Annotated in this window: 55 protein-coding genes; 38 read left to right on the top strand and 17 right to left on the bottom strand. The window is 42.1% G+C overall.

Going from position 1 to position 57,345, the window contains the following annotated elements:
- Positions 1 to 166 precede the first annotated feature (166 nt).
- From AC0VYI_RS13115 to AC0VYI_RS13100, 4 genes are all read left to right on the top strand, one after another.
- Positions 167 to 1,317 (top strand): IS3 family transposase gene (locus AC0VYI_RS13115; RefSeq protein WP_475443416.1). Its coding sequence is split into 2 segments (ribosomal slippage): positions 167 to 404 and positions 404 to 1,317, totalling 1,152 coding nucleotides; the frame shifts between segments, so codons are not numbered across the junction.
- A 68-nt stretch (positions 1,318 to 1,385) separates the two neighbouring features.
- Positions 1,386 to 7,724 carry an NACHT domain-containing protein gene (locus tag AC0VYI_RS13110; protein WP_475443414.1) on the top strand — a complete coding sequence of 2,113 codons (6,339 nt, stop codon included), beginning with the start codon at positions 1,386 to 1,388 and terminating at the stop codon, positions 7,722 to 7,724.
- A complete protein-coding gene (locus tag AC0VYI_RS13105; protein ID WP_475443413.1) occupies positions 7,654 to 8,400 on the top strand; it encodes a hypothetical protein in 747 nt (248 codons plus the stop codon). Before AC0VYI_RS13110 ends, AC0VYI_RS13105 begins: the two co-directional genes overlap by 71 nt.
- A gap of 640 nt (positions 8,401 to 9,040) precedes the next feature.
- Positions 9,041 to 9,451, top strand: coding sequence for an LPD1 domain-containing protein (locus AC0VYI_RS13100; protein WP_475443411.1), 411 nt, complete (start codon positions 9,041 to 9,043; stop codon positions 9,449 to 9,451).
- A gap of 21 nt (positions 9,452 to 9,472) precedes the next feature.
- On the opposite strand, the gene AC0VYI_RS13095 is transcribed toward AC0VYI_RS13100, so the two are convergent.
- The 3 genes from AC0VYI_RS13095 to yciH all read right to left on the bottom strand — a co-directional run bounded on the left by AC0VYI_RS13095 (position 9,473) and on the right by yciH (position 11,558).
- Positions 9,473 to 9,874 (bottom strand): acyl-CoA thioesterase, encoded by a 402-nt coding sequence (locus AC0VYI_RS13095; RefSeq protein ID WP_475443410.1) that lies wholly within the window; start codon positions 9,872 to 9,874, stop codon positions 9,473 to 9,475.
- A gap of 90 nt (positions 9,875 to 9,964) precedes the next feature.
- The gene (locus AC0VYI_RS13090) at positions 9,965 to 10,972 is read right to left on the bottom strand and encodes a GGDEF domain-containing protein (RefSeq protein WP_475443408.1); all 1,008 of its coding nucleotides are present in this window, start codon (positions 10,970 to 10,972) and stop codon (positions 9,965 to 9,967) included.
- Between the two features lie 238 nt (positions 10,973 to 11,210).
- The gene (gene yciH / locus AC0VYI_RS13085; protein ID WP_475443406.1) at positions 11,211 to 11,558 is read right to left on the bottom strand and encodes a stress response translation initiation inhibitor YciH; all 348 of its coding nucleotides are present in this window, start codon (positions 11,556 to 11,558) and stop codon (positions 11,211 to 11,213) included.
- A 140-nt stretch (positions 11,559 to 11,698) separates the two neighbouring features.
- Between yciH and AC0VYI_RS13080 the strand changes: the two genes are divergently transcribed.
- Entirely contained in the window at positions 11,699 to 12,217 is a 519-nt protein-coding gene (locus AC0VYI_RS13080) for a GNAT family N-acetyltransferase (RefSeq protein WP_475443404.1), read from the top strand.
- An 89-nt stretch (positions 12,218 to 12,306) separates the two neighbouring features.
- Here AC0VYI_RS13080 and AC0VYI_RS13075 read toward each other — a convergent pair whose 3' ends face one another.
- Genes AC0VYI_RS13075 through AC0VYI_RS13065 form a run of 3 tightly spaced genes read right to left on the bottom strand, consistent with a single transcriptional unit; the run spans position 12,307 to position 14,566 of the window.
- Complete coding sequence (locus AC0VYI_RS13075) at positions 12,307 to 13,035, bottom strand: pseudouridine synthase (RefSeq protein WP_475443402.1); 729 nt, start codon at positions 13,033 to 13,035, stop codon at positions 12,307 to 12,309.
- Positions 13,032 to 13,970: a D-2-hydroxyacid dehydrogenase gene (locus AC0VYI_RS13070; RefSeq protein WP_199475764.1), complete on the bottom strand. Its 939-nt coding sequence runs from the start codon at positions 13,968 to 13,970 to the stop codon at positions 13,032 to 13,034. Before AC0VYI_RS13070 ends, AC0VYI_RS13075 begins: the two co-directional genes overlap by 4 nt.
- A gap of 8 nt (positions 13,971 to 13,978) precedes the next feature.
- Positions 13,979 to 14,566 (bottom strand): arylesterase, encoded by a 588-nt coding sequence (locus tag AC0VYI_RS13065; RefSeq protein WP_233407660.1) that lies wholly within the window; start codon positions 14,564 to 14,566, stop codon positions 13,979 to 13,981.
- 73 nt (positions 14,567 to 14,639) lie between these two features.
- Here AC0VYI_RS13065 and AC0VYI_RS13060 point away from each other — a divergent pair, with 73 nt between their 5' ends.
- The 4 genes from AC0VYI_RS13060 (at position 14,640) to AC0VYI_RS13045 (ending at position 21,026) form a co-directional block, all read left to right on the top strand.
- On the top strand, positions 14,640 to 15,359 hold the full coding sequence (locus tag AC0VYI_RS13060; protein ID WP_475443400.1) for an ABC transporter ATP-binding protein: 720 nt from the start codon (positions 14,640 to 14,642) through the stop codon (positions 15,357 to 15,359).
- Positions 15,356 to 17,815 (top strand): ABC transporter permease, encoded by a 2,460-nt coding sequence (locus tag AC0VYI_RS13055; protein WP_475443399.1) that lies wholly within the window; start codon positions 15,356 to 15,358, stop codon positions 17,813 to 17,815. The genes AC0VYI_RS13060 and AC0VYI_RS13055 overlap by 4 nt, the downstream gene beginning before the upstream one ends.
- Positions 17,816 to 17,835: 20 nt before the next feature.
- Positions 17,836 to 20,178 (top strand): DNA polymerase II, encoded by a 2,343-nt coding sequence (locus AC0VYI_RS13050; protein ID WP_475443398.1) that lies wholly within the window; start codon positions 17,836 to 17,838, stop codon positions 20,176 to 20,178.
- 161 nt (positions 20,179 to 20,339) lie between these two features.
- On the top strand, positions 20,340 to 21,026 hold the full coding sequence (locus tag AC0VYI_RS13045; RefSeq protein ID WP_199475759.1) for a TetR/AcrR family transcriptional regulator: 687 nt from the start codon (positions 20,340 to 20,342) through the stop codon (positions 21,024 to 21,026).
- 30 nt (positions 21,027 to 21,056) lie between these two features.
- Here AC0VYI_RS13045 and AC0VYI_RS13040 read toward each other — a convergent pair whose 3' ends face one another.
- Positions 21,057 to 21,824, bottom strand: coding sequence for a TatD family hydrolase (locus AC0VYI_RS13040; RefSeq protein WP_475443396.1), 768 nt, complete (start codon positions 21,822 to 21,824; stop codon positions 21,057 to 21,059).
- A 9-nt stretch (positions 21,825 to 21,833) separates the two neighbouring features.
- Positions 21,834 to 23,039, bottom strand: a complete 1,206-nt coding sequence (locus tag AC0VYI_RS13035) for an EAL and HDOD domain-containing protein (RefSeq protein WP_475443395.1) — start codon at positions 23,037 to 23,039, stop codon at positions 21,834 to 21,836.
- Between the two features lie 115 nt (positions 23,040 to 23,154).
- Here AC0VYI_RS13035 and AC0VYI_RS13030 point away from each other — a divergent pair, with 115 nt between their 5' ends.
- The 6 genes from AC0VYI_RS13030 (at position 23,155) to AC0VYI_RS13005 (ending at position 27,880) form a co-directional block, all read left to right on the top strand.
- Complete coding sequence (locus tag AC0VYI_RS13030) at positions 23,155 to 24,090, top strand: chemotaxis protein CheV (RefSeq protein ID WP_199475756.1); 936 nt, start codon at positions 23,155 to 23,157, stop codon at positions 24,088 to 24,090.
- A 90-nt stretch (positions 24,091 to 24,180) separates the two neighbouring features.
- On the top strand, positions 24,181 to 24,999 hold the full coding sequence (locus AC0VYI_RS13025) for a TSUP family transporter (RefSeq protein ID WP_475443393.1): 819 nt from the start codon (positions 24,181 to 24,183) through the stop codon (positions 24,997 to 24,999).
- A gap of 218 nt (positions 25,000 to 25,217) precedes the next feature.
- Positions 25,218 to 26,213 (top strand): ferrochelatase, encoded by a 996-nt coding sequence (gene hemH, locus AC0VYI_RS13020; RefSeq protein ID WP_475443391.1) that lies wholly within the window; start codon positions 25,218 to 25,220, stop codon positions 26,211 to 26,213.
- Positions 26,214 to 26,960, top strand: a complete 747-nt coding sequence (locus tag AC0VYI_RS13015; RefSeq protein ID WP_475443389.1) for an HAD family hydrolase — start codon at positions 26,214 to 26,216, stop codon at positions 26,958 to 26,960. It begins immediately after the preceding gene.
- A gap of 8 nt (positions 26,961 to 26,968) precedes the next feature.
- Positions 26,969 to 27,340 (top strand): hypothetical protein, encoded by a 372-nt coding sequence (locus AC0VYI_RS13010; RefSeq protein WP_475443388.1) that lies wholly within the window; start codon positions 26,969 to 26,971, stop codon positions 27,338 to 27,340.
- Positions 27,341 to 27,370: 30 nt separating this feature from the next.
- Positions 27,371 to 27,880: a DNA topoisomerase family protein gene (locus tag AC0VYI_RS13005; RefSeq protein WP_475443386.1), complete on the top strand. Its 510-nt coding sequence runs from the start codon at positions 27,371 to 27,373 to the stop codon at positions 27,878 to 27,880.
- A 10-nt stretch (positions 27,881 to 27,890) separates the two neighbouring features.
- Here AC0VYI_RS13005 and AC0VYI_RS13000 read toward each other — a convergent pair whose 3' ends face one another.
- Complete coding sequence (locus AC0VYI_RS13000; protein ID WP_475443384.1) at positions 27,891 to 28,778, bottom strand: TIGR01777 family oxidoreductase; 888 nt, start codon at positions 28,776 to 28,778, stop codon at positions 27,891 to 27,893.
- 200 nt (positions 28,779 to 28,978) lie between these two features.
- Here AC0VYI_RS13000 and AC0VYI_RS12995 point away from each other — a divergent pair, with 200 nt between their 5' ends.
- The 7 genes from AC0VYI_RS12995 (at position 28,979) to AC0VYI_RS12965 (ending at position 36,843) form a co-directional block, all read left to right on the top strand.
- Positions 28,979 to 29,359, top strand: a complete 381-nt coding sequence (locus tag AC0VYI_RS12995; RefSeq protein ID WP_199475749.1) for a sirohydrochlorin chelatase — start codon at positions 28,979 to 28,981, stop codon at positions 29,357 to 29,359.
- A gap of 35 nt (positions 29,360 to 29,394) precedes the next feature.
- Positions 29,395 to 30,786, top strand: a complete 1,392-nt coding sequence (locus AC0VYI_RS12990; RefSeq protein WP_475443382.1) for a Wadjet anti-phage system protein JetA family protein — start codon at positions 29,395 to 29,397, stop codon at positions 30,784 to 30,786.
- Entirely contained in the window at positions 30,786 to 31,502 is a 717-nt protein-coding gene (locus AC0VYI_RS12985; protein WP_475443381.1) for a DUF4194 domain-containing protein, read from the top strand. Before AC0VYI_RS12990 ends, AC0VYI_RS12985 begins: the two co-directional genes overlap by 1 nt.
- A gap of 15 nt (positions 31,503 to 31,517) precedes the next feature.
- Positions 31,518 to 34,934: an SbcC/MukB-like Walker B domain-containing protein gene (locus tag AC0VYI_RS12980; protein WP_475443379.1), complete on the top strand. Its 3,417-nt coding sequence runs from the start codon at positions 31,518 to 31,520 to the stop codon at positions 34,932 to 34,934.
- Positions 34,935 to 35,040: 106 nt separating this feature from the next.
- On the top strand, positions 35,041 to 35,352 hold the full coding sequence (locus AC0VYI_RS12975) for a BolA family protein (protein WP_475443378.1): 312 nt from the start codon (positions 35,041 to 35,043) through the stop codon (positions 35,350 to 35,352).
- 23 nt (positions 35,353 to 35,375) lie between these two features.
- Entirely contained in the window at positions 35,376 to 35,678 is a 303-nt protein-coding gene (locus AC0VYI_RS12970; RefSeq protein WP_475443376.1) for an STAS domain-containing protein, read from the top strand.
- A 10-nt stretch (positions 35,679 to 35,688) separates the two neighbouring features.
- Positions 35,689 to 36,843: a SpoIIE family protein phosphatase gene (locus tag AC0VYI_RS12965; protein ID WP_475443374.1), complete on the top strand. Its 1,155-nt coding sequence runs from the start codon at positions 35,689 to 35,691 to the stop codon at positions 36,841 to 36,843.
- A gap of 53 nt (positions 36,844 to 36,896) precedes the next feature.
- Here the strand turns inward: AC0VYI_RS12965 and AC0VYI_RS12960 are convergent, their stop codons facing one another.
- Entirely contained in the window at positions 36,897 to 37,565 is a 669-nt protein-coding gene (locus tag AC0VYI_RS12960; RefSeq protein ID WP_475443372.1) for a YecA/YgfB family protein, read from the bottom strand.
- A 112-nt stretch (positions 37,566 to 37,677) separates the two neighbouring features.
- On the opposite strand from AC0VYI_RS12960, the gene AC0VYI_RS12955 reads away from it, so the two are divergent.
- The 5 genes from AC0VYI_RS12955 (at position 37,678) to AC0VYI_RS12935 (ending at position 42,912) form a co-directional block, all read left to right on the top strand.
- Positions 37,678 to 39,411, top strand: a complete 1,734-nt coding sequence (locus tag AC0VYI_RS12955; protein WP_475443370.1) for a RecQ family ATP-dependent DNA helicase — start codon at positions 37,678 to 37,680, stop codon at positions 39,409 to 39,411.
- 8 nt (positions 39,412 to 39,419) lie between these two features.
- Positions 39,420 to 39,977: a SprT family zinc-dependent metalloprotease gene (locus AC0VYI_RS12950; protein ID WP_233407656.1), complete on the top strand. Its 558-nt coding sequence runs from the start codon at positions 39,420 to 39,422 to the stop codon at positions 39,975 to 39,977.
- Between the two features lie 92 nt (positions 39,978 to 40,069).
- On the top strand, positions 40,070 to 40,906 hold the full coding sequence (ttcA, locus tag AC0VYI_RS12945; RefSeq protein WP_199475741.1) for a tRNA 2-thiocytidine(32) synthetase TtcA: 837 nt from the start codon (positions 40,070 to 40,072) through the stop codon (positions 40,904 to 40,906).
- A gap of 10 nt (positions 40,907 to 40,916) precedes the next feature.
- On the top strand, positions 40,917 to 41,483 hold the full coding sequence (locus AC0VYI_RS12940) for a YfaZ family outer membrane protein (RefSeq protein WP_475443367.1): 567 nt from the start codon (positions 40,917 to 40,919) through the stop codon (positions 41,481 to 41,483).
- Positions 41,484 to 41,568: 85 nt separating this feature from the next.
- A complete protein-coding gene (locus AC0VYI_RS12935) occupies positions 41,569 to 42,912 on the top strand; it encodes an IS1182 family transposase (protein ID WP_475443365.1) in 1,344 nt (447 codons plus the stop codon).
- Positions 42,913 to 43,152: 240 nt separating this feature from the next.
- On the opposite strand, the gene AC0VYI_RS12930 is transcribed toward AC0VYI_RS12935, so the two are convergent.
- Genes AC0VYI_RS12930 through hemN form a run of 3 tightly spaced genes read right to left on the bottom strand, consistent with a single transcriptional unit; the run spans position 43,153 to position 45,868 of the window.
- Entirely contained in the window at positions 43,153 to 43,695 is a 543-nt protein-coding gene (locus AC0VYI_RS12930) for an adenine phosphoribosyltransferase (RefSeq protein ID WP_199475739.1), read from the bottom strand.
- A gap of 25 nt (positions 43,696 to 43,720) precedes the next feature.
- Positions 43,721 to 44,482: a fumarate/nitrate reduction transcriptional regulator Fnr gene (fnr, locus tag AC0VYI_RS12925; protein ID WP_199475738.1), complete on the bottom strand. Its 762-nt coding sequence runs from the start codon at positions 44,480 to 44,482 to the stop codon at positions 43,721 to 43,723.
- A 15-nt stretch (positions 44,483 to 44,497) separates the two neighbouring features.
- Positions 44,498 to 45,868, bottom strand: a complete 1,371-nt coding sequence (gene hemN / locus AC0VYI_RS12920; RefSeq protein ID WP_475443363.1) for an oxygen-independent coproporphyrinogen III oxidase — start codon at positions 45,866 to 45,868, stop codon at positions 44,498 to 44,500.
- Between the two features lie 163 nt (positions 45,869 to 46,031).
- Here hemN and AC0VYI_RS12915 point away from each other — a divergent pair, with 163 nt between their 5' ends.
- The gene (locus AC0VYI_RS12915) at positions 46,032 to 46,619 is read left to right on the top strand and encodes an alpha/beta family hydrolase (protein ID WP_475443361.1); all 588 of its coding nucleotides are present in this window, start codon (positions 46,032 to 46,034) and stop codon (positions 46,617 to 46,619) included.
- 47 nt (positions 46,620 to 46,666) lie between these two features.
- A complete protein-coding gene (gene tusA / locus AC0VYI_RS12910) occupies positions 46,667 to 46,900 on the top strand; it encodes a sulfurtransferase TusA (RefSeq protein ID WP_475443359.1) in 234 nt (77 codons plus the stop codon).
- A 76-nt stretch (positions 46,901 to 46,976) separates the two neighbouring features.
- Here the strand turns inward: tusA and AC0VYI_RS12905 are convergent, their stop codons facing one another.
- From AC0VYI_RS12905 to AC0VYI_RS12895, 3 genes are all read right to left on the bottom strand, one after another.
- Complete coding sequence (locus tag AC0VYI_RS12905; RefSeq protein ID WP_199475734.1) at positions 46,977 to 47,570, bottom strand: CBS domain-containing protein; 594 nt, start codon at positions 47,568 to 47,570, stop codon at positions 46,977 to 46,979.
- Positions 47,571 to 47,609: 39 nt separating this feature from the next.
- Positions 47,610 to 47,912, bottom strand: a complete 303-nt coding sequence (locus AC0VYI_RS12900) for a hypothetical protein (protein WP_475443357.1) — start codon at positions 47,910 to 47,912, stop codon at positions 47,610 to 47,612.
- Between the two features lie 392 nt (positions 47,913 to 48,304).
- Complete coding sequence (locus AC0VYI_RS12895) at positions 48,305 to 48,727, bottom strand: MaoC family dehydratase (protein ID WP_475443355.1); 423 nt, start codon at positions 48,725 to 48,727, stop codon at positions 48,305 to 48,307.
- A 67-nt stretch (positions 48,728 to 48,794) separates the two neighbouring features.
- Here AC0VYI_RS12895 and AC0VYI_RS12890 point away from each other — a divergent pair, with 67 nt between their 5' ends.
- From AC0VYI_RS12890 to AC0VYI_RS12855, 8 genes are all read left to right on the top strand, one after another.
- Positions 48,795 to 49,439 (top strand): HAD-IA family hydrolase, encoded by a 645-nt coding sequence (locus AC0VYI_RS12890; protein WP_475443353.1) that lies wholly within the window; start codon positions 48,795 to 48,797, stop codon positions 49,437 to 49,439.
- Between the two features lie 3 nt (positions 49,440 to 49,442).
- Entirely contained in the window at positions 49,443 to 50,510 is a 1,068-nt protein-coding gene (sppA, locus tag AC0VYI_RS12885) for a signal peptide peptidase SppA (protein ID WP_475443351.1), read from the top strand.
- Positions 50,511 to 50,704: 194 nt separating this feature from the next.
- Positions 50,705 to 51,466, top strand: coding sequence for a hypothetical protein (locus AC0VYI_RS12880; RefSeq protein ID WP_475443349.1), 762 nt, complete (start codon positions 50,705 to 50,707; stop codon positions 51,464 to 51,466).
- A gap of 69 nt (positions 51,467 to 51,535) precedes the next feature.
- Positions 51,536 to 52,450, top strand: coding sequence for a 50S ribosomal protein L3 N(5)-glutamine methyltransferase (prmB, locus tag AC0VYI_RS12875; protein WP_475443347.1), 915 nt, complete (start codon positions 51,536 to 51,538; stop codon positions 52,448 to 52,450).
- 4 nt (positions 52,451 to 52,454) lie between these two features.
- Complete coding sequence (aroC, locus tag AC0VYI_RS12870; RefSeq protein WP_475443345.1) at positions 52,455 to 53,552, top strand: chorismate synthase; 1,098 nt, start codon at positions 52,455 to 52,457, stop codon at positions 53,550 to 53,552.
- Positions 53,553 to 53,696: 144 nt separating this feature from the next.
- On the top strand, positions 53,697 to 54,272 hold the full coding sequence (gene yjjX, locus AC0VYI_RS12865) for an inosine/xanthosine triphosphatase (protein ID WP_475443344.1): 576 nt from the start codon (positions 53,697 to 53,699) through the stop codon (positions 54,270 to 54,272).
- A 36-nt stretch (positions 54,273 to 54,308) separates the two neighbouring features.
- Positions 54,309 to 54,989 (top strand): pyrimidine 5'-nucleotidase, encoded by a 681-nt coding sequence (gene yjjG / locus AC0VYI_RS12860; protein WP_475443342.1) that lies wholly within the window; start codon positions 54,309 to 54,311, stop codon positions 54,987 to 54,989.
- Positions 54,990 to 55,025: 36 nt separating this feature from the next.
- A complete protein-coding gene (locus tag AC0VYI_RS12855) occupies positions 55,026 to 55,904 on the top strand; it encodes a hypothetical protein (RefSeq protein ID WP_475443340.1) in 879 nt (292 codons plus the stop codon).
- Between the two features lie 68 nt (positions 55,905 to 55,972).
- Here the strand turns inward: AC0VYI_RS12855 and AC0VYI_RS12850 are convergent, their stop codons facing one another.
- Complete coding sequence (locus AC0VYI_RS12850) at positions 55,973 to 56,806, bottom strand: alpha/beta fold hydrolase (protein ID WP_475443338.1); 834 nt, start codon at positions 56,804 to 56,806, stop codon at positions 55,973 to 55,975.
- 225 nt (positions 56,807 to 57,031) lie between these two features.
- Here AC0VYI_RS12850 and AC0VYI_RS12845 point away from each other — a divergent pair, with 225 nt between their 5' ends.
- A complete protein-coding gene (locus AC0VYI_RS12845) occupies positions 57,032 to 57,217 on the top strand; it encodes a hypothetical protein (protein ID WP_475443336.1) in 186 nt (61 codons plus the stop codon).
- Positions 57,218 to 57,345 lie beyond the last annotated feature (128 nt).

Raw genomic sequence — 57,345 nt, 5'->3', positions numbered from 1 at the left:
TCAGGAAAAACGCGCATGCACGTTTTCTAAAGCTATTACTAAAAGTCAGCTACTATAGTCACCTGATTTTATAGAGTTTTATTTGCTACTGATAGAGTTAGTGGTATGGACCCACTTTTGTAGACATCTCATAGCTATATAATAATAGGTAAAAATGAGGTGAATTATGAGTGGAAAACGTTATACCGATGAGTTCAAAATTGAAGCCGTTAAACAAGTCACTGAGCGCGGCTACAAGATTGCAGAAGTGGCTGAGCGACTTGGCGTTAGCTACAAAAGTATGCATGATTGGATTGTCCGATACAGCAAGCCTGAAGCGAGCAGAAAAATGGAAGATTCAGCTCAGTCAGAGATCCAGCGGCTCAAAGCTGAACTTAAACGGGTGACCGAAGAGAGGGACATTCTAAAGGAGGCCGCCGTGTACTTTGCCGGGGAGTCAAAGAAAAGTACACGTTCATAAAATCACGGCTCCACGACTATTCTATTGCTGTCTTGTGTCGAATAATGCAAGTCCATAGGAGCGGTTTTTACGCTTGGCTGGACTGTCCAAAAAGTCGACGAGAGCAAGAAGATGATGAACTTGCTATCAACATTAAAATGCATTGGCTTGAGAGTGGTTGTGTTTACGGCTACCGCAATATCACCAAAGACCTAAAAGGAGAAGGTAAGTCTTGTGGGAAGAATCGTGTGCTAAGGGTGATGCGCCGCGAGGGTTTAAAAGCACTAATAGGCTACAAACGTCACCCTGTTTTTTATCGTGGGTCTGAACGTAATACAGCCCCGAATACGTTAAATAGAGAGTTTATTGTCCCAGAACCAGATCAAGTATGGGTAACCGATTTTACGTACATCCGGACAAAAGAAGGCTGGCTTTACGTGACCGTCGTTGTTGATCTATTTTCTAGATTGATCGTAGGATGGTCAATGAGATCAAGGGCAACAGCAGAGTCCGTTCTTGATGCTTTACTCATGGCTGTTTGGCGACGACGCCCCACACAAAGAGTACTGGTACACTCAGATCAAGGCACTCAATATACCTCGAAAGATTGGCAAACCTTCTTAAAAGATAATAATCTGGAAGCCAGTATGAGTCGTCGTGGTAACTGCCATGATAATGCCGTTGCGGAAAGCTTTTTTTCATTGTTAAAAAAAGAAAGAGTGCGCAATCGAACCTACAAAACAAGAAGTGATGCTCGTTCAGAGATTTTTGATTATATCGAATGCTTTTATAATCCAAAGCGACGCCATGGATCAAATAATGGATTATCGCCACTGCAATATGAGAAGCGATATTTTACGGAGCTAGAAACTGTCTAGGAAACTGGGTCCATACCACAGTCCAGTTTGGTAGAAGTCTCTAAAAGTAAAATTATAAGGAAAGTCTAGTGTCAAATGTAGATTTGGTAAGAGCTAGTAGAGACGGAGATCAATTTCATTATGTATGGGCTGCTCGCAGATGTTTGCTACTGCTCTCTCCAACAACAAAGTTAAAGGCTGTTACTATCGAAGGGCCTTCATTGGCAGAAAGTGAAGACCGAGTTGAGGAAGGAGAGGAGCTTGTTGATGTTGGTGAATACTACGGCAGTGAGGATATAAAACAAGCCACTAAAATTCGCTATGTCCAGATAAAACATTCCACTTTAAATGAATCTGATCCATGGTCCCCAAGTGGTTTAAAAAAAACCATATCAGGCTTTGCTAACCGCTTTAAACAACTTATTCAAGACTATCCTGCCGTTAACTTTCATGAAAAATTGGAGTTTGTTTTTTTAACTAACCGACCAATCCACGCAGAATTTGCTCAAGCCATAACGGATGCCGCTTTAGGTAAGCCAATTACAGATAAAGTTAACTATAGCAAGCTTGAAAGTGAAGAATACATAGGTCTTAGTGGTCAGGAATTATCAGAATTTTGTCAGTTACTGACTTTAGAGGGTGAGCAAGACGGCTTGTTTGATCAAACGCTTAGTTTAGCTCAAGATTTAAAAAATTATCTGCCCGATGCTGATGCAGACGTACCAACTGTACTAAAAGAGCTTGTCACTGGAAAGGCCACGTCGAAGGGGGCTGATAATCCTTCGATCACTAAAATAGACGTTCTTAGAGCGCTAAAAACTACTGAAGATCGCTTATTCCCAGCGCCTTGCTTAATAAAGCAAATAGATAACTTGATTGCTCGTAACCAAGAACAAGATTTATTTGAGCAGATAAAAAGCGCAGAAGCCATTCCTATCATTATTCATGCTGATGGTGGAGTAGGGAAGTCTGCGTTTGCTACAAGAATTCTCTCCCAACTAGCAGGCGGAGAGAATACTGGAATTCTGTTCGACTGCTTTGGTGACGGACAATATCGTAGTGCAAGTGGTTATCGTCATCGTCATCAGGATGCTTTGATACAGATTGCTAATGAATTAGCTGCAAAAGGTCTTTGTCATCCTTTAATTCCAACACCTCATGCGGATTCTTCTGCTTATATACGGGCGTTTCTTTATCGTGTTCAGCAAAGTATCATAAGTTTACGAAGCCATAGCGCTAAAGCATTACTCTATTTAGTGATTGACGCAGCAGATAACGCACAAATGGCAGCGATGGAGGTAGATGGTAATCATTCTTTTGTTCGAGATTTAATTCGTGAGAAAATGCCAAATGGCGTCCGCCTAATATTTTTATGTCGTAGCCATCGACGCGAGCATTTGTCTCCTCCGCCTCAAATCCTATCTCTGCCTTTACTGCCCTTTGAGAAAGAAGAAACAGATCGTTATTTAAAACAAACCTTTCCTGATGCCCGTATACAGGATGTCAGCGAATTTCATCGACTAAGCTCCCAGAATCCTAGAGTGCAGGCGTTAGCCCTTGCACAGCAGTTAAGTTTGCCAGATATGCTACGTTGGCTTGGCCCAACTCCCACGACTGTAGAAGCTACGATAGCTAATTTACTTAAGTCTTCTGTCAAGAAGTTGCGTGATGACGCTGTGGGAAATATAGATAAGGAACAAATTGACAGCGTTTGTGCTGGGTTAGCTGCTTTACGTCCCCTTATTCCTATATCAGTACTGTCGTCTATTTCTGATGTTGATGAAGCTACGATTAGAAGCTTTGTTTATGATCTCAAACGTCCTTTATCGCTTGCTGGTGATGACCGAATACGCTTTTTAGATGAGCCGACCGAAACGTGGTTTAGAGAACACTTTAAACCCACCAAAGAAAAGTTAGCGCTGTTTATTGAAAAGCTGATTGCTATTGCGCCCAGCAGTGCTTATATCGCAGCAACCTTACCGCAATTAATGTTAGAAGCAGGATTGCTAGCGGAATTGATAGATCTAGCTCTATCGTCTCAAGCTCTCCCTGATGCTAATCCTATTGAGAAGCGGGATATTGAATTGCAGCGATTAGATTTTGCCTTTAAAGCCTGCCTGCGGGAAAAACGCTATACCGATGCCGCGAAGCTGGCACTTAAAGCAGGAGGTGAAAACGCAGGAGATAAAAGACAAAGAGCGGTACTACAGCAAAACACAGATCTTGTTTCTTGCCTGTTGAGTGGCGAAAAGCTGGAGGAATTGGTAGCCCAACGAGCTTTTAGTACTTCATGGATGGGAGGGCATTATGCATATGAAGCATCAATGTTATCGGGTAAAAGTGACCTTTTAGGCGAGGCTCGTTCTAAATTACGTATGGCGTACGAGTGGATTAGAAATTTGAGTAAGTTGCCAGAAGATAAAAGAGACAAGGAGAGGGTTAGTAGAAAGGATATTGCTAATGTTATCTGGGCTGTTCTTAATATTGATGACGTTAACTCATGCGCTGTTGAGTTGAGGCGCTGGAGTCCTAAATCAATATCCTATGAGGTGGGGCGTATACTGTCTCATAGACTAATTGATCAAGGGCGTTATAAAGAGCTAGAGGCTTTATCTATCGCTGCGGAAAATAATGCCTACCTTGTATTGGCAATCAATCAAGAACTCAGAGAAATTCATAAGGTTCCCCCTCAAAAGGCCATAGAACGCTGCTATAAAATAATCAGTCGTATTCATCTTAATTTAGATAATCAGCCCAATGCTACAGAAACGCAAGATCTACATGCCATTACTGCGTTAGTGGAATCAGCCTACATCCATTCAACTACCAAAAACCAAAATCTAGCAGATTTACTCACTAGTTACTTGCCAAAAAAACCACCATCAAGCCTTTCTGCAAGATATGACACAAGAGGGAGTATATCCGTGTTGCTTTGGGCTTATGTGCTTAGAGGTTGTTTACTGAATCGCCCTATTGAATTGATTGATTTGGCTACAGATGAAATACGAGCAGAGTTTCAAGCCAAGCAAGGAGAGGCTTCTAGGCGGCAGGATACGGATCGCTTTAAAAAGAATATTGGAACACTGCTACCTTGGTATCAGCTATGGGGAAAAGTGTTTGTTGGTAGCATTAGCGAACAAGAATACGCTCAGGAGCTTGCCATTACCAAAGATCTATCTCATAAAGTCGAAGAGCATAGTTATGGTCCAGAGAAAGTACTAATCAGCAATGAAATTGTCCTTATTTGGTTTACTAGCTTGCAGGCTCTTCCCAGGGTCAGTGAATCTAATTGGCAGACTTTTTACGGCTATGTCACGGAAGATATTGAAAACTTACTTACTCCTACTTCGATACATCTAGCTCGGACATCCTCTCAACGAGAAGAACTGAAAGAATATGGCTTGGATTTCGCTAGCGCTTCCTTTGAGCGTATCAATTCTATAAGAGACGATGCCGAGACTCAGATTAACGAATATATTGAACTATCCCGGGCGGTATTAGCAGTAAGTCGACCAGAAGCAGAAGCATATTTTAACCAGGCCATTCATGTTGCTAGCAGAGTTGGGGATGAAAATCTTGATCGTTGGAATGCTTTGCTAGCATTAGCTAACAATCCTCAAAAAAGTCATCTCCCCCAGCCAGAAATAGCATACAAGCTATCAAGATGTGCGGAGCTTACCTACGAATATGCCGGAGATAGGCATTTTGAATGGGAAGAAACTATCAAAGCGATTACAACTTTATGTAGTTCTTCTGTTTTAGCGATAACTAGTCGCTGGCGAGATAGAGGCTTTGGTGAGCATCAAAGAATCCTGCCAATATTGATTCAGTATTTGATTGAAAAGCAAGCCTTAACATCTAAATCTGCACTGGCTTTGCTGTGTATTCGGGCTGATTGGAATATTCCCCAATTACTGTCTTATTACCTAGCTGATGAAGCCGATCAACAAGAAAAGCAAAGAGTTACAGAATATGTTTTCCGCTATTTCTCATTAGAAAAACAAAGTTGGGCTAATTGGCAGGCATTCCAAGCGTTATTGCAGAAACATCAGATTTTCATCGACGTTTTTTCTAGATACATGGTAAATAATCGCCCGGTGGAGTTTAAACAAAAACAGGTAGAAGAAGGGCATTGGGGAAACCTGCCCCCATCAGTTGAGAAGGAAAAGGACTGGAATAGTATATTTTCCGAAGGAAATTTATACCTATCTGATGGATTGAGGAAGGCTTACAAGGAATTCCGAGATGGCGAACCACCTTATTTCAGTGAACATTTTTTTGAAGAGGCTTGTCGTCGGGTAGGAGTGGGTAAGGAAGCAGACTTTATTCATGCCATAGGCGATGCCAATTGCTTTAGTTTTTACGAGATAAGAGACTTCTTGGAACATTTTCCCGAAAAATGGAAAAAGCGTATAGCAGTCAGACCGACTTTAGCCAATATGATCAAAACACTTTGTCGCCGATTTTCTTCCCAATTTAGCCTAAATAAGTATTACCAATCCCTTCCTATGCAACAGGTATTTGAACTCGCTGCTTTAACCAAAGAAGACTTAATTGATCAAGTCTTACTGGGTATTGCAGAAGCAACGGAAGCTCCAGAGGAAAATCATTATTTCAAATGGGCTGGCTTTCTTGTGATTAAATTAGATGGAGATCAGTCTATAGATGCCTTGAATTTTGGGTTGGATTTACTTGAAGATGTTTTAGAAGAAAAAGACGGCGATGGTTCTTGGTCTACTGATCTAATGCCACCTAGCGATGTAGATACAGCATTAGCTGGTTACCTATGGGGTTGTTTGGCGGCTCCTCAAGCAAGCCTTCGTTGGGAAGCTGCTCATACTATACGAGCATTAGCCTACTTCAAAGATAACGCGGTCTTACATCAAATCGTAACGATGGATTGTCATAGCAGAAATAATGTTTCGACCATATATGCTGATGCTAGTTTACCGTTTTACTATTTTCATGCTCGCCTTTGGTTGCTTATTGCGTTAGCTCGCTCTGCTCAAGAGTCCCCTAAGCAAGTGGCTTGCTACCAGGATTATCTGTTGCGAAATGCTTTTTCTGATGAGCCTCATGTATTAATACAAGTATTCGCTAAACAAGCACTATTAAAGTTAGTGAAACAAGAATGTCTTGTGCTACCAGAAGAAACATGCCAGCGTTTATTACAGGTAAATATTTCCCCTTTTCCTATCATGGAATCAGTAAAAAGAATTCCTTCCTCCAAATCTCCTAAGCATGTTGTTAATGAGGGCACGGCAGAAAAACGGTTCTATTTCGGCATTGATATGGGGCCATATTGGTTTAAGCCGTTAGCAAGATGCTTTGGCATAACCCAGCAAAATATAGAGGCGGAAGCTGTCAAACTTATAGTGGATGAGTGGGGTATTCAAGGTAGAGCACGTGGTAATGATGATGCCCGATATCTTAAAGAGGTTTTTAAATGGCAAAATACACGTCATTCACATGGCTCGTCACCTCAAACTGATGATTTGCATTTCTACCTGTCATATCATTCTATGATGGTGGTTGCAGGGAGATTATTGCCTCATACCCCTGTATATAAAGACATTTATTGTGAAAGGGAAAATGACCAATTTTCTATTTGGCTGAAAGAACACGGGCTTTCTCGTAATGATGACCGTTGGCTCGCAGATCGTCGTGATCCTGCCCCGATAGAAAAAGCAGGTTGGCAAAAAGAAACGAATTTTAAAGAATGGCGTTGGAGTCTAAATAAGACTGATTTTGAAAAGGCTTTGATTGTCGAAAAAAATCGTCTAAATCTATGGGGGCAATGGACTCAAGTCAACAAGGAGTGGACTCAAGATATTAGAGGAAGAGAAGAGTCTATTAATATATGTAGCGCTTTAGTATCGTCTGTTAATTCGTTTGCATTGTTAAGTGCCCTCCAAAGTACTATTAATTCACACGATTATCGTATTCCTTCAGTGGAAGATGATGATGAATTTCAGCTGGATATTGATGGTTTCAAATTACAGGGTTGGATATCACATAGCGATCGCAGTAATGGGCTAGATGAAAAAGACCCTTGGAGAGGTGATATTCAATATCCTGCACCTATCCTTGCTTCCTATATTTCTGAATTGATGCCGCTTACCTCGGATGTTGAGAAGCGAAAGTGGCTTACCGAAGCACAAGAAGAAGTGGCTTGGTCATACTTATGGGGGCAAATGAGCGAAAATGATCAAAATACAGCTCAAGATAATGGCTCACTTCTACAAGTATCATTTCCATTTTTAATTCAGCTATTGAAGCGACTCAATATGGATTTAATCGTAGAAATAGAAATCGAACGTATCGTTCGAAAAGACAATTGGGAAAGGAGCGATAACGATGACTTCAAATACACATTGCCCAACACAAAAATCTTTCTTATCAGAACCGACGGTCGAATCGTTACGTAATGAGGCAGTATTAGAACTAGGCAAAAAACTAACCAAAGAACTCGATCTGGATCAATCCGTCGACACGTTGGGGCGCTGGATGGCGCATTACATTGCAGAGCTAATACAAGAAGCAGAGAAAGCTGTAGCAGAAGAGCGTTCTGACAAAATGCGTATTTGTAGCGATGCTATATTGGCTCTTTGGAACCATCGCGCAGATCTGTCAGAGTATTCAACCCCCTTAAGTCAATTTCAACCAGTGTTGGAATTTTTGCGCGCTCTACACCCTAAAAGTGACGCGCCATGTTATTTTAGCCCATCGGAGCAAATCGTTGAAGAGAGCGGATTGGATGAGTCACAAAAGCAATGGCTTCAATTAGCTAAGGCTGTGGATACTATCGCGAAAGTCCTGATTCGCCATTCGCTTATGTATGCTTCGACAACGCCTACTATTGAATCAGAAGATTACATTAATCTATTAGATAAAGCAGGTGTAGAAGATGATGATGTTGAGGTGTTATTGGCAAATATAATGTCAGGAGAATTTTCTACCTATTTTGGTGCGTTATCGAATGATGGAAAATATAAAGAGTTACAAACACGAACTAACCAGTTAGATGCATTGATAGAACAAGCGCAAAAGTTCTCTGACGACTGGAAGAAAATTCTTAAATTAAGCGAGGTCGGTGATGGTTAAATAAAAATTTCATTCTGTACTTACAAGAGCTTACTAAATGGTATACTCATAAATTTGAAAATGAATTGAATATATAATTTGGTTGTCTAATAAAAATTAAAGGTGAAAATAATGTTATTGCTCTAAAAAGAAAGAAGAACAGTACAGGAATAACTATAAAGCGGTGAGCAGTTTTACTTGACCACTACACTAGATACTATTTAGTAAGGCCTTTTTTTGAAATAAAGACCTATAGATAAGCTATATTGTTTAGCATTTATTTCAAAATATCTTCTAATAACGATCATGTCATCTATCTCATTATATTTAAGCAAGTGTTCTTTAGCCTACTGTCCTTTAAATAGTGCATGATTAATCGGTCTTTTGATAAAGTTATAGGCGTAGCAAGGAGGGGAGCTTATAGATAGCGATTTGTGTATTTCACACAACAAAGATACTCGCCTCAATGGGTCTTGATTAAGCTTAAAGCTACAACAATTATTAAAAACACTGACACTTACTAGTCTGATTTGTCAGTGTTTTTAATTATTGACACTGACAATATGAAATGGTCGAAATTGGCGTAAAGTAAGGTCTTTAGCGATGTCAGTGTTTTAGAACTTTGGTGTGGCCTAGGTTCGATCATTATATCGGTGAGAAGATGTTTGCCACGGCCGGCAATATGGCGTTTGCCTCCAGTCATTGGCTGGAAAATCATATTATGCGCCCGCATCGTTTAAATGCATTACTGGCGGACTGTTTTAAGGTGATCATGCTCAGTGAATCTGGCAGCGAGCCTAGCGAGTTGTTTCGTTGCTCACAATTGATGGATGAAAAGCTGAAGGTGTTCTATTACGCCAAACCTGAAGAAATGTGTGCGAGAGCCTTTGAAGCTTTTATTGAGGATGTTCAGCCGAAAAGTGCTTTTTTGGTGAAAGGTAGCCGCTATTCTGATGAGGCCAAATTGGGATTGTATCCCAGAGCAGAACAGCGACAACGCATTAATAGTGCTTTTCAAACCTACTTTTTTACATTAGGTAGGGCGTTACACCATGAGCTAGAGACTACTTAATGTTGAATCATGAGCAGCAATCTAAAGAAGTTTGTCTAAATCAGTGAAGACTACGGGGCGTCCTTCTGGTGTGATAGAGGCTGTGGTCATTTGCGATTCCAGCATGAGAGTGTCGTCTTCGCGGTAAATGTTTTGTCGAAACAAAATCTTAAAACGAGAGAGTCTTTCCGTTTTCGTCTTAACATAAAAGTGATCACCACTTTTTAGCGAGCGTTTGTAGTGTGTTTCGGCTTTTATGAGCACAAGGTGAATACCTTGAGCAGTGATTTCGGCAAAGTCCAACCCTCGACTTTTGATAAATTGATGACGGGCGTGTTCTAGGTAGTTTTGATAAACCGCATTGTTAACAATGCCTTGCATATCACATTCATAGTCTCTGACGTCAAAAAAGAGTTTGTGATCCTGTGAATGAGTTATTTCCATTAGAGCTATCCTATTATTTCAGGGTTGTAAGGGTAATTATGATCCGCATGATAACAGAGTCTGTATGGACGATATTGTAATAAATATGGCTTAAAGGAAGCAGAAGCAATTTTTACCTTGTTGTTTGGCCCGTTTTAGTTGTGTGGTTGCTCGAGCAAAGAGTTTTTCGATACTTTCTTTTCCGACTAACGTCGCAATCCCGATGGAAACGGTCACCTGCGGTATGGTCTCTTTACTTTGTTTGTGTCGGATTTTTTGTTGTGAAATCTCATAGCGTAAATGCTCAGCATAGTCGTGAGCATCCCCTGATGTTGATTCGTACAACATAATGCCAAAGGTTCCGCCTTCTAGACGAGCAATGTGCGAGTTCTCTAATTGCATGGTTTCCAACAGTGCGCCCACATAACGAATAAGCGACGTGCCCGCACGCTGACCATAGTCTTTATTAATGCGACCTAGGTAATCAATATCCAAGATCAGCAGACTTATGTCGTCTTCCGCTTCTGGTTGATGCTCGTAAAGGTGCCGTTCAAATGCGGTTTTGTTTTCCAGTTTTGTTAGTGGGTCAATGTCTAGGCTTTTCTTTAACGTTTCTAATTCAAGTTTGAGTTGCTGAATGTCTTTTTGGGCATCCAATAGATCTGATTGAAATTTTTGCGAGACTTCTAGCGCTTTTCGAGAACCTCGATCCAGATAACTAATCACTTTATGAAGTTGTTGTTGGCTATCTGAGTGTTGAAGGGCTGTTCTACTTTTGCTGATGACGGCATTTAAGTCCGACAAGCTGTCTCCCATTTCAATAGATGACATTTCAAGCTGATTGGCGACTTGCTCTATGTTCTTTTGATTCTTGTTGTTCTGATGGAACTCATTAGGCAGTATAAATTCATGAAAAAAGTCACGAGAGAGAAAGTTTGGGATGTTGCCGAGTTTTCTAAGGGTTTCATCAACTAACTGATTCAGGGCTTTGTTGCGATTAGATACATACTCATACCAAATCCCATAGTTATACGGAGTTGGTGAAATATCCAATTGAAGCATCAGTGGGACAGCTTTTTGCATCCACTTTAGTGCTTGTTTTGGTGTTTCATCCCACATTTATACCTCAAATACAGAAATAGCCGCCACGACGTCTTTCTTAGGGCGTTTACTGAATATTTCACTCATCGGCAAATTCAGCGATGAGTGACATGTCATTGTTACATAAAATCAAACAGTTATATTGCTTTTTTTGTTATCGAAAGCCATAAAAAAAACTTTAATGTAAAGTTTTGTATTAATTGTGTGGTTGAATGATACAAATCGAGTTGGCATTAATAATGCGAGTCCAGAGGGGCTAGTGACCACCAGCCAGTTTGCTCTTGATGCCTTCTTTTTCGAGTAATTGTTTAACCTTTTCCCTATTGTCACCTTGAATCTCAATATTTCCCTCTTTTACTGACCCACCCGTGCCACATTGTGCTTTGAGTTTTTTGGCGAGGGCTTTTAATTCGTCGGCGGTCATGGCTAAACCCGAAATAACGGTGACACCTTTGCCTTTTCTGGCTTTTGTTTCCAGCATGATACGTACATTGCCATCCCCAAGAATACCGTCATTTTTACAGATGCAGTTATCAGTAGGGTGTTCGCAAAGAGGGCAGAGTCTTCCTTGGTCTGTCGAGTAAACGAGGTTGCGTGATTTCATTGTAATTCAATCTCTTATCGTAAAATGGTGGTCAATTTAGCAGTATAACATTGTAAAAATAATGACGATTCACAAAAAATGAGGCAGGACTCACTTTTATCTTCTACTATAATTTTATAGGTTGAATAGAGTGGTCAAACATGAATAGATTATTGAAAATACAGCGAGCCTCCGAGACCGATCTAGAGGCCATTTTATTGTTCGAGTTCAATAACAAAGCTTGGTTCTCTGAGTTTTTGCCATCTCAAGTGTTAATGCGTCAAAACGAGCGTTATTTTAAGCGACAATTATCGGGGGGGCAAAATCTTGTTCAGTTTCTTGTGTATTTGCACAGTGGGGCATTAGTCGGTCGATTTAGCTTCCAGTTTCTCGATCCGCAACATACGGTGGCCGAAGTGTCTTATCGAGTGGCTAAGCAGTGCTCAAATCGTGGAATTGCTCAGTTTGCTCTGCGCCGCTTGCTGCCGATTTTGTCTTGCTATGGTATCAATGAATTATACGCTCAGGTAAGTTCTGAGAATGAGGCGTCCATTCGTGTTCTGAAGTCTTGCGGTTTTGAGTACTCTGTCACCAAAGAAGCGTCGGTCAAGATGCCTTCTGGTATTCAGGATACCTTTGTCTATAAATGGCGTGTAGATTCGCAAGAGCCCCTACAATAGGCGTTGTCGCCTAGTGGGGCTACCGCCATTTACCTTTTTCTGCATTATGTTCCCTTTTCTTTATCGTCATAAGCATCGGTTGTCTTTTGTTAAAGGATTTTATGTGCTTTTAAACGAGCTAAGGTCGTTTGTAATTTATCATCAAAGGGCGCGCTAATTGTCATGTTTTGATGACTGACAGGGTGGGTAAAAGATAGGCTGGAGGCATGGAGCATTAAACGAAACGTTTCTGGCCATAATGTGCCCATCACTTTATTGATATGACGACATCCATAGCGACTATCTCCCACTAATGGATGTAATGTGTGTTTAAAATGTCGGCGAATTTGGTGTTTTCGGCCTTGTTTGGGCATCACTTTTAGCCAACTTAAGCGCATACTATCGTAACGGCTGACGGGGTACGGCAGTTGGTATCGTTCGAGTAATTCAAATTCGGTTTGAGCCTCTTTTTCCGATCCTGGCACTTTAAAACGTGGCATGCCTTTAGGCTCACTGATTTTAACTAAAGGGTAATCAATGATGCCTTGGTCGAGACAAAAACCACGTACTAAACAATGATAGGTTTTTTGGTTTTGATTATGAGAAAATTGCTCACCCAAAGCGCTGGCGATGCGTGGCGAAAAAGCCATGATAAGCACCCCCGAGGTGGCGCGATCTAACCGATGCACTGGAAATACCCATTTTCCCGTCTGATCACGCAGACGCTGGACGACGGCATCTTCCTCGTCTTTTGCCAGTTCAGTGCGATGAACCAATAGCCCAGCGGGTTTATTGACGATCACAAGATCATCGTCTTGAAATAAAATGTCTAGTGTCATGAGGTTGGATTCATAAATTGCGCGATTTTTTCCATGGCAATATTGGCCAATTTTTGCATTGCTTCATTGCTTCCCCAAGCAATATGCGGTGTGAGTAGGAAATTCGGTAGCTTGGTCAAGGCCTGTAACGGATGGTGGTGAGGCATGGGCTCTTGTGTGGCAACATCAAAGCCCGCCCCCATGATGCGCTTTTCTGTCAGTGCTTTGATTAATGCTTGTTCATTAACAATGCCGCCACGGCCCATATTTAATAAGATGGCGTCGGGCTTCATTTGTTCAAATTCAGCGGTACTGATCAAGTCTTTTGTGGTCTCTGTGAGTGGACAGTGCAGAGACAGCACATCGGCTTGCTGAATTGCCTCGTTAAAGGGGACATAACCCTCACGAACAACCTTAGCGTTTTTGTGCTCAGCAAACATGACCTGCATACCGAATACTTTGGCTATCTCTGCGACTTTATTGCCGATGATGCCTTTACCAACAATGGTTAACTTTGTGTTGGCTAGGTCTTTAATGGGGTAGTCTAAAAAACAGAAAAAGTGAGAGTCGGCCCATTTGCCAGCACGCACATCGTCTATGTAGGCAACTAGGTTGCGACGTAAGGCAAGTAATAAAGCAAAAGTGTGTTCGGGCACGCTGATGCTCGAGTAGCCATCGACATTTTGCAGAGCGATGCCATGTTCTTTGCAGGCTTGTGCATCCACATTATTGATTCCTGTCGCGGTGACTTGAACCAGTTTTAAATCATGGGCCTGTTCGATAACGTCTTTTGTCAATACCACTTTGTTTGTCAGTACAATACCTGCCCCTTGAATACGTTCAGCGACCGCGTCAAGGGAGGTGTTGGGGTATTCGATGACTTCTGAAATGCCCTCAGGGTAGTTAAATTCTATATTGCTGGGAAAGGAGTCTCGATCTAAAAAAACGGCTTTCATAGTGCCTCTCAGTTTTTCTTTAATAAGGGAAGAAGATAAGGAAGGATGGTTTGCAATACGATCGGTTGGCCTTTCGCATTCGGGTGCAGTCCATCGCTTTGCATTAGATTTTTGTTTAATGCGACGCCTTTTAACATGAAAGGAACATAGGACACATTATATTGCTCTGCAAGGGTTTTGTAGAGGCCAAAAAACATATCGGTATAGCGTTTTCCGTAGTTTTGTGGAATACGGTTTCCAATTAACAGCACGATCGCTTTGTTTTGTTGAGCTTGCTCAATCATAGAGCCGAGATTTTTTGTGGTCTGATCCAGTGGGTAGCCACGTAAAGCATCATTAGCACCGAGTTCTAAAATGACCCAGCGGGGGTGATATTGTTTGAGTAATGCGGGAAAGCGGGCCATCCCGCCTTGTGTGGTTTCGCCGCCCACACTGGCGTTAATAATGCTAATCTGTGGGTGTGACTGAGAAAGTTTTGTTTTTAGTAAACTAACCCAGCCATCTTGTTGTCTTAAATTATGGGCGGCACTTAAGCTGTCTCCCATGACAAGTAGGTTATGGGTTGGGGCGGCCTGAGCATACGAACAAAATAGCATGAGGGCGGCACAAACGACCCTTATTCGTTGAGTGATACGCATATAAAACCTTATTAAGTGAGACACATTATTTATGGAAAGCCAAACCGCTATTGAAGTTGCCATTGAAGTTAAAAACCTGACACATACCGTCTCTTCAAAAACAGGTGATTTGACCATACTGAAAGGAATTGACTTAGAAATCAAGGAGGGGGAATCTGTTGCGATTGTTGGCGCTTCTGGATCAGGTAAATCCACCCTGTTAGGTTTACTGGCGGGTTTGGATATCAACACGGAAGGCGACATAGCTTTATATGGGCATTCTCTAACAACATTGAATGAAGAAAAGCGAGCGCTGCTTCGTGGTCAGTATGTTGGCTTCATTTTTCAATCTTTTCATCTGTTACCCAGTTTGGATGCGCTGGAAAACGTCATGTTACCGGCTGAACTTAAGGGTGACAAAATGGCACGTCAAAAAGCGCTACAACTGCTAGAAAAAGTGGGGCTATCTCATCGTTTAACCCATTACCCAAGGCAGCTTTCAGGGGGAGAGCAACAGCGGGTGGCCATCGCTCGTGCTTTTGCGTCTGAACCGAAGGTTCTGTTTGCTGATGAGCCAACAGGCAATTTGGATGAAGAGAACGGGCAGGTGATTATTAAGTTATTGTTTGAGTTAAACCAATCAGAAGGCACCACCTTGGTGATGGTGACTCATGATAACCACTTAGCAACACAATGTGATCGTCAGTTAGTGATGTCTTCCGGCCGATTGCAGGAATCTACTCAAAACAACTGCAAGGATCCACTACGATGAGTTTTGCTTGGCGTTTTATGCGTAAGGAAATGCGCAGTTCTGATGTGATGACTTTACTCGTGGCGCTGGTGATTTCCATTGGTACAGTGACCGCTATTAGTTTGTTTATTGATCGTTTACGCTTATCTTTTGAGCAGGAGTCAGCTTCTTTGTTGGCCGCTGACCGCGTGGTACGTTCTGATCAGGTAATCCCGCCGTCTTGGCAGCAAAAAGCCGAGTCTTTAAAATTGTCGGTAGCTGAGCGGGCGTCGTTCAGCACCATGATCTTCGCGAAAAACAAATTGCAGCTTTCTCAAGTGAGTGCAGTGACCAATGGTTACCCACTAAAGGGGCATTTCTTAGTTGACTCGACTTTGTTTGGGCAAGGTGTCAAATCTAATGAGTCGCCCAAACCGGGCTTCATTTGGATCTCGTCTCGCTTAGCCAGTTTATTAGGGGTGACAATCGGTCAAACGGTAGAAGTGGGTGACAAAACCTTAACGGTGTCGAAGTATTTAGTTCTCGACCCTGGGGCCAGCTCGTCAGCGTTTTCGATTTCCCCCAGGGCGATTATGAATAAAGCCGATTTAGCGGCGACTAACGTGATTATTCCTGGTAGTCGTGTGCGCTACTCTTTGCTGGTGGCAGGGGAGGCAAATGCGCTTAGTGCGTTGCAAACATGGCTCGCTCCTAAACTGACGGAGGGCCAACGTTGGATTACCCCGAAACAACGGGGGGAACGGATTGGTGAGACGATTAATCGCGCGGAGTCGTTCTTATTGTTGGCCGGGACATTGGCGGTGGTGTTGTCAGGTGTCGCCATGGCCCTTGCTTCGTCTCGTTATGTGAAACGTCATTTGATGCAGGTTGCAGTCTTAAAAACCTTAGGGGCCACGCCTAAGGCGTTATCTCGTTTGTTCCTGTTACAGCTGCTGTTTTTGTTTGTTATCGGTGCCTTGCTGGGGTTGGCGTTTGGCTGGATTGTCCAGAATATGATAGCCGCATTACTATCAAGCCTAGTGACAACGGCATTGCCAGAACCTGAATTTTGGAAGATGTGGTTAGGTGTGGCGACGGGGTTGATCTCCTTGGTGACTTTTTGCTTGCCCTTGATGCGTCGTTTGATTCGTATTTCGCCGTTATCTGTTCTACAGCCATCAGCACGGGTGGAACAGCGCTCTGTCATCTTGTATTTGATCGGCTTTGCGGGCATGTACGGCTTGATGTGTTTATACACTCAGGGTGTTATGTTGCCGACTGTCATGATGGTTGCAATGGCTGGCATTGGCTTGGTTGTGTCCCTATTAGGTTGGGTAATGTTTAGGTTTGGGCGGTCGGTGACGTCTGGGGCGACCAGCGGATGGCAAATTGGCTTGGCGGCTTTGTATCGCCGCTTGGTGCCCAATCTTTTTCAACTTTTGGTGTTTACGCTGATTATTATGCTTGGTTTGGTGTTAGTGGGTATCAAAACTAGCTTGATTGCCGACTGGCAGAAGCAATTGCCAGCCGATGCGCCTAATCATTATTTGTTTAATGTTCAAGCCAATCAAATTGCGCCCATTAGTCAGGTGGCTCGCACCTTAAAGATCACATCGTCGTCTTGGTATCCTATGGTGCGAGGCCGAATCACGGAAGTTAACGGCGAGCAAGTGAGTAAGTTGTACCCTGATGACAAGCCTGAGCCAGAGTTATTTGAAAGGGCCATGAACTTAACCTGGGCAGATCAAGTGGGCGAGGGCAATAAGGTTGTTGCTGGGGATTTTTCCGCCAACGGCCTGTCGGTAGAAGAAAAGGTCGCCAAAGAAGCGGGTCTCAAACTCGGTGATAAGCTGACGATCAATATCGGCGGGGTATTCCATACGTTACCTATTACTTCATTACGCTTTGTTGATTGGAGTTCCATGCGGCCTAACTTTTATGTGATTGTACCGAAATCCGTCTTAGATGATTCACCTGCCAATTATGTGAGTAGTTATTTTGTTAAGCCCAGTCAGGCACAAGCCTTTTATCAGGCTATGTCGCAATTTCCAACGGTGTCCATATTGAATGTCGGGGACATACTTAGACAGATTCAATCCATCATTGCCCAGTTGTCACAAGCTGTTCAATTGGTACTGGTATGTATTTTAGCGGCTGGGGGCTTGGTGTTACTGGCCAGTGTTCGCTCAACGTTAGAAGAGCGCATGGAAGAAGGGGCTTTGTTACGAGTACTCGGGGCGCGTGGGGCTTTGGTTCGACAGGCGTTGATTATTGAATTTTCTTGTTTAGGGTTGTTTGCCGGTTGCATTGCTGCGATGGGGGCTGAGGCGTCTTTGTACGGTGTTCAGGTATACGTTTTTAACGCTGAGCCAAGCTGGCATCCTATGTTATGGTTGTTGGGCCCAAGTGCTGGTGTTCTATTGATTACAACCGTTGGTGTCTTTGCCAGTCGAACTGTGTTAAAAGTGCCGCCGATGCATTTGTTGCGTGGTATTTAACACTTAATTTGGTTATATAGATGTTTGTAGAAAAAAATGGCTATGTTGTCAGTCGCCATACGAAAGAGGTGAATGGTCAGCTCGAGATGAGTTTATTTGTCAAAACCTCGGAAGGGACGGTTCAGGTCTTGCCGGATCGTCAATTCACCACGTTTTTTAGTGACGCCCCTGCGTATGTGTTTCCAGAACACCTTTCAGGCGTTAGGGTGACGGAATCGGATTTTCGGTCTTTTCACGGCCAGCCAGTCAGGTTGATCCAAAGTAAAAGTTTGACCTTGCATCAGCAAATGGTAGCGCTGGCTAAAAAAGATGGCTATCAAGTCTACGAAGAAGATATCAAAGCCCATAATCGCTATCTTATGGAACGTAAAGTCCGTGGCAGTGTGAGATTTATTGGTATTCCTGATGCCAGTGGACAGTGTTTTACCAAAGCAAAAGTGATTCCGGGAACTTGGCAACCGAATTGGGTGGTGTGGTCGTTAGATATTGAAACCTCAGTGACCCATAATTGTCTCTTATCGATTGGCATAACGGCCAAGGATCAACGAGTCGCCTTTGTGGTGACGGATCAAAAGATCAACGTCCCTCATATACGCACCTATGGGAGTGAAAAGTCGCTGCTGCTCGATTTTATGCGCTATGTACGTCAACATGCGCCGGATATTTTGATCGGTTGGAATTTAATCGGCTTTGATTTGAACTTTATTGATAAGCGCTGTGAAACGCTGGGGATTCGTCCAGCTTTTGGAGTGAATGGCGAGAAATGGCGCATTCATTCTTCGGATAACCAAGGTAAGTATTTTGCAACCATCCCAGGGCGAGTTGCACTGGATGGCATCACGTTACTGAAAGTGGGCGGCTATCATTTTGAATCCTATAGCCTGAATAATGTCAGTAAGGAAATTCTACAGGATGAGAAGTTGCTCCATGGTGGAGACCGCTGGCAAGAAATAGAGCGCTTGCATCGCGAGGATTTGCTCGCCTTTGTTGATTACAATCTGCAAGATTGTGATTTGGTATTGCGTATTTTCGATCAGTTAAAACTGATTGAACTACAGCAGACTCGAGTGGATTTAACGGGCATTCCACTTGAACAAACGGGCGGTTCGGTTGCAGCGTTCGAAAATCTTTACTTGCCTCGCTTGCATAAAGCGGGTTGGGTCGCACCAGCATGGCGAGAAGATGTGTTTGTTCCAAGCCCAGGTGGCTTTGTGATGTCGTCAATTCCTGGGTTGTATAAAAATGTCTTGGTGTTTGATTTCAAAAGCCTCTATCCCAGTATTATTCGTACGTTTTATATCGACCCATTGGCGAGGATCATCGCTGGCAACATGCCCCTAGCGGAGAAGCAAGCGAGTTCGGATTTGGTGCCTGGTTACCTCGGTGCAAGTTTTTACAAAAAAGAAGCGATTTTGCCTGAACTGGTCGCTGAGCTTGCTCAGGCACGGGAGCGAGCAAAGCGAGAAGGGAATACGATCTTAAGCTATGCGATCAAAATTATTATGAATTCGTTTTATGGTGTGCTGGGATCAAATGTCTGTCGCTTTTATCATGCAGAATTGGCGAGTTCGATTACCATGCGTGGGCATGAGTTATTGGGAAGAACGCAGCAATGGATGGAAGAGAAAGGGGCAAAGGTGATTTATGGTGATACCGACTCTTTGTTTATCACTCTCAATAATGACAAAGAAGATCCTCGTCTATTAGGGCAACAACTTTGTGACGACATTAATGGTCTATTGTCTGAATGGTGCCAAGACTATGCCCATATAGATTCTTATCTTGAGCTCGAATTTGAGCGCGTTTACGAGCGTTTCTTTATGCCGACTATTCGAGGGCAAGAGGAGGGGAGTAAGAAGCGCTACGCGGGGCTGACTGGCGGTGAGTTGGTTTTTAAAGGGCTAGAGGCAGCGCGAACGGATTGGACTAAATTGGCGAGAGAGTTTCAAAAAACGCTTTTTGAGAAAATGTTTAATGATGAAAACCCTATTACATTCATTAAAGAGACGGTTGCCAGACTAAGGGCTGGAGAGCTTGATCATTTATTAGTATACAGTAAACAGCTTAGTCGTCCCTTGGCCTCCTACACGAAAAACAAGCCACCACATGTTCGCGCGGCGGCGATAATTGATCAACGCCGTGCAGAGTTGGGCCAGCCTCTTGAATTTGATAAGGGACGCAAACGAGTCAATTATCTTTATCAGGTGACAGGTGTGGTGCCTTATGAAAGTGAAGCCGACCTTGTAAACTTAGATTATGAGCACTATATCAATAAACAAATTGAGCCGATTGCAGACAGTATTTTGCCTTTTTACAAAACTAATATGGAAAGCCTTTTGAGTAAACAGATATCATTGCTATAGGTTTTTTTTAAAGTGGTTTGGAGGGTGATTTTCTTAAAAAGAGGTTCACAATCTTTTACGAAATAGACCTTTGAATCGTTTAATTTTTTACAGAATTTTTGCCTTTTTCAGTATATATTCATCCTTCAAGTGAATTTATTTATCTATGGATGGAAGATGAAATGACATTGAGATTTAATATGAAGTCGCCAAGTAAACGCAGTCAAACTCTGGACAAACTTCGTTCAGCTATCCAAGAGATGATTCTCGATCGAGAGTGGAATCAAGTTTCTGTTCAGGATATTGCACAACATGCTAATGTCAGTATCGGTACCTTTTACAATTATTTTGATAGTAAAGATACGGCTCTGATGGACGTGAGGAAAGTGCTCAGTGATGTGCTTTTCCGTGATTTGGATTTGTTGTTAACCACGCATCAGGAAATTGATAAGCGCCTTACTTTACTCGTAAAGTATTTTATTAGCCTGACAATAAACAAGCCTAAGTGGGCCTCTTATCTCTATGGTGGGAATAGTTTCTGCGAAAGGCTGGAAGGGGGTATTCGTAAAGCTCTAAAAGCTATTTTGATCGAAGGAGTGTCTAAGCGTGTCTTTAGAGTAAACGATATTGACATCACCACAGAGTTTATTGAAAGCGGCTTATTCTTCATTATTCGTAATCGCTATCTCACTAAGCAGTCATTGGACGAAGACTTCATGAATGAGGTAGCGAATATTTGTCTCAATAGTGTAGGTATTCAGATTGAGAATATTAGTGAACTGAGTTTAATGAGTTGTCCCGTGACTCCCCTAACACCTTTGCCCATTTCCACGCTGGCAATAGCCTATGACGATATGGAATTTGTCTGATAAGTGATGAGCAAGAAACACCAGCAAGGTTTAGAAGAACAGCCTGCTGGTGTTTTTTTGTGTCTGTTGAACCAGATCATCAACATGAATGCCTTTTAGTCGTGCAACTTCAGCGGCGACCCAAGGTAAATATTTAGGGTGATTTCTTTTTGGCCGAGGGCGAATGTTTCTGGGTAAGAGATAAGGGGCGTCGGTTTCCAACAGCAATTTGTCGTTGGGTATATATGGAATGGCCTCTTGCAGGTCTTGTCCGCGGCGTTCGTCGCACACCCAGCCTGTGATGCCAATGTATAACCCTAAGTCTAAATAGGCGTGCAAAGTGTCTTTTGAACCTGTGAAGCAATGCACAACCCCTTTCACTTCGCCATGATAGTGGCGTTTTAATATGGTTAACATATCTTGGTGAGCATCGCGTTCATGCAAGTACAAAGGTAGGCTGTGTTCTTTTGCTATGTCTATTTGTTGTTCAAAGGCATAGATTTGCTCTTCTCGCGTTGAATAATTACGATTAAAATCCAGTCCTGTTTCACCGACCGCCACGGGGCGTTTTTGCTCAATTAATTTATTGAGTTTTTCCGCGCTTGCAGTGGTCCAGCTTTTTGCCTGGTGGGGGTGACAGCCTAAGGTAAACCACATTTGTGGGTGTTTTTCACACAGGATTTGTATTTTTTTACTTTCTGACAAGTCTGAGGCAATGCAAATAATGCCTTCCACGCCGGCTTGGTGACATTGTAGGAGTGTTTCTTCTAAATCCTTTAAATAATCGTTGTGGTTTATATTTACACCAATATCAATCATGTCTCATTCTCATTTCGAATAAATTTCTTTTGCATCACGTAAGCTTTCAATATAAAGCTCTCGAAGTGTTTGTTTTGACACACCACTTTTTGCAAGGGTGTCAAATAAAATATTATCCCAGCGCCCTGATTCGTAGTGCATCACAAGGCTTAGGGTGTAGCCAAGGTTGCCCTTTTTGTCGATTAGCGCGTTAGCTATGTCTGGTGCTAAGGGTAAATCTTTTACTAATTGTTCCAGTGGCTCATCAAAAAAACTGGGCAGGTAAGAGAATAATCCAGTTAGAAAAGCGCCATTTTCTCTAGGGTAAAGTTTTCTTGCTAAGGATTCGCAGAAACAAGCGCGATGAACGGCCATGGAAAATAAGCAATCAGGTTTACCATCAATGCTGCTGAACATGGCTAAACTAACCCATTTAATCAGGTCCCGAAAACCGATTATTTCAATTGCCCGCTGTACATTTTGCACATTAAATTGGCGATAGTAGGTGACGGTTTTAGTGAGTTTGATGACTCGGAACGTCAATGTTAGATCGGTTTCTATGCATTCTGCCATTTGTTTGAGCGAACCATCTTGGCTTTTTAAAATGGTTAATAATTTTGATAATATCAAACGGTAGGTGGGGATTTTTCGCCCTTTCACCGGGACACTTTCAGAGAGAAAATCACCACTAAACCATTGGGCCGTGGTTTTTTCTTTCACCAGGGTTAGTTCTTGTTGAGAATTGATACGACTAAACCAAAGGTTTTTTTGACTTAGTGCTGGGTGGTTACAAAGATTGATGCTTTCGGTTGCACTGCTGTCTGCCAAATTAAGCTCAACATAAATGAACGGGTCAATGGATATTCGATTTAACATGGCTAGCGACGGGTTACGAATACCAAGTTGATAACCTTGCAGACGTAATTCAGTAAACAGGTCATCCCATTGCGTGTTGTTGGCTTGTCTGCGAGCGATATTTTGGGCATCAAAAAAGAGAACAAAGTTGAATGATGCAGGTGGCGATGGAATATTTTCTACTTCACTACACAATGTCTTAATAAAAATGGGGTAGGGTTTTATGGTGTCGACTAGGTCGAGATATGAAAAAAGCGTTGCCAAAAAAGAATGGCTAGCTTCTTTTTTCATGCCATCAAGGTGAAGCAAATGATTTGCCTTGACGGCAGTGTTATGTCCGACAATTGTTTGGCGAGTGAAAAGAAAATCCTTACTGATCATTAAATACTCTCTGGATACCTATTTGATGCAAAAAATTACTGTAAGCTCAAGCGTAATACAATATCATGGTTATAATGAAGTTATATTGAACATGGAAAACAGTCCGGAGTAATGTATGGCAAGCATGTTAGACGCCGTAGACCAGCGTACGCAGTTAGTTGGCGAAAATAGATTAGAACTACTGATGTTCCGCCTTGGTGGAATGCAGATGTTCGCGATTAACGTTTTCAAAGTTCAAGAGGTAGTGCAACTACCGAAATTGAACTTGATGCCACATCGTCATCCTTCTGTTGCTGGCGTGACGCATTTTCGGGGCCGAACTGTTCCAGTGATTGATCTATCGGAGTCCATTGGTATGAGACCCATTGATCGGGGCCAGCCCTGTAATCTGATTGTTACAGAATACAATAATACAGTACAGGGATTTATGGTTGGTGAGGTTGATCGAATCATTAATATGAACTGGAACGAAATCCTACCACCTCCAGATGGTACGGGTCGTCAGCATTATTTAACTGCTATCACACGGGTTAATGATCGTCTTGTTGAAATCATTGATGTTGAGAAAGTGTTGGCGGTTATTTCTCCTTATGATACCAGCATTAGTCCAGATATCATTGATGATGATTTAATGGAAGTGGCGAAAGGGTTAGAGGTGCTGGTGGTTGATGATTCTTCCGTTGGTTTGGCGCAATGCCGTTCAACGCTGGATTATATGGGAATTACGGTTCATGAAGCGACTGATGGTAAGCGTGCCCTCGAAAAATTGAAAAACTGGGCGGCGACGGAAGAGAGTGTGCCTGAAAAGCTGTTAATGGTGATTACCGATGCTGAGATGCCGGAAATGGATGGCTACCGTTTAACCCGTGAAATTCGTGAAGACCCTCGCTTAAAAGATTTATACATTGTTTTGCATACATCCCTAAGTGGCAGTTTTAATAAGGCGATGGTGCAAAAAGTCGGTTGTGATGACTTTTTATCCAAATTCCAGCCAGATAAATTAGCGACTTTAATTCAAGAGCGAATTCGTACTGTGATGAAGAGTGACTGATTATGTCATGGTAAAAAGAGGTTTTAAAAAAAACAGGCTAATGGGCCTGTTTTTTATTATGCATCGTGCTGTAAATAAGGTGTCTGATCTGTGGATATTCAGTTTGTTGTTTTTTTGCTCATATGTGGCGCTTTCTCTGGGGTCTTGTTTGCCACGGTAAAAATGGGAAGTGCATTGTTTATCGTGCCCACCGTTTTGCTTTTTATGCCTGTTTTTCAACTTCCTCCACCAGCGCTTATTGTTCCAGTGATTGCAACCGCTATAACGTCCATGGCGCCGATGCTATTAGTTGATTGGCTGCATGATATGAAAACACAACAAATAGACTCCCAGTCTTTGATTGCCTTTGCACCTGGCGCCGCCATGGGAGGAGTAATTGGTGCTCAAATTGTATCCTTGATGACCCTCGTTACCTTTGAATTATTACTTGGTTTATTGGTCGTAATGGCGATGATTAACGTGTTTCTACTCTATCGTCCTTTTGATGAGCTATCTAAGTGGCGTTGCTTTTCCCAACTGTCACAAAGTGCTTTCCGCTTGCCGATTACTTTATTGATAGGGTGCGTCAGTGTGATGTCGGCCAGTTCTGGAAAGCTGTTTTATTCTGTGATGTTGCAGATGCATATCATAAAAAAAGAGCAGGTGAGTGGTGTTTCGACTGGTCTTGCCTTGTTTGTGGTTGTTGCGGCAATGGTTGGCTTTTCTTTTCCTGCCAAGGCCTTTGCCCTTAGTGGTACACACTATTTTATTGGTGCGGTTCATTTACCCACTTGTTTGCTGCTCGCGATCAGTCAATTGGCGGCTTACCTTTTGTGCCGTAATAAAGGCAATACGCTAGATAAAGGCGTCGTTCATGTGTCGGCAGTGCTCTTCTTGGTCATTGCGGCGTTAAGAATATGGATGAATTGAGCCTTATTTTACAGCACATGGTGCTGCCGAGGCTAAGGAGCTGACAAAGCGACATTGATATGCCTTGTTTTTTTCTCGCTCTAGCCTTATCTAAGGCAATATACTATTAGGAATGAATGGTTTGGGGTTTTATTCAATCAGACGCGTTTTTTCTGAAAATTTGCCTAATGCGGTAAGGGATTATTCTGCCGAATTTCTACATATAAATAAGGAATGACATGACAAATACGCCAAAATACGGTGTTCTGATGATTAACTTGGGAACGCCTGATGCACCGAGAGCGCCAGAAGTTCGTCGTTTTCTTAAAGAATTTCTTTCCGATTCACGTGTGGTGGACTTAAATCCATTACTTTGGAAGCCTATTTTGAATCTGGTTATTTTAAATATACGTCCTGCAAAAGTGGCTAGAGTGTACCAACAGGTTTGGATGGATGAAGGATCGCCGCTGATGGTGCTGGGAAATCGCTTAAAAGAGCGAGTGAAGGCCGCACTGCAGCGTGAGACAGGTCAAGCGATACCAGTTGAAATGGCGATGACCTATGGAAATCCAAGTATGGAAATGGCCGCAGATCAACTGCGCAAAGCTGGCGTGGATAAGATTGTTGTGGTTCCTATGTATCCACAGTTCTCAGGTACGACTACAGCAGCCGGTTACGATAGGTTAATGGCCTCCCTTAAAAAGTGCCCCCATTGGCCAGCGTTACAACTATTGCAAGATTATGCTGACCACCCTTTATACATTAAAGCGCTGGCTAACTCGGTGCGAAACCAGTGGGACAAACAAGGCGAGCGTCGCCATTTGATTTTGTCTTATCATGGTATTCCCAAGCGCTATGTCACAAACGGCGACCCTTATGCTCGTCGCTGCCATGATACCACTCGTTTGGTGGCAGAAGAGCTTGATTTAAAAGAGGGGGATTGGACACATGTATATCAGTCTCGTTTTGGTCGTGAAGAATGGTTAAAGCCTTATGCAAGTGACACCCTTAAGGCGTTGCCAGGTAAAGGCATTAAAAAGGTGAATGTTATTAGTCCCGCTTTTGCCATTGATTGTATTGAGACGTTGGAAGAAATTACGTTGGAGCTGGGTGACGAGTTTAAACAGCACGGCGGTGAAGCGTTTGATTATATACCTGCTTTGAACGATAGCGATGATCATGTCGCTTTATACTTGGATATGATCCAGAAAAACACATCTCAGTGGTTGGCTTAAATGGTCGATAGCAATACAAATTTTCGCGCAGCGAGATCGTCTATCAAAGTCATTGCTTTTGATGCAGACGATACGCTATGGCGTAATGAAGATATTTTTAATCATGCACAAGATGCCTTTATTGAGATATTGTCCAGTTATCATGATGAACCGTATATTCGTTCCCATCTTGGGGCAGTACAGGTGCGCAACCTCAAGTATTTTGGTTATGGCATTAAAGGCTTTACGTTATCGATGATCGAGTCGGCTATTGAACTGACGGAAGGACGCATAACAGGCTCAAAAATACATCAAATTATTGAGCTTGCGCGCACCATGCTTTCTGCTCCGATTGAGCTTATTGATCATGTCGAGACCGTTTTGAGCAAATTGTATGGGAATTACCAGTTAATGGTGATTACTAAAGGCGATTTATTGGATCAAGAAGGAAAGGTCTCTCGTTCTGGATTAGTAAAGTATTTTGATCACATTGAAGTGGTGAGTGATAAAACACCAATGGCTTACCAGCGGATTCTGGAGGAGCATAAGATTGATAAGCAAAACTTTCTTATGGTGGGTAATTCACTGAAGTCCGATGTGCTTCCTGTATTGGATATTGGAGCACGAGCTATTCATGTTCCCTATCATTGTACGTGGGCTCATGAGCAAGTCTTAGAAAAAGACTTAGTTAAATATCCTGATTTAGTCACACTTGAGGCTATTGATTCTCTTCTTTCTTGGTTAGGTCATTCTGACAATCTATTATGAGGTGTTCTATGCGAGTTTTGGCGATTCTTTTTTCTTTGTTATTGTTTGCTGTTCCATTTGCTCATGCGGCGGATCAAGATGCGCCGGAGACCTTAAAAGAAAAGGCCGATAAGGCTTGGCACATCACCTCAGAAAAAGCCTCTAAATATGGAAAAATAGCCGCTGAAAAGGGGGAAGAAGCTTGGCAGGTGGCAAAAGAAAAAGGTGGCGTTATTGCGGATAAAGCCTCTAAGAATGCCTCTAAATATGGAGAGGTAGCGGCGGAAAAAAGCAAGGACGTTGGTTCCTCTGTCTGGAAAAAAATGAAAGAGCTGGGTGGTAAAGCCGCTGATGCAGCCCGTGATGGTGCTAAGAAAATTCGCACCGAAGCGGGCGAATAGCCCTGTCTTGGATGGTTGAAGCGGGACATCATGGCAGGATACGACGATAAAAACGACTTACCTTCGAGTCATTGGGAGCAAGAATTCCTTTCCCAAGATGACGTGCGGATCGTCGCGCCGAAAGTCCATTATCGCTGTCCTAAATGCGGTAATTTTCTGCTCCGTAAGGAAGGGAAAAACGGGGTGTTTTGGGGGTGTGAGTCCTATCCTACTTGTGATTACACGGCCAATGATGAAGCAGGTAAGCCTGTTAGAGCAAAACGTTACTTATGTCCCGCTTGTCATTCGCCATTGAGGCGTAAAACCTTTAAGGATAATGTGTTTTGGGGGTGCAGTAATTACCCTGATTGTAAAATTACGGTTGAAGATGACGATGGCGTGCCAGCTAGCACCAAAAAATATCCTTGTCGAGAATGTGGCCATTACTTGGTTAGGAAAAAAAGCAAAAATGGCTATTTTTGGGGCTGTATTCAATACCCCAAATGCACCCACACCTTGAATGATGATAATGGCATGCCAGTACTTAGGAAAAAGAGATAAAGAAAAAGCGCTAACGCTGATTTTGAACCGCTATCAAGGCGCCATCAATTGCAGGATAGGTAAATTCAAACCCCTCATTTGTTAGTCGAGTTGGGAGGATTTTAGGGCCTTTTGTTAATAGGCTTGCCATGTTGCCCAGAGCCAGTTCCAAGATAAAGGCTGGCAGAGGAAAGACAGCAGGGCGATTAAGTGACGCTGCAAAAGATTTTGCAAAGTTTTTCTGTTGAATGATGTCTGGGGCAACAAGGTTATATGCTCCCTGCATCTTCTCATCTGATAGGGCTTGATTAATAGCCTTGATGACATCGTCAATGTGTACCCAAGAAAACCATTGGTTACCATTGCCAATTTTCCCGCCCAAGCCAAATAAATAAGCAGGGCGCATTTTGTCTAAGGCGCCACCGTTAGGGCCTAATACGACACCGAGTCGGAAAATGACTAGGCGTGCACCGTGCGTTGCAAAGTCTATTGCCGCTTTCTCCCAAGCTTGGCAAATTTCATGGGCAAAGCCATCTTGTGCTAGAGGGCTTTCTTCATGGTAGGTTTGGTTCGAGTCGCTTCCGTACAAACCGACGGCTGACATGGATATAACGATTTTGGGGCAGTATTTAAGCGCTTGTTGAATTTTTTTGGTTAGAGTGACACGGCTATCAAATAGACTTTTTTTGCGCTTTTCTGTCCACGGTTTATCGGCAATGCCTTCTCCTGCTAAATTAATAAAGGCGTCCATTGGTTCATCCAGTTCTTTTAGTGTATGGACGGTAAACTGCTGAATACTTTTATCCAGACGACTGTTTGTTTGACGCACCAATGCATATACTTGATGCCCTGCTTTTTGCAGAGTAGGAATAAGTGAGCGTCCGATAAAACCGGTTGCTCCAGATACAAGTATCTTCATTTTTATGGCCCTAGTTATTTTCAAATACAATAATGATTACGCAAAAAAAAGGAAATGGGATCAATGCTTTCCATAGAAAAGCAAAAATCTCCAAAAGTGGTTTAACTATTGTACAGTTAAGTAAGCTTTTTCTATAAACGCCTTCTTTTTCTACCTTATGATGGCTAAAATGGGGGGATTAAGAAACATTAGGTATCACAATGCTACGCAAAGAATACGATCACATCATACTTCTTGCACATGGAAGCCCAGACCCTATGTGGAAGAAGCCTTTCGAGTCGTTATATGATCGAGCGATTTCTCGTTTCGGTGCAGAGCGATCAAGTTTGGCTTATATGGAGTTGACAGAGCCCAGTTTGGAAGACGTTGTGCAACATTTAGATAAGCGTGTTAAGAAAGTGGCTGTTTTGCCATTGTTTTTCGCGGTAGGGCGCCATTTACGTTATGATGTGCCGGCTCAAATAGAAAGTCTAAAACGTGATGATTTAGAGATAGAGTTACTGTCTCCTATTGGTGAAGATGACATCGTCAAACAGGCCATGGATCAGGTTATTGCTCATCATTTGGGACAAAACAATTAATGCTGACTTTACTCTCTAGCTTTGGAGCATAATGGATGCTTTTTAGACACCTTCCTGATGAAATTTTCCAAGCACTATCTGGTTCAAACCGTGGTTTAATTGAAGCGGTATTGTATGATTTAGCGGAGGTTTTTTACGACCACGCTGAAGATCCTATTAAAGAAAAATCGACTATTATTGAATCGATTGAAGATACTCTGCATAACTTAGACAGTTACGCTTGGCACGATGAGCAAAAGGAATCCTTCGAATCCCCTAAAACCATTCATGATTACGCCCTAAGAATTTATCATCGGCTAGTCAATACCGGATGGCTTGTTGAAGAGCAAGAACTGTACCGTGTCAGTGTATTGATGACGCCGCAAATCTCTATGTTGTTGCGTGCTTTGGTGGAAATTAGCCGTCATGGTAAACGCAACTATGGGGCCACGGTGCTGAGCATTCTAAGTAACTTGGAATCCGTTGCGAAACATCCCAAAGAGCGTGGGGTGACTTTGAGTCAATCCGCTGAAGCATCGCGGGATTTCTCGGCCCATCTTAATCAGATTTTGCTGGGGATCCGTAGCTTACAAAGAGAGTTGTTTTCAAGCCGTGATCCAAAAGCCATCGTGGCTGGTTTTTTTGATTTATTTGTAGAAGGCATCTTAATCGCAGACTATAAAACCATCAAAACCAGCAATAACCCTTTTCGCTTTAGACGGCAAATTCTAGAGTACGCTCAGGAATTTTTGTCCAACCCCGCATTAATGGGCGATGTGGCCCAATGTTATGTGGATCAACAGTTAATTACCATGGCCGAAGCGCAAGCTCTGGTAGAAAAAGACTGTCGAGACATTATTCAAACCTTCAGTACCATTGAGCAACGTTTGGATCGCATTGATGAATACCGTTATCGATTAGAAAAACGCGCCGCTGATACGGCTCGCTATATGGACAGTTCTCGCCCAGGCATGGCAAATAAAATATCTGGGATTATATCTGATGTGGCCAAATTCGAGCGCTTGCCGACCTTAAAAAATGTCATTGGTACTCGCGTTGTGGGGATGGAATCTGCGGCACAGCCGATGAAACGCAGAGAGCCGCCACCACCAAGAGTGATGACCCCAGCGGAAGTTTCTATTGATGCCATTAAACTGAGAGATCAGCAACGCCGCTTCCACGAAGCCCGCCAAGTAACGGTGACCAAGCTGCAAAGTTATCTGGAACGGCAAATGAACACCCAAGAGAACAAGCACATCTTGGACTTCACCATTGAGTCGGTCGAAGACTTAGTGTGCTTTGATCATTTACGCTATGTCGGCTCTTTGGGGGTAACCGCAAAGAAAATAGAAAAAGCGTTTGAAGTACAATTTACAGAGCGTTATTTAGATGTGCATGACTTTGTAGAATGTCGTGAATTTAATGTAGTGCGTAGGAGCCAAGCGTAATGCTTAGAGAATTAAAGAAAGTGGTTGAGGAGTCTGGAAAAGACGCTCAAGAGTTTCAACAAACCGCCAACTTCGTACTCGCGAATCAGTTCGTGAGCGCCTTTAAGCATGGGCAAAGAAAGCACTATTTATTGGTTGAGTCATATCATGATTATTTTTCCAATGTGTTTGATGCGCTGGGTATGAAGTTATATGTGAATGAGAATGAGCGTTTGGCAGGCGTTTTACCCGTTCAGCGCGAAGCGTTTGTTCGTTTAAAAACCGATGAAACCCTTTTTCTATTGGTACTGCGCCAAATATACGAAGAAAAAGTGGAAAACTTCGAAGTCGATAATGGGTTTGTCGCCACGAATACACATACGATATTGGATCGCTATGTGCAATTGGTGAAGCGAGAAATTCCAACGGAAACGCGCTTTAAAGACATTCTCAGTTTATTTAGCCGTCATGGTGTCATTATTCGTGGTAAAACTTACGATGAAGACAGCAAAAATATGATCATTAATATAACGCCCGTCGTGCGATTAATTGTGACGGAGGCTTACTTGCGTCAACTGGAGTCGTTCAATGGTGTAGATCCTGACGATGACGATATTGAGTTAGATCCAGATGATGCTCAACAGTCCAGTTCCTCAGATGTGAGTGTCGACGGATCTAATGACGCCGAGTCTAATAATGGTAAAAATACAACAGAATCGATGACAAAAGAAGACTAGGACAGGAACCAAGACATGAAAAAGTTAAATCGAATTGTATTGGTAAACTGGTACCTGTTGGGTGCAGAAGAAATCAATATCCGAGGTAATACCGCGATTATCGGACCAACGGGTTCTGGGAAATCGTCGATTCTAGATGCCATTCAGACTGTCTTAACTGGTGCGAGTAAGCGCCATCTTAACTATAACGCCAGTGCAAACGATGGTAAGGCGAGTGGTCGTAGTATTCGCTCTTATATTTTGGGGATGATTGACTCAGGCCAAGCCAACTCGAAAAGCTTCGGTGCGCAACCAAGGCAAGATGCTATCAGTTATCTGGCGTTAGTGTTTGAAGACTCTATCACAGGTAAGGAATCGACGGTTGGTATTGCATTAAGTGCGTCGTTGGCGTCACCTGAGGAGGATACCTTGGGTCGTTATGTGTTGCCAAATCTGGGGGTTCATAAAGAAGACTTTATTGATGCGATGGAAGGCAAAAGCTATAAGGCAAAACCTTGGATTGAAGTGCGGGAAAATATGAAAAAAGCCTGCCTAGATCCTTACATTAAGTCAGGCAGTGCTTCTGCTACACAATATATCAATCGCTATTTAGAAGAGCTTAGCCCAAGTTCTGATCAGTTGATTACCCTTGATAGTTTCTTGAAAAACTTTAAAAACGCCTTAAAGTTTGTGCCCATCGCTTCGCCTACGCGTTTTGTTCAAGATTTCGTTTTAGCAGAAGCGCCACTTCAGGTGGGGGCGTATCAAAAATCACTCCATGAATATCGTCAATTGGAAAGCAAAACCCAAGAAGTCTCCAAGCGTATTGACGATCTCAAATTGATCCAGCAAGAGTGTGAGAAAAAACACCAGCAGGAGCAAACGGCGGTTAATTATCATTGGATCGCTACGGAAGCGCGTTTTGATGAGTTAAGTACCAAACAAGATGACATACAAGACCAGTACGAACTCCATAAAGAGCGTGAAGAAGAAATTGATGAGGAGTTGACGACTCAAGGACATTTGCTTAAGCAATTGCAGGGGCAATTGTTACGCTTAGAACAGCAGTATGAGCATTCTGATGTTGGACTTAAGCTTCAGCAGTTAGAGCAGAATAAAAAGTTCTTAGTATTGCAAGCTCAGCAAGATCAAAAGGCCATTGTTCAGGCTCGCCAAATCATGGTGTTGATGTCATCTTTATCGGCGTTTGAGGATCTGTTATCCGAACAGACAAATGCGCTGGTAAAAGAAACAGGCAGTTATATTGGCTTGATTAGTGAAGATGGCCGTATTGAAGGGAGTTTAAAACCGTTAACTCAACTATTGAGTGCGCTCAATGAAAGTTTAGATACTGAAAAGTCCCTGGTCTTCAGGCAGCGTTCAGAATTAAATCGTACCATTTTGAACTTGAAGGATGAGTGTAAGCAACTTGAGTCGGATGTGTCTTCCTTGAAAGGTGGGGTGAGCCCATTATCGCAAAATACCAAGCGTTTGATTGCGCTATTAAAAGACGCTCAGATCACGGCAACCCCTCTTAGTCATTTGGCAGAGGTGACGGATCGTAAATGGCAAGATTCGATTGAAGGGTATTTAGGGGCTCAGCGTGAAGCCTTGATTGTTGAGCCTGAGGATGCGGAAGAAGCGATTCGAATTTTCCGAGCCCATCGTCGTCAGTTAATGGGCTGTCGTGTTGTTGATACAACTCAGACTCGGTTATGGCTAAGCCGTGGTGATCGTAATTCAGCGCTCAAATTTATTCGTTGCAACAATGACCATGCCCAGGCGTATTTGAATCGCCGTTTAGGGGGCATCAAACCGGTAGAAACAGAGCGAGAATTATTGCGTGAAGAAAGCGCAATGACCGCTGATGGTATGTTGAAGCTGTCTGGTAGCATTTCCACTATCCGCTCTGTACCACACATGATGGTGGGGATTAATACTGACGGTATGAGGCAGTCCCGTGAAGAGCAATTGGCCAAATTAAGTGGTGAGTTGATGGATCACCTTAAGGCTGATCAACGCTTAGAGCAGGCAGATAATCTGTTAGGGCGCATTATGGCTAGCAATCAGTTTGATGTTGAAACATTAAATAATGCGACCCACGCAGTCACTCGACTGACACAAGAGCTTGAAAGTGTCGAAGTGGAAATTGCCCAACTTCAGCAGCATGATGATAAAGACCTTCAAGAGAAGATTGAAGCGCTGAAAGTGCGCATTGAAACCGTAGAGCTAGATCAGAAAAAATTAGACCGCGAACGCCAACAAATTTCCGAGCAATACGGCGCATTGAATACACAAAAAAACCAGTTGAGCTCTGCCTTATCGGCTCTTGATGAAGAGCGTAACCGACTCACTGCCAGCCCGCTTTATAATGCGGAATTTGCCAGTGAGCGTTATGCGCTGTTAGAAAACAGTATGGTTAATGGGGCGGCCATTTATAAGGAAGCTATCAGTCGTGCAGAAAAAGCAGAAGATAAGTCCCGAGGCTTTGATCAAAAAGTACGCAAAGATGTGGCTGACCACTATGCTAAATATCACAATGCGAATATGGATAATGATATCCAATTGGATTATTTGGAATCCAAATTTGAAGAGTTTCAGCATTATGTGAATTATCAAATTGACGTGTTAAGTGAAACGGAGTTGGCAAAATATGCCAAACGTGCCGAGCTTGCCAGACGAGAAGCAGAGGAAACTTTCCGTTCTGATTATGTGTCAAAACTTAAAGATTCTTTGGATCAGGTCGCTCATATTATTAGAGAACTCAATCACAGTTTAAAACGTCGCCCCTTTAATAATGAAACTTACCAGTTCCGTTATTACCCAAATGGTGATATGAAAGATATTCTTGATTTGGTTGATCGCTTCAGCGCACAAGATCAAGCGAATGTCGGTGGTTTGTTTGATCCTGAAATGACGGGAGATCCAGAGCATTTGCGTGCCATCACGGCAATCCAAGAGTTGATTACAGACGAAGAGAAGCAGCAGGATCTGGCGGATTATCGTAAATTTTATAACTTCGAAGTCGATATTCTCGATGCGGATGGTAACAAGAAGACAACGTTGAGCCAGCGTATTCAGACGGGGTCGGGTGGTGAACACCAAATTCCATTTTATTTGGCAATTGCGGCGGCCTTGTCTACGACTTATCGGTTGCACGAGACAATGGATGGTGACATTGTCGGCGGCTTCTCCTTGGCGATGTTCGATGAGGCGTTTAACAAAATCGATATGATTAAAACGTCTACTTGTATGGGCTTTATGAAAGACATAGGTTTGCAAGTTATCGCGGCGGCGCCTGATGATAAACGGGCTGTTATGGCGGCTAATATGGATACGGTAATCAGTGTGTGGCGCGAGGGTGGGGCTGTGTCTATTGACGTGGCTTATCCAAAAGAAAAAGGACAAACGTTGCTAAATGGCGACATGGAAGCCGTTTTAAATCCAGCGTAAAGGCAAATGTTATTAACGGATTAATGACATGAATACTATATGACTGCGAAATATGCGGTTAATATAGTATTAGAACGACTAGATTAAATGATAGACCGAGATAATAATGAAAATAGAAAGTGATATTAAACAGCACTTAGAGGAGGAGCTTTCTCCTCAGTATCTCGTTTTAGAAAACGAGAGCTATATGCACAATGTGCCGGAAGGTAGCGAGTCACATTTTAAATTGGTTTTAGTCAGCGATCAGTTTTCTGGCAAGCGTTTAGTGCAGCGCCACCAGTTAGTGTATCGTGTATTATCTAAACAAATGGATCTTATTCATGCATTAGCAATGCATCTGTTTACGCCTGAGGAATGGCTGGAACGTCAAGGTGATGTGTCTGCTTCACCTAATTGCCACGGAGGAGGACGCGGGTAATAACTCGCGTTATGATGGTTCATATGAGTATTACAGTAAATTATCATCAAGCTGATAATTGTGTTGATATTATCGTTGTTGGAAGTTTCGATTTTTCTCTATTCAATGAATTTAAAGACGCTTATGCTGGTTTTATTGGCCAGACAATGTCTTTTCGTGTTGATATGAGTCAGGTTGAGTATTTGGATAGTGCTGCGCTGGGGATGCTGCTTAGCATGAAAAACAGTTTAGGGGATGAGTGCGATATAGAATTAAAAGGTGCTAATGACTTCATCAAAAATATTTTGATGATTTCTCGCTTTGATAAACGTTTTACTATTCGATAAAGGCAGTTTAATGAAGCTTTTGTGTGTCGACAGCGAGCCTATTTACCGTGAAATCGTTAGCGTGTGTGCTAAGGATCATGGGTTAGATGTAAAGACGGCCACGACATTTCAAGAAGCGATTGATCTTTTCGAAGATTGGGAGCCTGATTTAGTTACCCTAGATGTCCTTGTCAAAGGAGGGAACGGCTTAGTTCTCATCCGGGAGCTCAAATTAAAGGCTAATGATCGTTTTGTTCCAATGATTTTTTTATCGTCACAATCCTCTGATTCAACGATGGAGAGGTGCTTCAACGCTGGCGCTGATGACTTTTTACCGAAGCCATTTCAAGAGGCTCTATTTAATACGCGTATAGAGAGTCACAAGCGCCAGGTGATGCTTGTGCAAGAGATGTCGCAAAAAAATCGAGAGTTGGTGTATTACAAAGCCATGATAGAGCGTGAGCATAAAATGGCTCATCAAGTGCTTGATCATGTCCTAATACGCTGTGAAAATACCTCCCATAATGTGGCTGTCACCCGATTATCTGCCGCCAGTTTCAATGGCGATTTAGCGCTTGTTAATTCTCGTTCTGATGGGGCTCGCCTTATATTTGTAGGGGACTTTACGGGCCATGGCCTTTCCGCTTCCATTGGTGCCTTACCGGTTGCGCAAGCATTTTTTGATGCGGTAGACGATCATATAGAAATTTCTAAACTTGCAAGCCATATTAATCGTATGTTGATCAGTATCCTGCCCGATTATATGTTTTGCGCGGCCTATATCGTATTAATTAAACCCGGTGGCCACTTGTTCTTTTGGGGGGGCGGTATGCCCAAAGCCTATATCCGCCGTCAAGATGGCAAACTTGACTATTTACAATCTATGCACATGCCATTAGGGATTTTAGGGCCATCTGAGTTTGATAATACGTTAGGTGAATTCAGTATCGGTGCAGAGGATACTTTAGTTATTGCGACCGATGGTGTTTCTGAGTTAAAAAATGAAGCTGGAGAAATGTTAGGAGCTGAGTCCTTGGAAACGCTTGTATCAGCGTGTTACGCCAATGCCGATTTAAATCAAGCGCAAGAGGATCTAAAGGACAAACTATCTCAATACCAAGGCCATTCAGAACAGATAGATGATATAACCTTTGTTGCTGTAAGAAAAAAAATGACCGAAAAATAAGCGATAATTACAGAAAGACATCATCGCTTTTACTAGGCTAGAACGTTTCGTGACTAATGTTTTTTACTGTGTGTTTTCTTTTTGTTGTTTTTGGTTTTTTTGCCTGTTTGTTTGTTGTTCGCGTGTTTGGATGCTGAGGGAGTTGGGCGCTTTTCTGGTTCAGTACGCAGTACGAGAAAGAGATCTGTTACAACTTCAGGAATTTGTTCAATACAGGAGCGAGTGAGTTTTTCGCTCTGTCTGATCTGTATCACTTCTTCATCGTCAAATAAGTCAGAGGCCACCATAATAGGGAGCAAAAGTTCAGCCACGACTTCTTCTTTTTCGGTTTCAAACCAGAAGGTTTCTGTCATGAACACGCCTTCCATAAAACCGGTGGCCCATTCTTGAAGCTCGCTGAGTTCTTCTGGGCTTGGTCCCATCTCTAACTCGCATGGAATGAGAAATTCGTCTTCTGACTCAAGCTCTTTTTGAATGTCGACAAACAAACGAGACATCAGTTGAGTGATTTGCTTTTCTTCTTTTGGGCTTTCAAAGTTTGGGGTTTCCTCAAAAATAACAGGAAGCCATTGCTCTTCGGTAAACTGAGCGGGGCAAATAGCCAGTGCGGTTAAAAAGCCATGGGCCATAACGAAATTCTGACATTCTTCATGAACTCGATCGGATTCTAAAAAGGTTTCTATTGTATCTAACTCAAGATCATCAAGAGGTTGGTGTGCCATATGAGGTTTCCTAAAACTTTAAAAGTGATTTCAGCGGATTAAGTGGCGAATTCTAGCGAAAAAGCGTCTAAAAATCGATGCACAATGACCTTACTTAAGAGATAATTCTCTTATGATAACCAAACACACTATATTGTCCCGTTTCGGCTACCAAGCCTACCGCCCCTTACAAGAGGAAGCCATTGACGCCCTCTGTTCGGGGAGTGATGTTTTGTTGATGGCGCCTACTGGCGGTGGTAAGTCCTTAGTCTATCAATCTGCTGGGTTAATACGTGAGGGTATTGGCATTATCATCAGCCCACTACTAGCATTAATGGCGCAACAGGTGGATGTGCTCAGAAAAGCGGGGGTCAATGCTTATTTTTTCAATTCTGCTTTGAATATCGAAGAACAAGAAGATTTGGTGTGGGCTCTGCGGCATGATCAGGTTGATTTGCTTTTTATGTCGCCTGAGAAAATAGTGCAACCAACGGTAATTGGCTTTTTAAAAGATATTCAAATTTCCCTTTTTGCTATTGACGAAGCCCATTGTATCGCTCAATGGGGTGAGGCTTTTCGGCCGGAATATAGCCAATTGGGGGCTCTACGCGCCACTTTCCCCAAGGTTCCTATCATTGCGTTAACCGGTACGGTTGATCTAAGAACGATTCAGACCATTGAAAATTCCCTGCAAATCAGCGGGTGTTTACGTTTAAAAAACAGTTTTGATCGGACGAATATTGAGATTCAAATTGCTCAAAAGCGTAAAGCTAAGCAGCAAATATTGTATTTTTTGCACCATGAAATGGCGGGTGAAAAGGGTATTATTTATTGCCGTTCACGAAAAAAAACCCAAGAGCTAGCGAGCTGGCTCGAACGCCTTGGGCTAACTAGCTTGCCTTACCACGCAGCCATGCATGAGCTAGATAAGCAAAAGCATCATCAACGTTTTCTGAATGAGCCTGGTGTCATTATGGTAGCAACAACAGCTTATGGTATGGGCATTGATGTGCCTGATATTCGGTTTGTTATTCATTTTGATTTACCGAGCAGTCCGGAAGCCTACTTTCAAGAAGTTGGTCGCGCTGGTAGAGATGGTAAGCCTGCAAAATCCTTATTATTGTATGGGCTTCAAGATATGCTGCAGGCGCAACAATTTAGTGATGGTGAAAGTCATGATCGATTGTGTGCGCTTTTTAAAGTACTTGAAAGTCGAGGGTGTCGCCGCAAACATCTTCTCGCGCATTTTGGAGAAGAAATTGAGCCTTGCGGACACTGTGATCGATGTTTGTCACCGTCTTCTGAGCAAAATGCGACCATAGCGGCACAGAAAATGCTTTCTCTTATTTATTATACAAAAGGGGTGCAGCCTTTTTCTGTCTTGATTGATGTCCTGCTTGGAAAACGCAACAAAGGTGTTATAAGCGTTCAAGGTGAAACTCTGTCTTTATTTGGAAAAGGCAGGGAATTTACCGATATTCAGTGGAAGGCGGTGATTCGGCACTTAATTGGATTTAGTTATATAAAAATAGACCATTCCACTACTTTTTGTGTGCACTTGAATCAAAAGGCCAAGCGAGTTTTGAAGGGAGAAGAGCAGATACTTTTGCCCCATGAGCGTTATTATCCAATATTAGATGAGAATGCGCTTCATAAAGAGCTGATAGATTGGCATAAACTAAAAACTTGGAAAAGTAGAGTGCAGAATAATCCTTTGTCAGATCGTCAGTTGCGACTAGTGCAAAAGCATAAGCCAAGCAATATTGCATCATTGAGTCGTTTAACAGGGCTATCCGTTGAAGCAATTTCTTCTTATGCAGAGCAATTGTTGACCATCTTGAATGACGTAAGAACCAACGAGGAATAGGGCCGCCTATGTATGCCAAAAGCCAACTTTCTTTCGATATGGAGAATGAATCCTATGAGACTGATGCGCCAAAACAGATCCTAGCGACTATACAGCGTAAAGTAGTAGACTGCATAAACAGAGCGAATCAATTCTTCGGCACTGAGTTTGAGTTACCAAATGCGAATCTACGTCAAAAGGGACGAGCTGCAGGTACTGCTCATTTGCACAAAAATGAAGTGCGTTTTAATTCGTATATGTACCAGCAAAATCCTCAGGACTTTTTGGAGACGGTTGTGCCCCATGAGGTTGCTCATATTATTGTGTTTCAGATATACGGAAATGATGTGCGACCACATGGCAAAGAGTGGCAGGCGGTAATGCACAAAGTGTATGGACTTCCACCACAACGTACCCATAGCTTTGATGTTCCACCACCAAAACAAAGTTATTACTACCAATGCCATTGTCAAACGCACACGTTCACCAAACAGCGTCATACTAGAGCGCAAAAAGGCACAGAGTATATTTGCAAGCTGTGTGGGACTAAGCTGCATTTTGTGGATGATTTGTCAAAGCGTCACTAATGTGCAAGCTTTTTATCAAGTTGCTGCTTTTTTAATGCGACAAAATAATGATTATAGTAAGATAGCGGCATTTAGTTTATAGCGTGTACATAATGGATTTATCTAACAACCCGAAAGAAAAACTTGAGTTTAATAAGCTGCAAAAGCGTTTAAGACGCTTAACAGGTCAGGCCATTGTCGACTTCAACATGATTGAAGACGGTGATAAAGTGATGGTGTGTCTATCTGGTGGTAAAGACTCTTTTACTATGCTGGATATCTTACGAAATTTACAAGCCAGCGCCCCTATTCATTTCAGCATCATCGCTGTGAATTTAGATCAAAAGCAGCCAGGTTTTCCCGAGCATGTGTTGCCAGCCTATCTTGACGAAATTGGAGTCGATTACCATATTTTAGAGAGAGACACTTATAGCATCGTCAAAGAAATCGTTCCAGAAGGTAAGACTACTTGTGGATTATGCTCTCGCTTACGTCGTGGCTCACTTTACGGATTTGCAGAAGAGATTGGCGCGACTAAAATTGCTTTAGGTCATCATCGAGATGACATACTTGAGACGCTCTTTTTAAATATGTTTTTCGGTGGTAAGTTAAAGTCTATGCCGCCTAAGCTGTTAAGTGATGATGGAAAGCATATGGTTATTCGACCATTGGCTTATTGCAAGGAAAAAGACATTCAAGCATTTGCCGATATGAAGGCTTATCCCATTATTCCTTGTAATTTATGTGGTTCACAAGAGAATCTACAAAGGCAAGTCGTAAAAGATATGCTTCAGCAGTGGGAAAAAGATTATCCAGGCAGAACCGATTCTATGTTTACTGCCATGCAGAATGTGGTGCCTTCCCATCTTGCTGATAATGAGCTGTTTGATTTTAAAGGCTTAAAACAATCAGAAGATGCATTTAATAAATTGAATATTATTTCACTATAGGAAAGTTCTAATGAAACTAAGCAACAAAGCGCTATTGTTGACCGCAGGGCTACTAAGCTCTTCCATGGTATTGGCTTCTAACGTAAGTGTGAACTTAAGAAACGATTTGTTGAAAGCGGATGCCAGTATTGATGCAGGCCCTTTTTCAATTGATGCGGGGGGGACGCATGATGCGGATAAAGATACCTCTTCTGCTTATGCAGGCTTGAGTATTCAAGATACAGATGCAACGGGGCCGTTGCAGGTTGGACTAGGGGCGCGTCTATATGCTCTCGATTCTAATTTAAAAGATGAAAATAATGATCTTGCATTAGCGGTAGCGTTAGGTGGTTGGTATCGTTATACCTTCCCAATGGCGAATCGTTTAAGCATATACGCTTCCGGTTATTATTCTCCTGAGGTTCTAACGATTTCTCGACTGGATCATATGTATACCTATAACGCGCGCCTTGAGTATATGACAACACACAATACTCGTGCTTTTATTAGTTACGGAGCGACTGAAGCCATTTACAAAAACGGTCAGCGCCAAAAAAGTAATGATGGCATTTCTGTTGGTGCCAATGTGGTCTTTTAAAAATGCATAAAAAAAGGTGGCATTCGCCACCTCAGACTGCTGATAAAGTCCTCGCCATTCGGCGGGGATTTTTTATAATAACGGCATGCTTAAAGAACGCCCTCAAACCCAGTCTACTTTAGAGTTTGTTTCCATCGACGAGCTCGTCCCCAGTGATCACTTGCTTCGCAAGATTGATCGAATTATTGATTTTTCCTTTCTACATGATCTTGTGAAGGATTTTTATTGCGCGGATAACGGTCGTCCCGCTCTCGATCCTACTCTCATGTTTAAGTTGCTATTTATTGGCTACCTTTTTGGTATTCGTAGTGAACGTCAGTTGATTAGAGAGGTTCAAGTTAATGTCGCTTATCGTTGGTTCTTAGGTTTAGGCCTGACTGACAAAATTCCCGATGCTTCCACTTTGAGTGCAAACCGCACACGTCGTTTTAAGGAATCCGATATCTATCAAAAGATCTTTGATGAGATCGTACTCCAGGCTATAAAACACAAGTTAGTTGGCGGAAACACCTTTTATACGGACTCCACACACCTTAAAGCCAATGCGAACAAAAAGCATTTTGAAAAAGTAGTGGTTGAACAGTCCCGACAGGCGTATATGGATGAGCTCGATAAGGCCGTTGAGGAGGATCGACTCGTTCATGGAAAAAAGCCTTTACCACCTGAAAAAAACAAGGTGGAGAGTCGTGAAATCAAGCAGAGTACGACGGATCCAGAGAGTGGCTATATGGTACGAGATACTAAGCCCAAAGGGTTCTTCTACTTAGATCACCGAACGGTTGATGCACGTTGCAACATTATTACTGACGTACACGTCACCGCAGGCAATGTCCACGATGCTGTCCCTTATTTAGAGCGATTGGACCGAATCAAAGAACGCTTTAAGCTTTTCATCACATCGGTCGGAGTCGATGCGGGGTACTTTACCTCGGCAGTTTGTCATGGGTTAGAAGAACGACATATCTATGCCGTGATGGGCTATCGTCGTCCTAATCACAAGAAAGGCTTCTTCTATAAACGCGAATACAAGTACGACAGGGAACAAGATGTCTACTTCTGTCCGCAAGGTGAAAAACTCATTTACAAAACCACTTCTCGAGAAGGTTACCGTCACTACGACTCAGATAGCCTGATCTGCGCGAACTGCCCAGAAAAGCACCGCTGCACCACAAACAAAAAATCGGTCAAAACCATTACGCGTCATGTTTGGGAAGATAGCAAAGAACGCATCAATGCCCATCGGCTAACCCCATTAGGCAAAGTCATTTATGCCAGACGAAAGGAAACCGTGGAACGAAGTTTTGCCGACGCAAAAGAGCTGCATGGCTATCGATATGCACGATTTCGAGGAACAGATAAAGTAGCTTCTCAATGTCTATTAACGGCAGCCGCCCAAAATATGAAAAAGATAGCCTTAATGCTTAGCTAGAGGCTTTTATTTGTTCAAAAAAATGACGAAATCGATAGTCAGAGCCTTAATAAAAGGCCTCAAAGAGCTCTAAGTAACTAATGAGATATCTTGAGTCACTTAGGAAGGAATGTGAGCAAAAGACTCAGAAAAATAAAACCCCAGCAAAAAACTGGGGTTTATCAGTAACCTGAGGTGGCATTCGCCACCTTTTTTATTGATGCTTTAGACTGCCTCTAGTGAATAAAGGCAAATAGATGATTAATCACCTTCATACGCACACAGATTAAAAACGGGGATGTTTCTATCCTGTAATTTTTGGCTTCCACCTAGATCGGGCAGGTCAATAATAGCGGCCACTTCTTTAACCTCTGCACCTTGGCTCGTTAATAGCTCAATAGCTGCTAATAGGGTGCCACCTGTAGCAATAAGATCATCAAACAATAAAACATTATCGCCAGTTTTTACTGAGTTTTCCTGAATTTCCAACTCAGCGGAACCGTATTCTAAGTCGTACGCTTGTGAAATGGTTTTGCCAGGCAGTTTCCCTTTTTTACGGATCAAAATCAGCGGTTTTTGTAGTTCATATGCCAGTACGGCCGCGATCAAAAAGCCACGAGCATCAATACAAGCGATATGAGTAATATCGCTGGTAATATAGCGATGCACATAAGCATCAACGACCATACGCATGCCTTTTGGGTCGCTAAAAATAGGGGTGATATCTCGAAAGTTGATGCCTGGCTTTGGCCAGTCTTCAACAGAACGAATTAATGACTTAACGTAGAAATCATCATACAGCATAATCAAAGTGCGCCTAGTTTGTAGTTCAAAACTGAGCTATTTTACCACAGTCAGGCGCAACTCCCACGAGTTTTTGCATTTCTGGCAAGTCAATAATGGAAATTTCTTTACCATCTACTTGGATTAATTCGTTTTTTTGAAAGCGTGTGATCACACGACTAACTGTTTCTACTGCTAAGCCTAAATAGTTACCCACTTCACCACGGGACATGGAAAGTCGGAAGGACGTCGCTGAATAACCACGCTTTTTAAAGCGGTTCGATAGGTTAAGAAGGAATGAGGCTACTTTTTCGTCAGCATTCTTTTTGCCCAGAAGTACCATCATTTGCTGATCATCGCCAATTTTACGGCTCATTACTTTGAACATCTGGTGTTTGAGTGACGGGATTTGTGCGGAAAGATTCTCCAAATGACTGAATGGGATTTCGCATACGGTGGTTGTTTCTAGTGCTTTAGCAGAAATAGGGTAGGTATTATCATCGATACCGCTTAGACCAACCAGTTCGCTAGGGCAATAGAAGCCTGTGATTTGTTCTTCGCCTGAAGAGGTAATATTAAAAGTCTTTAGTGTGCCGGTTCTCACGGCAAAGACAGAACTAAAAGGTTGGCCTTGATGGAATAACACCTCCCCCTTCTTTAGAGGGCGTTTTCGCTCAATGATTTGATCTAATCGATTAATATCTTCGTCTGCCAGAGCGATAGGTAGGCATAGCGCACTTAAGCTACAATTTTGACACTGAGAAGATAACTTACTGCTAAAACGTGATTGTGTGTGTGTTGCGGGCATTTCACTCTCCCTAGATTATATTACTTTTGAATACTTGACTACGCTGTTCAAATGTTTGTCAAAAACCATGCATACGCAGCGAATAAGTAATCGTCCCCGATCTGTTACTTTTATAATAGTATCTTCTTGCTGGCTCAGAATTTCAATGATGCCATCCAATTCTAGCTGCTTTAATTTAGCAAGCTCTACTGCGAAGTACTCTTTAAAGCGTATAGTAAACTCTTGTTCTATGGCTTGAAAGCTTAATCTAAATTGACTGATAAGCGTCATAATGACTCGATGTCTAATTCTGTCATCATTATCGCTGATATAGCCTTTCATAATAGGGAGTTGACCGTTTTCAATGCTATTTTGGTAAAGAGACAAGTCAGTATGGTTTTGGATATACACGCCGCTTAAGTTGCTGATCGCGGATACGCCAAAGGCAATCAAATCTGTATCTGCATGGGTGGTGTACCCCTGAAAATTACGTTGCAATTTGCCTTCGTTTTGAGCAATCGTCAACGTATCATCAGGCTTAGCAAAATGGTCCATGCCAATATAGACGTAGCCATTTTCTATTAATGTATCAATGGTCATTTTGAGTATATGCAGCTTCATTTCTGCAGAAGGTAGGTTCTCCTCTGGAATCCGTTTTTGCGCTGGGAACCGCTCAGGTAAGTGAGCGTAGTTAAAGACGGAAATACGTTCTGGTTGTAATCTCAAAACGATATTCAGCGTCTCTTTAAAACCGTCTAGAGTTTGAAACGGTAAGCCATAAATTAAATCGAAGTTAATAGAACGTATACCGAGTTCGCGGCAGTCATTGACGAGCTTTTCAACTATTTCAACAGGTTGTATGCGGTGAATGGCTTTTTGGACCGATATATCGAAATCCTGAACGCCTATGCTGACGCGATTTATGCCCATGGTTGTCAGAAGTGTCAGTTTTGACTTGCTAATCTCTCGAGGGTCAATCTCAACGCTATAGTCCTGACTGCCATTGGTAATCAAAGAAAAATGTCTATTGATTACATCAAATAACTGCTGCCATTGTGACTCAGACAAAAAGGTTGGTGTGCCACCTCCGAAGTGCAGTTGTGTCACCGGACGATCAGCGTCAATCATTAAGCTGCGTAGGCGTATTTCCTCTCCTAATAACTCCACATACTCCTCGCCCTTGTCGTATTGTTTTGTCACAATTTTGTTGCAGGCGCAGTAGTAACAAAGATGAGCGCAAAATGGGATGTGGAAGTAGAGGCTGATTGGGGCGTCTGAAGGCCTTAACATTCTATCGATGAGAGCAATTTTGCTGATGGAGGCATCGAACAACGGAGCTGTCGGATAGGAAGTATACCGAGGGCCTGATAAGTTGTATTTTTGAATGAGTAATGGATCCCAGATCATGATGTTTTCCTATTAAATTTTCTAATGGCAGTTTACTCTTATGGGGATTCTGTTCGTATGACTTGGATCAAGGTTTTAAGGTCAAAATAAAAATCTTGCTAAGTTCAAGAGAGAAACTTTTTATTCAAGTTAAAAAACTCGTTTTTAGTGTTGAGATGAAGCCATGCAAATATTGCCTATCTATCTTGCTCATGGAGCGGGCGTCGGTCACAAAAATAGTGACTTTCTACAACGCATTAGCCAGCAGTTAGGAGAAAAAGGTTGCCCTGTCATACCCGTGACTTTTGCCTATATGCAGGAACAAGAGGCCACTGGAAAAAAGCGTCCGCCGCCACGTTTCGATACATTAATACCAGAATTTGCTGACTACCTAAGTGCCTCGGACCCTCTCATTGTTGCGGGTAAATCGATGGGAGGGCGAGTTGCAACGCAGCTGACAAGTGATAATAGAGTGAAGGGGGTTATTTGCTTTGGTTTTCCTTTTCATCCTCCCGGTAAACCGGAGAAGCATCGTTTGGCGTTTTTGGAAGCTGTTGATGTCCCTTGCTTGATTATTCAAGGGACGAGGGATGTGTTCGGTAAGTCTTCTTGGGTCCTGGAGCAAAAACTCAACAAGAATATTGACATCATGTGGGTTGAAGGAGCCGATCATGATTTTAAGACGCTAAAAAAGCAGGCCATAACACAAGACGAGGTGGTTTCAAAGGTGGCTAGCATGGTTAATAGTTGGTTGTCAGAAAAGTTTGTCTAGCCAACCTGGAGGTTTATAATAGGGGGAATCAGTCGGAGGATCAGATTATGGAACACCATTCATTGTTAGACGCTAGCGGATTAATGTGCCCAGAGCCAGTCATGATGCTACATGTGGAGATGAAAAAAATAGAGCCCCTTGAGGTGCTAAAAGTGGTTGCAACAGATCCATCTACGACCAGGGATATACCTAAATTTTGTCGGTTTTTAGGGCATACTTTGGTTAAGCAAGAGCAAGAAGGGGACGTTTACTATTATTGGATTCAAAGACGAGAAGGATAAAAATGAGAGGGTTCAAAGTCATTCTTTGAACCCTCTCATTTTTATAGGCAAAACACGCTTGATGAGTAATCTTTTTCTAGGCTACTCTAAGTTTTTTACTATTATATTTTTCACCTAATAAAGCAATTTTGTATATGTTTTTAAAGCTAGAGAAGGCTACATCAATGTCTAAGCGTAGCTGGCGAGCGATATCACTTGCAGAAACGAGGCCTCGAATGGTTTTTGTTTCTTCATCAATAACGAGTAAATGTTGGCCTTCCGTTTCGCGTTGACTGTACAGTAAAGATTCAATATCAGAATTTTTTAGAGAGGCATAAGACAAGGCTAGTACTTTATCTTTTGGTTTCATTAAATCTGCAACAAGCAATTCTGAACGAGCATAACCATTTGCCACGTGCTTAATAAAAGCATCTTCTGACAGGTCTTCTAGACTGATTACGCCGACAAAGTTATTTTTCTCATCAACGACCACCTTCATGCGAACATGTTCTTTTCTCATCAGTCTGACCAACTCGTCAGCGCGAGTGTTGGATTCGATTACACGAGGAGCCGATGTTTTAAAATCTGTGAACACGCATAATGCGGGTGAGTATAGTGTTGTATTTTCAATAGTGACTGGCCAGGTTAAGGCATTGACTTCTTTTGTTGAAACGTAAGTTAGTGTTTTCATGATGTATTCTCCAAAGTTAAAAAGTTAGAAAGAGCGAAGCTATATCAAGAAAACTGGCGGTGCTCTAGGGTAAGTTTTAGTCGCTAGAAAATAGCCAACTGGTTCAAGATAATCACTTGAAGCAGTATGATTTTTAGCCAAAGCCAAGAACTGAACAGAGGTGCTATCTTGTTCCCCTTTTATTGCTTTGTCTTGATCTAGAGCAGCCTCTTCGCAGTAAATTTTCTCTATATTAGGCTGAAGCCAACGTTGCTTATGAATCTCTTTTGCTGTAGCGCAATCTGATAGCGTCAGCAAAGACGAAACGATCAGAAAAAAGGTGATAAACAGTCGCGAGTTCATAAATGCCTTAATCTATGATTTATATTAATAAATATATGCCTCTCTCAGAAAAAAACCCAGTTTTTTTTCAATATGCCTCATATTTTTCAATTTTAAGTTCTTTGTAAATAGACTGTGATGAAAGCGCCTGATTGTAGACTAAATACATTATCATTATGTAAAAACGATAAGTGATCATGTAGGGAGGCGTCAAGCAATCGACTCGCATAATATACCTAGTCGTTTATAAGACACATTGTTTATATTGCTCATTATTTTTATTATTCAAATCTGTTTTTTTGTTATAAGAAAAACGCGACCGAAATTGTTCGGCCGCCTTTTGATTTTCGTATCGTTCGAAGCTCTCAGGTTGGCTTATCCACAAAGAAAAGTCGATAAGCCTTGCTTTGTTCTCACTTGGCGGCAGGCAGCATTATGATGGCTTCCCCAGATACAACAACTTTGCCATCACACTCACAGGTTGTTTTTAGTGTTACACGGCGGCGACGTTCATTAATTTCTGCCACCGTAATAGTTGTTGTGACTTCTTGTCCAATATAAACAGGTGCTCTGAACTTAAGGTTTTGCTCCAAATAGATGCATCCAGGTCCTGGTAGCTTTGTGCCAATCGCCGCAGAAATAAATCCAGCAGAAAGCATGCCGTGGGCAATCGGTTTGCCAAAACTTGTAGTGGCTGCGAAATCAGCATCTAAATGAACAGGATTGGTATCGCCTGTTATGTGGGAAAAACTTTGTACGTCTTCTTGAGTCACGGTTTTGGTGTAAGTGGCTGTTTGATCAATTGATAGCGCTTCTAAAGTATAGCCTGTTGTCATTGTGAATCCTTATGTTTGATTTTCCCGCTATGGTACACTTTCGGCGATTTATTCTTAAGGGGTATCTATGGTTAAGTTAGTGATTTTTGATTGGGATGGAACCTTATTTGATTCCATTGATAAGATCTGTGGTTGTATGTTGCAAGCCGCAGAGCACGCCATGGCACCTAAAAGAGAGTTTCATGACATACAAAATATCATCGGTTTATCTTTAGATGAGGGGATTAAGGTTGTTTGGCCTGAACTCCCAGTTGACACATTAGACAAGATAAAAATGCATTATAAACGTTTATATGTGCAAGCAGACCAAAGTCCCCCTTTAGCTTATGACGGGATGTTCGAGCTCCTCGAGCAGTTGAAGGGGCAGGGTGTTTTGTTGGCAGTGGCAACGGGAAAAACTCGTCGTGGGCTAGATCGTATTATGTCACTCACGGAAACGGGTCATTATTTTGCAACGACGCGCTGTGCAGATGAGGCTTTATCGAAACCTCATCCGATGATGCTGAAGCAAATCCTAGCAGAGCTTAATGTATTGCCAGAAGACGCGGTAATGGTTGGCGACACCGAATATGACCTTAATATGGCCAAGGCCGCCGGAGTAACCAGTATTGGCGTGTCTTATGGTGCCCATGACAAAAAGCGTTTAGCATCTTGTCAGCCACAAACGATTGTCGACAATTTATATCAATTAGCTTCCATTTTAGGGAAATAAAGCATGAGCTGGACCGAAGAAGAAGATAAAAAGAACCAACAAAATTTAACGAATCAACAAGGCGAATTGTTTGAAGAAGACAATGCTGGGCAAAATCGCAATAGCGATAAAGAAAGCGATAACAGCAAATCATCTGAGACGAAGCTGGATGATAATCAACAGCTCTGGCGCTTATTAGAGAAAACACTAAGTGATAATGTGATTGAAAAAAGACGTGCTCGTCGTTGGAAAATTTTTTTCCGTTTTACCAGTTTAATTATTTTATTGTGCATAATGGGTTTATGGTTTGGTCGCTCCGCCTTAGATACCAATGTGACTGGGCAAAATACGGTGGCCATCATTCCAATGGATGGGGTTATTGGTAGTGGTGCAGACATCGATGGAAATGAATACGTGGATATTTTAGATGATGTCTATAAAAATCCCAATCTAAAAGGCGTGGTCATCGACATGAACAGTCCTGGTGGCAGCCCTGTCCAGGCTGGTATTATTTACGATGCTATTCGTCAAAAAGAAAAATTGTATCCATCTATTCCTATTATTGTGGTGGTAGAGGATATGGCTGCATCTGGGGGCTACTATATCGCCTCAGCAGCTAATAAAATTTATGCCAATAGAGCAAGTTTGGTGGGTTCCATCGGCGTGATCTCTTCTGGCTTTGATTTAAGTGGCTTAATCAAAAAATTTGGAGTTGAACGTAGAACTTTTACAGCGGGTCGCAATAAGGACTTCCTAGATCCTTTTGTCCCTATGACCAAAGAAGGTAAGGAAAAATGGCAGGCGATCTTGGATGAAACCCATCAGCAATTTATTGATGCTGTAAAAGCGGGACGGGGTGATCGATTAAAAATCACAAACGATGTCTTTTCGGGAATGGTGTTTACCGGCCAGCAAGCGCAAAAAATAGGCTTGATTGACGGCCTAGCGAGTCTTAATGATGTATTAAACTCACAATTCCCTAACGACAAACAAGTGATCTATGGGCCTAAGCAAGATCCGTTAGATGAGTTTGCCAAAAAATTTGGCGTTGAGTTTGCTGCAAAGTTACTTAGTAACGCTAAGCTAAACTAAAGACCACTTGTCGACACCTACCTTTTAAAAGCCCCTTCTTGGGGTTTTTTATTGCCCTTGCTTTGTAGTGTGTAATAAAGGAGAGAAGTAAATGCTATTCTTTATTCGTAAAAAAGATAATATAATGACGGAATTGATCATTTGTTGTAAAACGTCCATATAATTTATTTCATCAGAAGAGATAGGAGGTGGGGATGGCTCGTAAGGCAAATATTGCTCGGGAAGAGATTCATCAAGCTTGCTGGGAACTGCTCGAAAAAAACCAATTTCCCAATATACCTCGCATCGCAGATTACTTCCTTGATAAAGATGGTCGTAAATGCTCGAACACAACCTTAATGAATGCGATTTCTGAGTGGGAGGAGCTGTATAAAGAGCACCAACAGCATCAGCTTAAAGAGTTAGGCTCTAGTCTAGCGCCTTCTTTTAACCGATTTTCTCGCGATGTTACGCAGATATTAGGCCGACTGCTTGATGAAAAAATGCTCGATGCTGAAGCTCAATATGCCTTAAAGCTCTCGGCTACAGAAGGACAATATTCCTCGTTAAGTTTGGCGTTGTGTGAGTTGCAAGACGCCTACGACGCAGTTTTAGAAGAGCGAGAGTCATTGAAGGTTATGAATACGCAGTTAAATGAACATCTTAAGCTTACTCAACAGCGCTATGATGATGTTTATTCTCATCATCAAGTGATTAACAATCAGCTAACGCGAGAACGCTCAGAAAAAGAAGCATTGCGTCTAAACCTTGATCAGCATGAGGTTGATTTAGCGAAGCAGGATCATTTGATTTCAAGCCTTAAAGAAGAGAATTCAACGCTTAAACAGCAAGTCAAATCCTTACAAGAAGAGCAAAGAGCGGTGGATAAACAGCATCGACAAGCAGTAGACCAAACACTCCAAGAGATTGCTCGAACCATGAAGCAGATCCAAGGCAAAGATAGAGACAATAAGTAATAAAGGCTATAATGCGGCTTTTTATTTACCCATTAAAAGTGGTCATCAGATGATAGTGAAGAAGATAGTATGAGCAATAGACAGTCCGCCATTCGCGATCTAAGTAGTATTAAAGATTTTATTCGCTGGACTTATAGCCGATTTGAACATAGTGATCTTTTTTATGGTCATGGTACGGATAATGCTTGGGATGAAGCGCTCCATTTGGTTATGGGGGTGTTAAAGCTTCCTCTCGATTTTCATCGCGATATGTTGGATTGCGCTCTGACTTATGATGAAAAAAAACGCATTCTTAAATTAGTTGAAAGGCGTATTAAGCAACGTGAGCCTTTGCCATATTTATTAGGTACGGCTTGGTTTATGGGATTACCTTTCAAAGTTAGTAAAGATACATTGATTCCTCGTTCCCCCATTGTCTCATTGCTTGAGAAGGAATTTTCACCTTGGCTTACGCAATACCCTCTGAATATTTTAGATATGTGCACCGGGTCTGGGTGCTTGGGGATTGCTGCGGCTTTAGTATTTGAGGATGCACAAGTCGATATCAGTGATATTAGTGAAAAGGCTTTGGCGGTTGCTCAAGAAAATATTGAGTTTCATCAGGTAGAAGACAGAGTAACTGCGATCCACTCGGATATGTTTAAAAGCCTTCATGGCAAAAAATATGACCTGATTATTTGTAACCCTCCTTATGTGGATGCCGAGGATTTTAATTGTGCACCGGCAGAGTTTCATAACGAGCCCGAGCTTGCCCTTACGTCTGGTGATGACGGATTAACATTTACCCATGCGTTTTTGTCGCAAGCCGCGCATTATTTACATGATAACGGTATATTGGTATACGAAGTGGGTAATACTGAAGTCGCTTTGCAGGCTGCTTACCCTGACGTTCCCTTTTTGTGGGTGGAATTAGAGCGGGGCGGCAATGGGGTCTTTGTATTAACCAAAGAACAACTTAACACATTACTACGCGAGCAAAAGTAACATTATGTCTGGCAATACATTTGGAACCCTTTTTAAAGTCACCACCTTTGGTGAGAGTCATGGCCTAGCACTAGGTGCTATCGTTGATGGTTGCCCACCAGGCATTGAAATCTGCGAAGCTGATTTACAGCAAGATTTAGATCGTCGTAAACCGGGAACCTCCAAGCACACAACCCAGCGTCGAGAAGCTGATGAAGTGAAGATTCTATCAGGTGTCTTTGAAGGCAAGACAACTGGTACACCGATTGGTCTATTAATTGAGAATACAGATCAGCGTTCTCGTGATTACGGTAATATCCAAGATACATTCCGTCCAGCGCATGCCGATTATACCTACGATCAGAAATATGGCTTTCGTGATTATCGAGGTGGTGGTCGGTCTTCTGCGCGTGAAACGGCCATGCGAGTAGCGGCAGGCGCCATTGCGAAAAAATACCTGAAACAACAGTTTGGCATTGAAATTCAAGGTTTTCTCTCTCAACTTGGCCCAATCAAGCTAGAGGTAAAAGATTTAACTCAGGTCTATGACAATAGCTTTTTTAGCCCAGATCCTGATGCGGTCTCAGCTCTTGAAGACTATATGACAGCTTTACGTCGCGAGGGCGACTCTGTTGGGGCAAAAATTACCGTCATCGCCAAGAACCTTATGCCAGGTCTAGGGGCGCCGGTCTTTGATCGTTTAGATGCTGATATTGCGAAAGCCATGATGAGCATTAACGCAGTGAAAGGGGTGGAAATAGGCGATGGTTTTAGTGTTATTGAACAAAAAGGGAGTGAGCATCGTGATGAAATGACACCAGAAGGATTTTTGTCAAATCACGCTGGCGGCATATTAGGCGGCATTTCTTCTGGACAGGATATTATTGTTCACATGGCATTAAAGCCTACTTCCAGTATTACGATCCCCGGAAAAAGCATTAATCGCGTAGGGGAAGCCATTGACGTGATTACTAAAGGCCGGCACGACCCTTGTGTTGGCATTCGCGCCACTCCCATTGCGGAAGCCATGCTGGCACTGACGATAATGGATCACTTATTAAGGCATCGTGCACAAAATATGGATGTTGAATGTCCGACTCCGATTATTAAAGCCCAAGTTTAGTATCCGATAAGTTGCTTACTGTAAAATAAAAACCGTGATTGTTTCAAAGAGGGACATCACGGTTTTTTTATATATCGCTCTTTTGTTTGTTGCTTACGACGCCTTAATTAGAGTAATAAATTAAATAAATTTGGTACCTTTATTATGAATAATACCGTTATTCGCATCATCGTTGCCTCCAAAAACCCTGTCAAAATAAGTGCGGCTTATCAAGCTTTTAACAAAGCGTTTCCAGATCACACTATTCACTGTGAAGAAATGTCAGCACCATCAGGTGTAGCAGATCAACCCATGACAGAGGCCGAAACGCGTTTAGGTTCAGAAAATCGTGCACAATTTTGCTATCAACGGAAAAGTCACCAACAAGACGCCAATGTCATGGACGAAAATACTGTGGATTATTTTGTGGCAATGGAGGGCGGTGTTGATCAATTCGAGGAGGGCGCAGCCACCTTCGCTTACGTGACCATCTTAGCTAAAACGGGAAAAATGGTGACTAATCGCTCTGCTAGTTTGCCGCTACCACATTCAATTTACACTCGATTGGTGTCTGGTGAAGAGCTTGGTGATGTGATGGACGACCTATTTGGCACCGTTAACATCAAGCAAAAAGGTGGTGCAATCGGCTTATTTACCAACGAAGCGGAAAGCCGCGAAAGTATTTATACTCAGGCTTTGATTCTTTGCCTTGCACCTTTTATCCACCCAGAACACTTCTAGGGATGTTAACCGATTTAATCAAAGGAGATTGAACTCATGTATCAATGGATCATTTTTGATGCCGATGACACCTTGTTTCATTTTGATAATTTTACTGGCCTAGTGCATATGATGGCAAAATATGGGGTGGAATTTAGCGAACTGGATTTTAAAGACTATCAAAGCATCAATAAGCCACTTTGGGTGGAATACCAAAACCAGAGCATCACAGCCGAGCAATTGCAAACGAGACGCTTTCAAACATGGGCTGATAAATTGTCTGTGTCAGCACAACAGTTAAACCATGATTTTTTAGAGTCCATGGCTGAGATTTGCCAAGCACTACCAGGTGCCAAAGAGCTAGTTGACTATCTGCAAAGCCAGAAGGTGAATATGGCTATTATCACCAATGGCTTTACCCAGCTCCAGCAAACCCGTTTAGAAAGAACTGGCTTTCATCAGTATTTTTCTCCCGTTGTTATTTCCGAACAGATTGGTATCGCCAAACCAAACCGTTTGATTTTTGACCACACGTTAACCCTTATGGATAATCCTGATCGCTCCAAAGTGTTAATGGTTGGCGATACTTTAGCATCAGACATACAGGGAGGCATCAACGCCGAACTGGATACCTGCTGGATCAACCATCATAATGAAACACATCCAGAACATATCAAACCAACTTACCAGGCTAGTTCTTTAGTTGAACTCAAGAACATATTAGAGAGTGTGCTCTAGAAGATGGCTTATATATAAGGATGTAATGCACTAACAATGGAAATTCCGACAGAAGAAGAACTCTTATTATTAGATGAAAAACTAGCGAATATAGATCTTGATGTAGCTGTAAGCATGGGCTATGTCAGAAAGGCACAAGGATGGAGCTTTTCCACCCTAAGCGGACGTTTCGCTGGTGTTAATACACAGTTATTACAACGTTATATGCAGCAAGGATATGCTTGTGTAAGACCTATTCACTTCATCGCAGCTTACTCGTGGGTCACTATGGTACCGATGACTAGCTTTTATAAAGGTCTAAAGATTCGAGAGTCCTATAGAGGTATGGATGAGACGGGGGTTGAAGCCCTTATTTGCATAGCCAATATGCCCCATGATTTATTTAGCTTAGCGCTTCAATGTATACACTGCTTTCTAGACGAGTTTGGAAAAAAGCAAGTGGATACTCTCAAGAAGCGTTTAGAGTATGAATATGGTGTTTTTAATGAGGCTTTGTATCAATTTTGTTCTGCTCCTCCCATCATAGATATCGATAAATTTGCAGCAAGCTATTACCGCTCAATAGCACTAACGGTAACAGAGTTTCGCAAGAGGCATCAGTTATCTCCCATGACTATGGCTAGGGTTCTAGGGTTGTCCGAGTATAAATATAGAATTCTAGAGGATCCTGATAACCCTCAACCTTTCTCTATGGCAATTGGCTTGAGAGTAAAATTGGGGTTTAAGCTGAATGGTCATGTTCAATTTACTCATTGCATGAAAGATTATCCGGAGTTTCACGAATATAGAAAGCTACAACACATAAGAGATTCTCTGCTGATAGAGTCACTAAGGTACATTTTTGAACAACAGAAACCTTATGTTATCGGGGTTATAAAAGGGTTATCAGCAGTACATTCTCAAAGAAAAAAATAAGGGTAATAAAAATAATTTTTTACCCTTATTTTTATTTGCAACAAAATCTGATTAGATCAACAATTACCTTACACTAAATTGTCAAAGATAGCTTTAGTTGAAACAAAGCTTTGTGCAAGCGTAATCATGGCCTGAGCTGTTTTTTCAGGATGCTGAAGATGTACCAAGTGGTCTGCATTTTTTATCACTAAAAAGTATGCATTATTTAAACTTTTGAAAAAGTTGTATGCAGCCTCTTTTGTTACATATGGGTCATATTCGCCAACGCAAACTAAGCAGGGTGGTATCACTGCTAAATGGGATGGTTTATGCACCATTAGTCTAATTGAATTTTCAATGAAAGAGTTAATACGGTCACTATCATATTTTTGAAGAGCTGATATAGCAGAGCGTTTTATGGCTTTGTTCCGTGGAATGCTTGGTATATCTGAGGTAAGGGAGTTTACAAAAGTATGTGCGAAACCTTTTTTATCTTTTACGGCATCTGCAATCATGTTCAGTGTTGCAGTTCGTCCGCTCTCAGGTATGCCTGGTACGCCTCCTACGATTGATAAACTTTGTACGTTATCCCAAATGTGGCATAACTCTACGGATAGTGCGGTCGCATATGAAAATGCAAATATATGTGATTTTTTTATATTTAAATATTTGATGATATCAAGAAGACTTTTTGCTTGCTCATGGATGCTGATACTAGAATGAATAGGTGGTGTTTTTCCTGTCCCAGGAGCTTCAATAACAATTGTATTGACTGTTTTAGAAAAATACTGTGCAAAGGTTTGTACGGATTCGATTTCTTGAAGTGCACCCAGTAGTAATATCCCGTATTCATCTGTGGTTGTATTTTCATGGATAGTGTATCGGTAATGGTTGTTATTTATGTTTAAGCTGATAATTTTCATTTTATGATCCTATTTCTAATTTGAATAGAATAAAAATATTAATAAATACAACATTTTATATCTCTACATTTATCCAATAAAAAATCAACATGGTTGTTATTTATGTTTAAGCTGATAATTTTCATTTTATGATCCTATTTCTGATTTGAATAGAATAAAAATATTAATAAATACAACATTTTATATCTCTACATTTATCCAATAAAAAATCAACAAGGAAGTCATATGGAACATTTAACCGAGTTACTAAAGGATTTAGAGTTACTCACTTTTCGTGATATTTCAACCATTCCTGAAGAGCAGCAGCATGATGTAGCTGAGCAGATTGAGCGTCTTCAAGACTCATTACAATCAATCATTAGTCACTATGTTGAGACAAGCACAACAATAAGCCAAAGTGACCAAGTTTAATCATTATTATAACTAAGTGCGTTTACCAATTTAGGTTGGCTATCTATAAGTATCAAATCGGATTTAAACATCAATTTAGGGCGCATATCTCATCTCACTATTTCCGATAATAACATTTATCGGAAATA

This window comes from Marinomonas sp. 63XJN7_9_ISO-PGPR-S23-217 (genome assembly GCF_056173515.1).
The sequence above is the reverse complement of the archived record's forward strand: the minus strand, read 5'-3'. Positions and strand labels throughout refer to the sequence as shown.

Coding starts and splice junctions, on each gene's coding strand:
- AC0VYI_RS13105 (WP_475443413.1), top strand. CDS start 7,654: ATGACTTCAAATACACATTGCCCAACACAAAAATCTTTCTTATCAGAA.
- AC0VYI_RS13100 (WP_475443411.1), top strand. CDS start 9,041: ATGTTTGCCACGGCCGGCAATATGGCGTTTGCCTCCAGTCATTGGCTG.
- AC0VYI_RS13095 (WP_475443410.1), bottom strand. CDS start 9,874: ATGGAAATAACTCATTCACAGGATCACAAACTCTTTTTTGACGTCAGA.
- AC0VYI_RS13090 (WP_475443408.1), bottom strand. CDS start 10,972: ATGTGGGATGAAACACCAAAACAAGCACTAAAGTGGATGCAAAAAGCT.
- yciH (WP_475443406.1), bottom strand. CDS start 11,558: ATGAAATCACGCAACCTCGTTTACTCGACAGACCAAGGAAGACTCTGC.
- AC0VYI_RS13080 (WP_475443404.1), top strand. CDS start 11,699: ATGAATAGATTATTGAAAATACAGCGAGCCTCCGAGACCGATCTAGAG.
- AC0VYI_RS13075 (WP_475443402.1), bottom strand. CDS start 13,035: ATGACACTAGACATTTTATTTCAAGACGATGATCTTGTGATCGTCAAT.
- AC0VYI_RS13070 (WP_199475764.1), bottom strand. CDS start 13,970: ATGAAAGCCGTTTTTTTAGATCGAGACTCCTTTCCCAGCAATATAGAA.
- AC0VYI_RS13065 (WP_233407660.1), bottom strand. CDS start 14,566: ATGCTATTTTGTTCGTATGCTCAGGCCGCCCCAACCCATAACCTACTT.
- AC0VYI_RS13060 (WP_475443400.1), top strand. CDS start 14,640: ATGGAAAGCCAAACCGCTATTGAAGTTGCCATTGAAGTTAAAAACCTG.
- AC0VYI_RS13055 (WP_475443399.1), top strand. CDS start 15,356: ATGAGTTTTGCTTGGCGTTTTATGCGTAAGGAAATGCGCAGTTCTGAT.
- AC0VYI_RS13050 (WP_475443398.1), top strand. CDS start 17,836: ATGTTTGTAGAAAAAAATGGCTATGTTGTCAGTCGCCATACGAAAGAG.
- AC0VYI_RS13045 (WP_199475759.1), top strand. CDS start 20,340: ATGACATTGAGATTTAATATGAAGTCGCCAAGTAAACGCAGTCAAACT.
- AC0VYI_RS13040 (WP_475443396.1), bottom strand. CDS start 21,824: ATGATTGATATTGGTGTAAATATAAACCACAACGATTATTTAAAGGAT.
- AC0VYI_RS13035 (WP_475443395.1), bottom strand. CDS start 23,039: ATGATCAGTAAGGATTTTCTTTTCACTCGCCAAACAATTGTCGGACAT.
- AC0VYI_RS13030 (WP_199475756.1), top strand. CDS start 23,155: ATGGCAAGCATGTTAGACGCCGTAGACCAGCGTACGCAGTTAGTTGGC.
- hemH (WP_475443391.1), top strand. CDS start 25,218: ATGACAAATACGCCAAAATACGGTGTTCTGATGATTAACTTGGGAACG.
- AC0VYI_RS13015 (WP_475443389.1), top strand. CDS start 26,214: ATGGTCGATAGCAATACAAATTTTCGCGCAGCGAGATCGTCTATCAAA.
- AC0VYI_RS13010 (WP_475443388.1), top strand. CDS start 26,969: ATGCGAGTTTTGGCGATTCTTTTTTCTTTGTTATTGTTTGCTGTTCCA.
- AC0VYI_RS13005 (WP_475443386.1), top strand. CDS start 27,371: ATGGCAGGATACGACGATAAAAACGACTTACCTTCGAGTCATTGGGAG.
- AC0VYI_RS13000 (WP_475443384.1), bottom strand. CDS start 28,778: ATGAAGATACTTGTATCTGGAGCAACCGGTTTTATCGGACGCTCACTT.
- AC0VYI_RS12995 (WP_199475749.1), top strand. CDS start 28,979: ATGCTACGCAAAGAATACGATCACATCATACTTCTTGCACATGGAAGC.
- AC0VYI_RS12990 (WP_475443382.1), top strand. CDS start 29,395: ATGCTTTTTAGACACCTTCCTGATGAAATTTTCCAAGCACTATCTGGT.
- AC0VYI_RS12985 (WP_475443381.1), top strand. CDS start 30,786: ATGCTTAGAGAATTAAAGAAAGTGGTTGAGGAGTCTGGAAAAGACGCT.
- AC0VYI_RS12980 (WP_475443379.1), top strand. CDS start 31,518: ATGAAAAAGTTAAATCGAATTGTATTGGTAAACTGGTACCTGTTGGGT.
- AC0VYI_RS12975 (WP_475443378.1), top strand. CDS start 35,041: ATGAAAATAGAAAGTGATATTAAACAGCACTTAGAGGAGGAGCTTTCT.
- AC0VYI_RS12970 (WP_475443376.1), top strand. CDS start 35,376: ATGAGTATTACAGTAAATTATCATCAAGCTGATAATTGTGTTGATATT.
- AC0VYI_RS12965 (WP_475443374.1), top strand. CDS start 35,689: ATGAAGCTTTTGTGTGTCGACAGCGAGCCTATTTACCGTGAAATCGTT.
- AC0VYI_RS12960 (WP_475443372.1), bottom strand. CDS start 37,565: ATGGCACACCAACCTCTTGATGATCTTGAGTTAGATACAATAGAAACC.
- AC0VYI_RS12955 (WP_475443370.1), top strand. CDS start 37,678: ATGATAACCAAACACACTATATTGTCCCGTTTCGGCTACCAAGCCTAC.
- AC0VYI_RS12950 (WP_233407656.1), top strand. CDS start 39,420: ATGTATGCCAAAAGCCAACTTTCTTTCGATATGGAGAATGAATCCTAT.
- ttcA (WP_199475741.1), top strand. CDS start 40,070: ATGGATTTATCTAACAACCCGAAAGAAAAACTTGAGTTTAATAAGCTG.
- AC0VYI_RS12940 (WP_475443367.1), top strand. CDS start 40,917: ATGAAACTAAGCAACAAAGCGCTATTGTTGACCGCAGGGCTACTAAGC.
- AC0VYI_RS12935 (WP_475443365.1), top strand. CDS start 41,569: ATGCTTAAAGAACGCCCTCAAACCCAGTCTACTTTAGAGTTTGTTTCC.
- AC0VYI_RS12930 (WP_199475739.1), bottom strand. CDS start 43,695: ATGCTGTATGATGATTTCTACGTTAAGTCATTAATTCGTTCTGTTGAA.
- fnr (WP_199475738.1), bottom strand. CDS start 44,482: ATGCCCGCAACACACACACAATCACGTTTTAGCAGTAAGTTATCTTCT.
- hemN (WP_475443363.1), bottom strand. CDS start 45,868: ATGATCTGGGATCCATTACTCATTCAAAAATACAACTTATCAGGCCCT.
- AC0VYI_RS12915 (WP_475443361.1), top strand. CDS start 46,032: ATGCAAATATTGCCTATCTATCTTGCTCATGGAGCGGGCGTCGGTCAC.
- tusA (WP_475443359.1), top strand. CDS start 46,667: ATGGAACACCATTCATTGTTAGACGCTAGCGGATTAATGTGCCCAGAG.
- AC0VYI_RS12905 (WP_199475734.1), bottom strand. CDS start 47,570: ATGAAAACACTAACTTACGTTTCAACAAAAGAAGTCAATGCCTTAACC.
- AC0VYI_RS12900 (WP_475443357.1), bottom strand. CDS start 47,912: ATGAACTCGCGACTGTTTATCACCTTTTTTCTGATCGTTTCGTCTTTG.
- AC0VYI_RS12895 (WP_475443355.1), bottom strand. CDS start 48,727: ATGACAACAGGCTATACTTTAGAAGCGCTATCAATTGATCAAACAGCC.
- AC0VYI_RS12890 (WP_475443353.1), top strand. CDS start 48,795: ATGGTTAAGTTAGTGATTTTTGATTGGGATGGAACCTTATTTGATTCC.
- sppA (WP_475443351.1), top strand. CDS start 49,443: ATGAGCTGGACCGAAGAAGAAGATAAAAAGAACCAACAAAATTTAACG.
- AC0VYI_RS12880 (WP_475443349.1), top strand. CDS start 50,705: ATGGCTCGTAAGGCAAATATTGCTCGGGAAGAGATTCATCAAGCTTGC.
- prmB (WP_475443347.1), top strand. CDS start 51,536: ATGAGCAATAGACAGTCCGCCATTCGCGATCTAAGTAGTATTAAAGAT.
- aroC (WP_475443345.1), top strand. CDS start 52,455: ATGTCTGGCAATACATTTGGAACCCTTTTTAAAGTCACCACCTTTGGT.
- yjjX (WP_475443344.1), top strand. CDS start 53,697: ATGAATAATACCGTTATTCGCATCATCGTTGCCTCCAAAAACCCTGTC.
- yjjG (WP_475443342.1), top strand. CDS start 54,309: ATGTATCAATGGATCATTTTTGATGCCGATGACACCTTGTTTCATTTT.
- AC0VYI_RS12855 (WP_475443340.1), top strand. CDS start 55,026: ATGGAAATTCCGACAGAAGAAGAACTCTTATTATTAGATGAAAAACTA.
- AC0VYI_RS12850 (WP_475443338.1), bottom strand. CDS start 56,806: ATGAAAATTATCAGCTTAAACATAAATAACAACCATTACCGATACACT.
- AC0VYI_RS12845 (WP_475443336.1), top strand. CDS start 57,032: ATGGAACATTTAACCGAGTTACTAAAGGATTTAGAGTTACTCACTTTT.